Annotated in this window: 42 protein-coding genes, 1 tRNA gene, 2 pseudogenes and 1 riboswitch (1 of these 46 only partly in view); of the genes and pseudogenes, 22 read left to right on the top strand and 23 right to left on the bottom strand. The window is 41.2% G+C overall.

Features of this window, described 5'->3' with window-relative positions:
• The 6 genes and pseudogenes from thrA to Q0192_RS02380 form a co-directional block, all read left to right on the top strand.
• A pseudogene (thrA, locus tag Q0192_RS02355) lies at nt 1-403 on the top strand (bifunctional aspartate kinase/homoserine dehydrogenase I) (it extends 2,021 nt beyond the left edge of the window).
• Between the two features lie 56 nt (nt 404-459).
• Nucleotides 460-1,395 (top strand): homoserine kinase, encoded by a 936-nt coding sequence (locus tag Q0192_RS02360; protein ID WP_299285497.1) that lies wholly within the window; start codon nt 460-462, stop codon nt 1,393-1,395.
• A 55-nt stretch (nt 1,396-1,450) separates the two neighbouring features.
• Nucleotides 1,451-2,773: a threonine synthase gene (thrC, locus tag Q0192_RS02365; protein WP_299285500.1), complete on the top strand. Its 1,323-nt coding sequence runs from the start codon at nt 1,451-1,453 to the stop codon at nt 2,771-2,773.
• Nucleotides 2,774-2,839: 66 nt separating this feature from the next.
• Complete coding sequence (locus Q0192_RS02370; protein ID WP_299285503.1) at nt 2,840-3,085, top strand: DUF6364 family protein; 246 nt, start codon at nt 2,840-2,842, stop codon at nt 3,083-3,085.
• The gene (locus tag Q0192_RS02375; RefSeq protein WP_299285506.1) at nt 3,075-3,497 is read left to right on the top strand and encodes a PIN domain-containing protein; all 423 of its coding nucleotides are present in this window, start codon (nt 3,075-3,077) and stop codon (nt 3,495-3,497) included. Before Q0192_RS02370 ends, Q0192_RS02375 begins: the two co-directional genes overlap by 11 nt.
• A gap of 6 nt (nt 3,498-3,503) precedes the next feature.
• Nucleotides 3,504-4,109 carry an HAD family phosphatase gene (locus tag Q0192_RS02380; RefSeq protein ID WP_299285509.1) on the top strand — a complete coding sequence of 202 codons (606 nt, stop codon included), beginning with the start codon at nt 3,504-3,506 and terminating at the stop codon, nt 4,107-4,109.
• Nucleotides 4,110-4,148: 39 nt separating this feature from the next.
• On the opposite strand, the gene Q0192_RS02385 is transcribed toward Q0192_RS02380, so the two are convergent.
• The 6 genes from Q0192_RS02385 to murQ all read right to left on the bottom strand — a co-directional run bounded on the left by Q0192_RS02385 (nt 4,149) and on the right by murQ (nt 11,827).
• A complete protein-coding gene (locus tag Q0192_RS02385) occupies nt 4,149-5,102 on the bottom strand; it encodes a methylenetetrahydrofolate reductase (protein WP_299285512.1) in 954 nt (317 codons plus the stop codon).
• 84 nt (nt 5,103-5,186) lie between these two features.
• Nucleotides 5,187-5,549 (bottom strand): four helix bundle protein, encoded by a 363-nt coding sequence (locus Q0192_RS02390; RefSeq protein WP_299285515.1) that lies wholly within the window; start codon nt 5,547-5,549, stop codon nt 5,187-5,189.
• 63 nt (nt 5,550-5,612) lie between these two features.
• A complete protein-coding gene (gene metH / locus Q0192_RS02395; protein ID WP_299285518.1) occupies nt 5,613-9,302 on the bottom strand; it encodes a methionine synthase in 3,690 nt (1,229 codons plus the stop codon).
• Nucleotides 9,303-9,403: 101 nt separating this feature from the next.
• Nucleotides 9,404-9,515: riboswitch (SAM riboswitch) on the bottom strand.
• Nucleotides 9,516-9,622: 107 nt separating this feature from the next.
• Nucleotides 9,623-10,360, bottom strand: a complete 738-nt coding sequence (locus tag Q0192_RS02400; RefSeq protein ID WP_299285521.1) for a Bax inhibitor-1/YccA family protein — start codon at nt 10,358-10,360, stop codon at nt 9,623-9,625.
• 48 nt (nt 10,361-10,408) lie between these two features.
• On the bottom strand, nt 10,409-10,975 hold the full coding sequence (locus tag Q0192_RS02405; protein ID WP_299285524.1) for a hypothetical protein: 567 nt from the start codon (nt 10,973-10,975) through the stop codon (nt 10,409-10,411).
• 30 nt (nt 10,976-11,005) lie between these two features.
• Nucleotides 11,006-11,827: an N-acetylmuramic acid 6-phosphate etherase gene (gene murQ, locus Q0192_RS02410; protein WP_299285527.1), complete on the bottom strand. Its 822-nt coding sequence runs from the start codon at nt 11,825-11,827 to the stop codon at nt 11,006-11,008.
• Nucleotides 11,828-11,958: 131 nt separating this feature from the next.
• Between murQ and Q0192_RS02415 the strand changes: the two genes are divergently transcribed.
• On the top strand, nt 11,959-12,366 hold the full coding sequence (locus tag Q0192_RS02415; protein ID WP_299285530.1) for a GNAT family N-acetyltransferase: 408 nt from the start codon (nt 11,959-11,961) through the stop codon (nt 12,364-12,366).
• A 54-nt stretch (nt 12,367-12,420) separates the two neighbouring features.
• Here Q0192_RS02415 and der read toward each other — a convergent pair whose 3' ends face one another.
• Entirely contained in the window at nt 12,421-13,722 is a 1,302-nt protein-coding gene (gene der, locus Q0192_RS02420; RefSeq protein ID WP_299285533.1) for a ribosome biogenesis GTPase Der, read from the bottom strand.
• 111 nt (nt 13,723-13,833) lie between these two features.
• Nucleotides 13,834-14,712: a GTPase Era gene (gene era, locus Q0192_RS02425; protein ID WP_299285536.1), complete on the bottom strand. Its 879-nt coding sequence runs from the start codon at nt 14,710-14,712 to the stop codon at nt 13,834-13,836.
• A gap of 138 nt (nt 14,713-14,850) precedes the next feature.
• Here era and Q0192_RS02430 point away from each other — a divergent pair.
• Nucleotides 14,851-14,923: transfer RNA gene (locus Q0192_RS02430), tRNA-Met, on the top strand.
• A 392-nt stretch (nt 14,924-15,315) separates the two neighbouring features.
• On the opposite strand, the gene Q0192_RS02435 is transcribed toward Q0192_RS02430, so the two are convergent.
• Complete coding sequence (locus Q0192_RS02435; RefSeq protein WP_299285539.1) at nt 15,316-15,906, bottom strand: sigma-70 family RNA polymerase sigma factor; 591 nt, start codon at nt 15,904-15,906, stop codon at nt 15,316-15,318.
• 364 nt (nt 15,907-16,270) lie between these two features.
• Between Q0192_RS02435 and Q0192_RS02440 the strand changes: the two genes are divergently transcribed.
• The 5 genes from Q0192_RS02440 (at nt 16,271) to Q0192_RS02460 (ending at nt 27,454) form a co-directional block, all read left to right on the top strand.
• Entirely contained in the window at nt 16,271-17,410 is a 1,140-nt protein-coding gene (locus Q0192_RS02440) for a FecR family protein (RefSeq protein WP_299285542.1), read from the top strand.
• Nucleotides 17,411-17,689: 279 nt separating this feature from the next.
• Nucleotides 17,690-20,962, top strand: coding sequence for a TonB-dependent receptor (locus Q0192_RS02445; protein ID WP_299285619.1), 3,273 nt, complete (start codon nt 17,690-17,692; stop codon nt 20,960-20,962).
• 19 nt (nt 20,963-20,981) lie between these two features.
• Nucleotides 20,982-22,655 carry a RagB/SusD family nutrient uptake outer membrane protein gene (locus Q0192_RS02450; protein WP_299285545.1) on the top strand — a complete coding sequence of 558 codons (1,674 nt, stop codon included), beginning with the start codon at nt 20,982-20,984 and terminating at the stop codon, nt 22,653-22,655.
• A 235-nt stretch (nt 22,656-22,890) separates the two neighbouring features.
• Nucleotides 22,891-25,614 carry a sugar-binding domain-containing protein gene (locus Q0192_RS02455; RefSeq protein WP_299285548.1) on the top strand — a complete coding sequence of 908 codons (2,724 nt, stop codon included), beginning with the start codon at nt 22,891-22,893 and terminating at the stop codon, nt 25,612-25,614.
• Between the two features lie 256 nt (nt 25,615-25,870).
• Nucleotides 25,871-27,454 carry an alpha-L-arabinofuranosidase C-terminal domain-containing protein gene (locus Q0192_RS02460; protein ID WP_299285551.1) on the top strand — a complete coding sequence of 528 codons (1,584 nt, stop codon included), beginning with the start codon at nt 25,871-25,873 and terminating at the stop codon, nt 27,452-27,454.
• A 225-nt stretch (nt 27,455-27,679) separates the two neighbouring features.
• Here the strand turns inward: Q0192_RS02460 and Q0192_RS02465 are convergent, their stop codons facing one another.
• The 6 genes from Q0192_RS02465 to Q0192_RS02490 form a co-directional block, all read right to left on the bottom strand.
• Nucleotides 27,680-28,183 carry a cupin domain-containing protein gene (locus Q0192_RS02465; protein WP_299285554.1) on the bottom strand — a complete coding sequence of 168 codons (504 nt, stop codon included), beginning with the start codon at nt 28,181-28,183 and terminating at the stop codon, nt 27,680-27,682.
• Nucleotides 28,184-28,266: 83 nt separating this feature from the next.
• Complete coding sequence (locus Q0192_RS02470) at nt 28,267-29,145, bottom strand: UbiA family prenyltransferase (protein WP_299285557.1); 879 nt, start codon at nt 29,143-29,145, stop codon at nt 28,267-28,269.
• Between the two features lie 33 nt (nt 29,146-29,178).
• The gene (locus Q0192_RS02475; RefSeq protein WP_299285560.1) at nt 29,179-30,459 is read right to left on the bottom strand and encodes a metallophosphoesterase; all 1,281 of its coding nucleotides are present in this window, start codon (nt 30,457-30,459) and stop codon (nt 29,179-29,181) included.
• A 26-nt stretch (nt 30,460-30,485) separates the two neighbouring features.
• Nucleotides 30,486-31,976: a sigma 54-interacting transcriptional regulator gene (locus tag Q0192_RS02480; RefSeq protein WP_299285562.1), complete on the bottom strand. Its 1,491-nt coding sequence runs from the start codon at nt 31,974-31,976 to the stop codon at nt 30,486-30,488.
• A gap of 216 nt (nt 31,977-32,192) precedes the next feature.
• Complete coding sequence (locus tag Q0192_RS02485) at nt 32,193-33,290, bottom strand: VWA domain-containing protein (RefSeq protein ID WP_299285564.1); 1,098 nt, start codon at nt 33,288-33,290, stop codon at nt 32,193-32,195.
• Nucleotides 33,291-33,435: 145 nt separating this feature from the next.
• Nucleotides 33,436-34,320 carry a carbohydrate kinase gene (locus tag Q0192_RS02490; RefSeq protein WP_299285566.1) on the bottom strand — a complete coding sequence of 295 codons (885 nt, stop codon included), beginning with the start codon at nt 34,318-34,320 and terminating at the stop codon, nt 33,436-33,438.
• Nucleotides 34,321-34,379: 59 nt separating this feature from the next.
• On the opposite strand from Q0192_RS02490, the gene Q0192_RS02495 reads away from it, so the two are divergent.
• Entirely contained in the window at nt 34,380-34,799 is a 420-nt protein-coding gene (locus tag Q0192_RS02495) for a DUF4440 domain-containing protein (protein WP_299285569.1), read from the top strand.
• Between the two features lie 7 nt (nt 34,800-34,806).
• On the opposite strand, the gene Q0192_RS02500 is transcribed toward Q0192_RS02495, so the two are convergent.
• Nucleotides 34,807-35,535, bottom strand: a complete 729-nt coding sequence (locus Q0192_RS02500) for an Abi family protein (protein WP_299285572.1) — start codon at nt 35,533-35,535, stop codon at nt 34,807-34,809.
• Nucleotides 35,536-35,795: 260 nt separating this feature from the next.
• On the opposite strand from Q0192_RS02500, the gene nth reads away from it, so the two are divergent.
• A complete protein-coding gene (nth, locus tag Q0192_RS02505) occupies nt 35,796-36,458 on the top strand; it encodes an endonuclease III (protein ID WP_299285575.1) in 663 nt (220 codons plus the stop codon).
• A 78-nt stretch (nt 36,459-36,536) separates the two neighbouring features.
• On the opposite strand, the gene Q0192_RS02510 is transcribed toward nth, so the two are convergent.
• The 4 genes from Q0192_RS02510 to Q0192_RS02525 all read right to left on the bottom strand — a co-directional run bounded on the left by Q0192_RS02510 (nt 36,537) and on the right by Q0192_RS02525 (nt 40,084).
• Nucleotides 36,537-37,418, bottom strand: a complete 882-nt coding sequence (locus Q0192_RS02510; RefSeq protein ID WP_299285578.1) for a cupin-like domain-containing protein — start codon at nt 37,416-37,418, stop codon at nt 36,537-36,539.
• 113 nt (nt 37,419-37,531) lie between these two features.
• Nucleotides 37,532-38,413 carry a cupin-like domain-containing protein gene (locus Q0192_RS02515; RefSeq protein WP_299285581.1) on the bottom strand — a complete coding sequence of 294 codons (882 nt, stop codon included), beginning with the start codon at nt 38,411-38,413 and terminating at the stop codon, nt 37,532-37,534.
• A 192-nt stretch (nt 38,414-38,605) separates the two neighbouring features.
• Nucleotides 38,606-39,733, bottom strand: coding sequence for a radical SAM family heme chaperone HemW (hemW, locus tag Q0192_RS02520; RefSeq protein ID WP_299285584.1), 1,128 nt, complete (start codon nt 39,731-39,733; stop codon nt 38,606-38,608).
• A gap of 18 nt (nt 39,734-39,751) precedes the next feature.
• The gene (locus tag Q0192_RS02525) at nt 39,752-40,084 is read right to left on the bottom strand and encodes a hypothetical protein (RefSeq protein ID WP_299285587.1); all 333 of its coding nucleotides are present in this window, start codon (nt 40,082-40,084) and stop codon (nt 39,752-39,754) included.
• A 69-nt stretch (nt 40,085-40,153) separates the two neighbouring features.
• Here Q0192_RS02525 and Q0192_RS02530 point away from each other — a divergent pair, with 69 nt between their 5' ends.
• The 7 genes from Q0192_RS02530 to gldN all read left to right on the top strand — a co-directional run bounded on the left by Q0192_RS02530 (nt 40,154) and on the right by gldN (nt 48,502).
• A complete protein-coding gene (locus Q0192_RS02530; RefSeq protein WP_299285589.1) occupies nt 40,154-41,674 on the top strand; it encodes a gluconokinase in 1,521 nt (506 codons plus the stop codon).
• 51 nt (nt 41,675-41,725) lie between these two features.
• Entirely contained in the window at nt 41,726-42,664 is a 939-nt protein-coding gene (locus tag Q0192_RS02535; protein ID WP_299285592.1) for a DUF4271 domain-containing protein, read from the top strand.
• Nucleotides 42,665-42,679: 15 nt separating this feature from the next.
• Nucleotides 42,680-43,447, top strand: a complete 768-nt coding sequence (locus tag Q0192_RS02540) for a uroporphyrinogen-III synthase (protein ID WP_299285595.1) — start codon at nt 42,680-42,682, stop codon at nt 43,445-43,447.
• A gap of 296 nt (nt 43,448-43,743) precedes the next feature.
• Nucleotides 43,744-45,096, top strand: a complete 1,353-nt coding sequence (locus Q0192_RS02545; RefSeq protein ID WP_299285598.1) for an SUMF1/EgtB/PvdO family nonheme iron enzyme — start codon at nt 43,744-43,746, stop codon at nt 45,094-45,096.
• A gap of 50 nt (nt 45,097-45,146) precedes the next feature.
• A complete protein-coding gene (gene gldL / locus Q0192_RS02550) occupies nt 45,147-45,959 on the top strand; it encodes a gliding motility protein GldL (RefSeq protein ID WP_299285601.1) in 813 nt (270 codons plus the stop codon).
• 46 nt (nt 45,960-46,005) lie between these two features.
• Nucleotides 46,006-47,541: a gliding motility protein GldM gene (gene gldM, locus Q0192_RS02555; RefSeq protein ID WP_299285604.1), complete on the top strand. Its 1,536-nt coding sequence runs from the start codon at nt 46,006-46,008 to the stop codon at nt 47,539-47,541.
• 7 nt (nt 47,542-47,548) lie between these two features.
• On the top strand, nt 47,549-48,502 hold the full coding sequence (gene gldN / locus Q0192_RS02560; RefSeq protein ID WP_299285607.1) for a gliding motility protein GldN: 954 nt from the start codon (nt 47,549-47,551) through the stop codon (nt 48,500-48,502).
• Nucleotides 48,503-48,696: 194 nt separating this feature from the next.
• Here the strand turns inward: gldN and uvrC are convergent, their stop codons facing one another.
• From uvrC to Q0192_RS02575, 3 genes and pseudogenes are all read right to left on the bottom strand, one after another.
• Complete coding sequence (gene uvrC / locus Q0192_RS02565; protein WP_299285610.1) at nt 48,697-50,517, bottom strand: excinuclease ABC subunit UvrC; 1,821 nt, start codon at nt 50,515-50,517, stop codon at nt 48,697-48,699.
• Between the two features lie 46 nt (nt 50,518-50,563).
• The gene (locus tag Q0192_RS02570) at nt 50,564-52,810 is read right to left on the bottom strand and encodes a transglycosylase domain-containing protein (protein ID WP_299285613.1); all 2,247 of its coding nucleotides are present in this window, start codon (nt 52,808-52,810) and stop codon (nt 50,564-50,566) included.
• Nucleotides 52,810-54,552 (bottom strand): annotated as a pseudogene (locus Q0192_RS02575) (gliding motility protein); the annotation flags it as partial. The pseudogene Q0192_RS02575 and the gene Q0192_RS02570, both read right to left, overlap by 1 nt.

Here is a 54,552-nt window from a genome sequence, read left to right on the forward strand (position 1 = left end):
AATGCTGATTCTGGCGCGCGATGCCGGTTATCCGTTGGAAGCAAGCGACGTACAATTGGAAAATATGCTGCCAAAAACAGCAATCGAAGCTGGCACCGTAGCCGAATTTTACGAAGCTTTAAAAGCGGAAGATGCTTTTTTTAACGGCATAAAAACAGCAGCCGAAAGTAACGGCAAAGTGCTGCGTTATATTGGAAAACTGGAAAACGGACAAGTTTCGATTACTTTACAACAAGTAGATGCAAATCATGCTTTTTACTCGCTTTCGGGCAGCGATAACGTGATTTCCTTCACCACAGAACGTTACAAAGAACGGCCGTTGGTGGTCAAAGGTCCGGGTGCCGGTGCCGAAGTTACCGCTGCCGGTGTTTTTGCTGATCTGGTAAATGTTGGGGCGCATTAAAAAACTAAACTTTAAAGTCCGATCCTTTATCTTCGATCCCCGCTCTTTTAAAAAAAATGAAAGATTCCATAAAAGTATTTGCTCCGGCCACCGTTGCCAATGTAGTTTGCGGTTTTGATGTCCTTGGTTTCGCCGTAAACGCGCCGGGTGATGAAGTGGTGATGCGCAAGGTAGAAAAACCAGGCATCACCATCACAAAAATTACCGGCGACGACGGCCGTTTGCCTTTGGATGCCACAAAAAATACGGTTAGCGCAAGTGTAAAACATTATCTGGATCATATTGGTCAGCCGGATTTAGGCATCGAAATCGAACTGCATAAAAAAATGCCGATTGGCAGCGGATTGGGTTCCAGTTCGGCCAGTACGGTTGCGGGTTTGTTTGCGATAAATAATTTGTTGGATCAGCCTTTGACACAACAAGAACTGGTTCCTTTTGCCATGAAAGGCGAGGAGTTGGCGTGCGGTTACGGTCATGCCGATAACGTTGCACCGGCTTTGTTAGGCGGTTTTGTGCTGATCAGAAGTTATGAACCGTTGGAAATTATTTGTTTGCCGCACCCCGAAAGCTTGTATTGCGCCATCATTTTCCCAGAAGTTGACGTGCCGACAAGAGATGCGCGGCAAATGATCCGCCAGAAAGTATTTTTAAAAGATGCCGTAACGCAATGGGGCAATATTGCCGGTTTGGTTAGCGGTTTGTTTTTGAAAGATATTGACCTAATCGGCCGCAGCATGAAAGATATTTTGGTAGAACCTGTCCGTTCTATTTTAATCCCGGATTTTTACAAAATGCGCGAAATGGCGATGGAAAGCGGTGCAATAAGTTTCGGGATTTCCGGTTCCGGGCCTTCGGTTTTTGCTTTTACCAAAACCGAAGCCGATGCTTCTTTTATCACCCAAAAAATAGCGAAACATTTGGCTTCTTTACAAATTAAAAGTCAAACGTATGTATCACCTATAAATGATAACGGGCCGATTATATTAAATTAATTCAATTGCGGCTACGATCTTTTTTCCTCGCTCTCCGCTCTTTTCAATTCAAAAAATGAAACTCTACAGTACCAATAATAAAAAGCACGAAGTTAGTTTCCAGGAAGCTGTTTTTAACAGTTTGCCGCAGGATAAAGGCTTGTACATGCCGGTGGACATACTTCGTTTACCGGATGATTTTTTGGAAAACCTGCAACAGTATGAGTTGCCGGAAATAGCTTTTCGCGTTGCAGATCATCTCTTACAAGGCATTATTCCTGCCGAAGATTTAAAAGCGATTATTAATGATGCGATTAATTTCCCGGCGCCGGTTGTAAAACTGGAAGAAAATAAATATGTGCTGGAGCTTTTCCACGGACCATCGCTGGCTTTTAAAGATTTTGGGGCGAGATTTATGAGTCGCGTAATGGCTTATTTTCTCCGCGAAGGCGAAAAAGAACTGAACGTTTTGGTGGCCACATCCGGCGATACCGGCGGCGCAGTTGCTTTGGGTTTTTTGGGCGTTCCGAATACTTTGGTTACGATTTTGTACCCGAAAGGAAAAGTGAGTGCAATCCAGGAATTGCAGTTAACAACCAACGGACAAAACATCCGTGCCATTGAAGTTGACGGCACTTTTGATGATTGCCAGGCATTGGTAAAACAGGCTTTTGTAGATGCAGAACTGAATGAGAAATTTCGGTTGACTTCGGCTAATTCCATTAATATTTCCCGTTTAATCCCGCAAACTTTTTATTATTTCAATGCCGTTGCACAGTTGCAGCGTGAAGGTAAAACCGATGTTGTTTTTTCTGTTCCCAGCGGAAACTTCGGCAATATTGGCGCAGGTTTATTAGCCTGGAAAATGGGTTTGCCGGTTAAACATTTCATCGCTGCAACCAATGCAAACGATACCGTTCCCACGTTTTTAAACGGCGGCATTTATCAGCCTAAACCTTCTGTTGCTACCATTTCTAATGCAATGGATGTTGGAAATCCCAGCAACTGGGCACGCATTATGGATTTGTTCCGGGAAGATCAAACCGCCATCACAAAATTGGTAAGTGGTTTTAGTTTTGATAATGTGCAAACCGCAGCCGCAATCGAAGAAGTTTACCGGTTGTATAATTATGTAGTTTGTCCGCATACAGCCATTGCTTTTCGTGCGCTGGATGAATGGCAAAAACAGCATCCGCAGCAGGAAAATACCGGCGTGTTTTTGGCCACGGCACACCCGTGTAAATTCCCGGATGTTTTTTCGGAGGAGATTGCTGCGGAAATTGAAATCCCGGAACAAGTGCTTGAACTGGAAGGAAAACCGAAAAAAGTAGATGCGCTTGGAATTGATTATGCTTCTTTTAAGGCCTATTTATTGGCAGAGAAAGGGACTTCAATCTAAATTTTTTAGTGGTAAAAGAAGTATGAATAATATACGCATCAAAAATAATAGTGCGTATATTTGAATATGAAAAGTAAAGTTAACCTTACTATTGAAAAAGATTTGCTTTTGGAAATCAAATCATATGCTGCAGAAAAGCAGGTTAGTATTTCAGAATTAGTGGAAGATTATTTTAAACAATTAACAAAGCCCGCTAAAAGACCAGCATTTTTGGATATGGTTAAAAATCTAAAAGTACCGGAAGATTTGAATAAGGGTGTTGATTTGAAGAAGAAGTACTATGAAGATAATGCAGCTAAATATGGCTTTTAAAGTCTTGTTAGATGCAAACGTTTTGATAGACTTTTTTTTAAAAAGAGGAGAATTTGAAATCACCGAAAAACTATTTGATGGTATTTTCAACAATCGTTTTAAAGTTTTTGTAACTCCGGCTATTCTGCATATCACAGCCTACTACACAAAAAAAATATTGGGATCTGCTGTTTCAAAAGCATTGCTTTTAGATTTTTTAGACAATTCAACAGTAATAGATTGTAACCATAAAACTGCTGTCCTGGCTTTATCTTCTAAGATGACTGATGTGGAAGATGCTTTACAATACTACACAGCTTTACAGCACGATTTAAATTTCGTAATTACCCAAGATCAGCAATTTCAAAAGCAAGCCATTCCTTCCCTGCCAATTTATTCTCCACAAGAATTTTTAAAAACTTTTATTGAGTAGTATTCCATGTTCAACACCATCATCTTCGATTTAGGCAACGTTTTAATCAACTGGGACCCGAAACTCTTGTACAACAAGTTATTTGACTCCGAAGAAAAAACCAACCATTTTCTGGAAAATATTTGCACGCTGACCTGGAACGAAGAGCAGGATGCCGGGCGAAGTTTGGAAGCCGGGACCAAAGCGTTGATCGAAGAATTCCCGCAACATAAAACAGAAATTGAAGCCTATTATGGCCGGTGGGAAGAAATGCTTGATGGCGCAATCGAAGGTTCGGTAGAAATCTTTAAAAAACTAAGAGCAACCGGAAAGTATAAGTTTTACGCGTTAACCAATTGGTCGTCAGAACTTTTCCCGATTGCGTTGCGCCAGTTTGATTTTTTAAACTGGTTTGATGGTATTGTGGTTTCTGGTGATGAAGGCATCAGAAAACCGGAAGCTGCCTTTTTCCAGATTTTATTTGACCGTTATCAAGTAAATCCGGCCGATGCTGTTTTTATCGATGATAATTTAAGAAACGTGGAAGCTGCGCGGGAATTAAGTATCCAATCCATCCGTTTTACTTCGGCAGAAGAATTGGAAAAAGCGTTAAAAGATTTGAACGTTTTGTAAAATCTGACACCAATTTTTATAGGGTAAAAGAAGCATTCCTCAAAACACCGCTTTTGCAATCCGTTTTGTAGGTTCCGCATTTCCCATCGTATAAAAATGCAAAACAGGTGCGCCCATTTCCACCAGTTCTTTGCATTGTTGGATCATCCACTCAATCCCAACTTCTTTTACATCTTTTTCGTTGGTGCAGGCTTGTACGGCATCGCTTAAATCTTCGGGGATATCAATATGGAAAATTTTAGGCAGGCTGATCAATTGCTTGGAAGTGGTGAGCGGTTTTAAACCGGGAATAATTGGGATATTAATATCGTTTTCGCGGCAGCATTTTACAAATTCGCGGTACTTATTGTTGTCGAAAAACATTTGCGTAACCATAAAACCGGCACCGGCATCTGCTTTCTTTTTCAAGAATTGAAAGTCGGATTTTAAATTTGGCGCTTCAAAATGTTTTTCGGGATAAGCCGCAATGCCCACACAAAAATCAGTTTTAACAGCTTCGTATTCATCGTGCAGGTATTTACCCTTGTTCATGTTGATTACTTGTTCCAACAACTCGGTTGCATAAGTATGTCCGCCGGGCGTTGGGACAAAACCTGCGTCTCCTTTTCGCGCATCGCCACGCAAAACCAATACATTATCAATGCCCAGGAATTGCAAATCAATCAGGGCGTATTCCGTTTCTTCTTTGGTAAACCCGCCGCACAACAAATGCGGCACGGCATCTACCTTGTACCGGTTCATAATTGCCGCACAAACAGCAACGGTTCCCGGCCGTTTCCGGTAAGTTACTTTTTCCAGCAAACCGTTTCCGCGTTCTTTGTAAAAGTGGTCTTCGCGCGAAGTAGTTACATCAATAAACGGCGGGTTCAGTTCCATCAGCGGATCAATGGCATCAAAAATTCCCTGTATGCCATGTCCTTTTATAGGTGGTAAAAGTTCGAAAGAAAAAAGTGTTTTGCCGTTGGCATTTTTAATATGTTCAGTAATTTTCATGAGTTTATAAGAGCGGAGAGCGAGGAAAAAGGATATATATGGTTGTTAATTTGCGTGCGTTTTTGAGCGCGGAAAAGGATATGACTATTTGTTGAGTTGATTACTTTGATAATTTATAAGACCTGCCAACAAAACTCTAATTTTCTTTAATTTTTCTAACATGGGTTTCAGTTCGGTTTCATCAATAAAATTTAGGTCGAGGGAAAGATAAAGTTGCGTTTCTAATTCATAAGCAGATCCACGGGCGATATAATAAAAGCGCATCATATTTTTTGGATGATTACGACCGCAACCTTCTGCTATGTTTGATGGAATGGAAATTGCAGCCCTTTTAATCTGTGATTGCAAACCGTAAACTTCCTCTTTAGGAAAACGTTCAATGCAGGTATAAACTATTTTAACTAAAGCTCTTGCTTCTTTCCAAGCATCCAAATCTGTAAAAGTCATTTTAAATTATTGAAATGATAGGCTTACAATAGTCGTATCCTCGCTCTTTCTTCTTCGCTCTTCTCAATATCCTAAATTCGGACTCAACCATCGTTCTACTTCGTTTATCGGCATATTTTTACGTTCTGCGTAATCTTCAACTTGTTCCTTTGTAATCTTCCCCAAACCAAAATATTTAGATTGAGGATGCGCAAAGTAAAAACCGCTAACCGAAGAAGCCGGCATCATGGCTAAACTTTCGGTCAAGTAGATGCCTGTGTTTTTTTCAGCATCAAGCAGCTTAAATAAAGTCCATTTTTCGGTATGATCTGGACAGGCTGGATAACCCGGAGCCGGACGAATGCCCTGGTATTTTTCCTTAATCATGTCATCGCTGCTCAAATGCTCGTCTTTGGCATAACCCCAATACTCGCGGCGAACCAACTCGTGCATTTTCTCTGCAAAAGCTTCTGCCAAACGATCAGCTAAAGCTTTGGCCATGATGCTGTTGTAATCATCGTGGTCTGCTTCAAACTTGGCCACCAGTTCATCACAACCTAAACCTGCTGTTACGGCAAATCCTCCCCAATAATCAGCAATACCGGTATCTTTTTGGGCGATAAAATCAGCAAGCGCGTAATAAGGTTCGCCTTTTGGTTTTTCGGCCTGTTGGCGCAACGTGTAAATAGTATCTAAAACTTTGGTGCGGGATTCATCTGTATATAATTCAATATCATCGCCTACTGCGTTTGCCGGCCAGAACCCAATTACGGCGTTTGCCTGCAACAATTTTTTTGATACAATTTCCCAAAGTAAAACCTGCGCATCATCAAACAATTTTTTGGCTTCGGCACCAACAAACGGATCATTAAATATTTTAGGATAGCTGCCGCGCAGTTCCCAGGTATGGAAAAACGGTGTCCAATCAATATAAGGAAGCAAATTTTTCAGCGGGAAATCTTTGATTGTTTTTGTGCCGAGGAAAGTTGGTTTTGGCGCGATATCTCCATCCACACTGATTTGGAACTTTTGTGCCGATGCTTCTTTTATCGGCATAAATTTCTTGTCCACACGTTTGTTTAAATGTGCTTCGCGTGCTTTGGCGTATTCCTCTTTAATGCCGATGATATATTCACCGCGCTTTTCTTTGTTCATCAAACTGCTGCAAACGGTTACACTTCGCGAAGCATCCAAAACGTGGATGGCCGGGCCGGAATAATTCGGATCAATTTTAACCGCCGCATGAATACGGGAAGTGGTTGCGCCGCCAACAATCAGCGGAATGGTTAAACCTTCGCGTTCCATTTCTTTGGCAAAATGCACCATTTCGTCCAGCGAAGGCGTAATCAGTCCGCTCAATCCGATAATATCTACTTTTTGCTTTTTGGCTTCTTCCAAGATGCGTTGCGCCGGAACCATCACGCCCAAATCAATCACTTCAAAATTGTTGCAGGCCAAAACTACGCCAACAATGTTTTTGCCGATGTCGTGTACATCGCCTTTTACCGTCGCCATTAATACTTTGCCGGCATTTTTGCGCTCATCGCCTACACCTTCTCCGGAAGAAATAACACGTGCTTTTTCTGCTTCAATAAAAGGCAGCAAATAAGCAACCGCTTTTTTCATCACGCGGGCAGATTTTACAACTTGCGGCAAAAACATTTTTCCGGCACCAAACAAATCGCCAACGATGTTCATGCCATTCATTAACGGCCCTTCAATCACTTCCAACGGTTTATCGGCTTGTTGGCGTGCTTCCTCTACATCGGCATCCAAATATTCGATAATGCCTTTTACCAAAGCGTGCGAAAGCCGTTTTTCCACCGGAGCTTTGCGCCATTCTTCATCGCGCACTATTTCTTTTCCTTTGCTTTTTACTTTATCGGCAAATTCTACCAATCTTTCTGTCGCATCAGGTCTTCGGTTCAGCAAAACATCTTCTACCAGCTCCAGTAAATCTTTCGGGATCTGCTCGTAAACTTCCAGCATTCCGGCGTTTACAATGCCCATATCCATTCCGGCTTGGATCGCGTGGTAAAGGAAAGCCGAGTGCATTGCCTCTCGAACCACATTATTTCCCCGGAAGGAAAACGAAATGTTACTTACACCACCGCTAACTTTAGCCATTGGCAGGTTTTGTTTGATCCAGCGCGTGGCATTGATAAAATCAACCGCGTAATTATTGTGCTCTTCCAAACCGGTTGCAACGGTTAAAATGTTTGGGTCGAAGATGATGTCCTGCGGCGGAAAACCCAACTCATCAACCAAAATACCATAGCTTCTTTTACAGATCTCAATCCGGCGTTCATAATTATCGGCCTGTCCCTTTTCATCAAAAGCCATTACCACGGCAGCAGCGCCGTAATTCATGATTTTACGTGCGTATTCTTTAAATTTTTCTTCGCCTTCTTTTAAGGAGATGGAATTGACGATCCCTTTTCCCTGCAAACATTTTAAGCCGGCTTCAATCACGCTCCATTTGGATGAATCCACCATGATCGGCAGTTTAGAAATATCTGGTTCCGAAGCAACGAGGTTTAAAAATTTCACCATCACAGCTTCCGAATCAATCATGCCTTCATCCATGTTGATATCTATTACCTGCGCGCCGCCTTCCACCTGCTGACGTGCAACGGTTAAAGCTTCTTCATAATTCTCCGCTAAAATCAGTTTAGAGAATTTGGGCGAACCGGTAATATTGGTCCGTTCGCCAACATTTACAAAAATACTTTCGGGCGTAATGGTAACTGCTTCCAAACCGCTTAAATGCATAAATGGTTCGATAACTGGTTTTTGTCGCGGCGGATATTTTGCTGCTTTTTCGGCAATACATCTAATGTGTTCCGGCGTGGTTCCGCAACAGCCACCAACGATGTTGACGAATCCGGCTTGCAAAAAATCTTCCACCAAATGTGCCGTTTCATGCGGAACTTCATCATAAGCACCAAACTCGTTGGGCAAACCGGCGTTTGGATAAGCCGAAATATAAACATCTGCTTTTTGTGAAAGCTCTTCCAAATGCGGCCGCATATCTTTTGCGCCAAGTGCGCAATTTAAACCGACAGAAAGCAAATTGGCATGACGGATCGAATTCCAAAAAGCTTCAACCGTTTGCCCGGAAAGTGTGCGGCCGGAAGCATCCGTAATCGTCCCGGAAATCATGATGGGCAATTTTTTGCCGGTAAAAGAAGCATAGCGGTTAATGGCAAACAAAGCTGCTTTGGCGTTGAGCGTATCAAAAATAGTTTCTACCAAAAGTACATCCGAACCACCATCTACCAAACCGCGCACCTGTTCGTAATAAGCTTCGGCAAGGTCATCAAAAGTTACGGCACGATAACCTGGGTCGTTAACATCAGGAGAAAGTGAAGCCGTACGATTTGTCGGGCCGATTGCACCAGCCACAAAACGAGGTTTTTCAGGATTTTTTTTAGTGTATTCATCCGCAACTTCGCGTGCTATTTTTGCACCCTCAAAACTCAATTCGTAAGCTAATTCTTCCAGATGGTAATCGGCCAAAGAAATGCGTTGCGTACTAAAAGTATTGGTTTCGATAATATCGGCACCGGCATCCAAATATTCGGCATGAATGGCTCTGATGATATCCGGACGCGTAATATTTAGCAAATCGTTGTTACCTTTTAAATCGGAATGGTGATCGCGGAAACGTTCTCCGCGGAAATCATTTTCCTCCAACTGGTAACGCTGGATCATGGTGCCCATCGCGCCGTCAATAATCAGGATACGTTTTTGTAATTCTTGTTCGATATTCATGGGTTTGTTGGTTGCGGGTTGCCAGTTGTCAGTTTAAACCGGCAACTCACAATTGGAAACTTAAAAAGCTTATCTCGAAATTCGGTCCTGGGTTCCTCTTTCGCTTATCTGTCTCCAACCGCAAAGTTTGGGTTTGAGTAGAATGTAGCACCTTGTAAGTACAGGTTGCCAAGACATCGCAGGGTCTAATCCCTCCGTCTTTCTCCATAAGCAGGTGCAAAGTTGCACAATAAAGCGGTAATTTTCAAACAGCAAGGTGCAATAAAAAAGCCCTGTCGTGTTTTTGGCGACAGGGCTTTTTATATGATAAAAACAGTATCTTACCTTCTTCTGCCGCCAAAAACACGCAGCAGCATCAGGAAAAGGTTGATAAAATCAAGGTACAAAGTCAGTGCGCCCATAATGGCCATTTTACCGGCAGAGGCAGTTCCGTATTCGATTCCTTCACCAATCCGTTTTAACCGTTGCACATCATAAGCAGTTAAGCCTACAAAAACAGCTACGCCAATGTAACTGATGATGTATTCCATTTGCTGGCTGTGCATAAAGAAATTGACAATGGAAGCAATGATGATACCGAACAAACCCATAATCATCAGGGAGCCAAATTTGGTTAAATCAGTATTGGTTGTGTAACCTGCAACAGCCATTACCCCAAAAACCAAGGATGTAACCAAAAACACGTTGCCAATTAAAGCCGAGGTATAAACCAAAAAGATAAAGCTTAAACTGATGCCAAATAATGCTGAAAAAGCAATGAATAAAAGCAGCAGTACGGGATAAGATAATTTATTGATTCCGAAAGACATAACCAGTACAAAAGCCAGTGGCGCAAAAACTACAATCGTTCCAAAAGTTGTACGTGATTGGGTTTCAGTATTAAAAAGCGTTTGCAGCAAAGCTTGGTCATGAGAGAAAAAATAAGCACATAAAGCCGAAATCCCCAGCGCTACAAACATCCACATAAACACATTTGCCATAAATTTGCGCGTGGTGTCTTCTGTTCCGCTTAGTTGGATCACATTTTTATAATCGTAATTCGTTTTTTGAGTTTCCATTTATTTTTTGTTTGAATGTTAGACTGTTTTTACAAAGAAAAGTTTGATTTAATTTAATCGTTTTTGCAGTTGGTCTTCCACTTTTTGGAAGAGTTGTACCGGTTTTAAAGCGCGCCAGTTGATGTTTTCCAGGCCGCCGCCAAAGTTAATGTAATAGTCTATATTGCTTTGTTTAAATTCTTCCAGCACGTGTTCGCGAAAGTTGATACCTGCAACCCAGCCGTCTTCCACTTCCTGAAACCATTCTTCGTAATACGAATCATCCGAAGTGTGGAAATTAAGTACATTCTCGCCGATTAGGATAAAATGGTTGATGCCTTCGTCCATCATCAGTTCCAAAATTTCGCGTTTTAAAAGCATAATGTCGTTGTCAATCGCATCGTTCCATTCGCCAATCAATTCAATGATGGTAAAACCCAGATCGTAATCCGCATAAAGCACTTTTAAATACAACGTGTTGGAGCCGAAAGAATCCCACTGCGGGTGCAGCAGGTAGTTGTACACCTGTTTATCAAACTCAAATTCGTTGTATTGGGTTTCGTAAAACGGCGAACGTTCATCCTCCGATGCCACATAATCATCGCGCCATTTATAATAAGGTTCAATTTCGTGCATATTCTGTTTCCTGATAAAAACCAGGCTTACTTAATTTTTATGGGTAAAAGAAGCATGGGCCACCGCAGTAAGCACGCTTCCGTATTGTTTTAATAATGCTGATGCTTTTTCTTCGTCCAAACCTGTTTCTGCTACAATCATTCTAACGGCGCGGTCAACCAATTTATGATTGGTAAGCTGCATATCGAACATTTTATTGCCTTTTACGCGGCCTAACTGAATCATGACAGAAGTAGTCAGCATATTTAAGGCCAGTTTTTGTGCCGTTCCGGCTTTCATTCGGGTTGAGCCGGTCAAAAATTCCGGCCCGGTTACAATTTCTACCGGAAATGTTGCTTCTGAAGCTACTTTACTATCCGAATTGCAAACGATACAACCTGTGGTTACGCCTTCCTGATTGGCTTTTTGCAAACCGCCAACCACATAAGGCGTAGAACCGGAAGCGGCAATGCCAACCAAAACATCCTGATTATTAATTTGATATTCCTGCAAATCTTTCCAGGCTTGTTTGGCATCGTCTTCGGCAAATTCTACCGCTTTGCGGATCGCTTTATCGCCGCCGGCAATCAAACCAACTACCCAATCAAACGGAACACCAAAAGTTGGCGGGCATTCGGAAGCATCAACTACGCCCAAACGACCGCTTGTACCCGCGCCAATATAAAACAACCGGCCGCCATTCCGCATTTTTTCTGCCGTTGCAGCAGCCAGTTTTTCGATTTGTGGGATGGCTTTTTCAACCGCATCAGGCACCGTTTTGTCTTCTTTGTTGATGCTTTCCAAGATTTCGCGCAGCGGCATTTGCTCCAGATGGTTGTAGGCTGAGTCTTTTTCGGTAGTTCTTTGTTCCATGTAGGAATGCTTCTTTTATCGTGCAAAAATCAGTAAAAATGTGCAGATAAAAAGCGGGTTTTTAAACAGAAAAAATTAATACACCATTAGCGATTTCTATATTTGAAATTATAGGACCGAAAATCTTTTATATGAATATTACAATTAAAGAGACTAGCAATGTTCGCAAATCGGACATTATTGATATTTATAAAGCTAACAAATGGTCATCTGCCGAAAAACCTGATGAATTATATAAAGCGTTACTTAACTCACATTCATTTGTTACTGCTTGGGAAAATGATAAATTAGTAGGACTCGGGAATGCGCTATCAGACGGTCATTTGGTTGTTTATTATCCACATCTTATCGTTCATCCTGATTATCACGGTAAAGGAATTGGAAAACTTATTTTGAACAAGTTTCAAGAAAAATATGGAAACCTACATCAACAAATTTTAGTAGCGGAGGGAGAAGCGATTGGCTTTTATGAAAAATGTGGGTTTAAGAAAGCCGGAGACACACAATCGATGTGGATATATAAAGGAGGAGATCATTAAACAAATGCTTCTTTTATCGCCTAAATTTTATGCCGATAAAAGAAGCATCAACAATTACTTCTGCCTAAAAAATATCTGAACCGGAACGCCTTTAAAATCAAAATTCTCGCGCAGCTTATTTTCGATAAAACGTTTGTAAGGTTCTTTGATGTATTGCGGCAAATTGCAGAAAAACGCAAACATGGGCGACGTGCCTGCAATTTGTGTTATGTATTTAATTTTGACGAATTTTCCTTTTAGCGATGGCGGCGGAAAAGCTTCGATCAGCGGCAACATCACATCGTTTAGTTTTGAAGTCGGGATTTTTTTCTTCCGGTTTTCAAAAACTTTGGTTGCTGCTTCTATCGCCTTAAAAATGCGCTGCTTCTCGGTAACCGAAGTAAAAACAATGGGAATATCAGTAAACGGCGCCAGTTTTTGTTTGATTTGTTCCTCAAAAACTTTAGTGGTTTTGTTGTTTTTCTCAATCAAATCCCACTTGTTCACCAAAATAACGACACCTTTTTTGTTCTTTTCGGCGAGGTGGAAAATGTTCACGTCTTGGCTTTCCATGCCTTCCATCGCGTCAATCATCAGCATCACCACGTCCGCTTCTTCCAAAGCTTTGATGGTCCGCATCACCGAATAGAATTCAATATTTTCGTGAACTTTGGTTTTTTTACGAAGGCCGGCCGTATCAATCAGCATAAAATCATGGCCAAACTGGTTGTAATGGATGTGGATAGAATCGCGCGTGGTGCCGGCAATCGGCGTAACGATATTCCGGTCTTGGCCAATCAAAGAATTGATCAAAGAAGATTTGCCAACATTCGGGCGGCCAACAATGGCAAATTTGGGCAGGCCGTTTTCTTCAACTTCTTCATCATCAAAACCCTTCACCACTTCGTCCAGCAGCTCTCCCGTTCCGGAACCCGTCATGGAAGAAATCGGAAAAATCTCACCTAAACCTAAACTGTAAAAAATGCTGGTTTCATCATAGCGAGCAGCATTGTCAACCTTATTGACAACCACATGCACCGGTTTTTTGCTTCTGCGGAGCAAAGCTGCAATTTCATCATCCAAATCGGTAATGCCGGTAGTTACATCAACCATAAATAAAATTACGGTTGCTTCTTCAATGGCAATCACCACTTGTTCGCGAATGGCGGCTTCAAAAACATCTTCCGAATTGGCTACGTAACCGCCGGTATCAATCACTGTAAAAGTGCGGTTGATCCATTCGGCATGCCCGTAATGGCGGTCTCGGGTTACGCCGCTAAAGTCATCAACAATGGCTTTGCGGCTCTCGGTCAATCGGTTATATAAAGTGGATTTGCCTACGTTGGGGCGGCCAACTATGGCTACTATGTTACTCATTCTTCAGTTGTCTGTTGTGGGTTGCCTGTTGCCGGTTTTAATGGCAACCTATCTGTTTCTGTTGTTTCCGGTTGAACTGGCAACCCACAACTTGCAACCGGAAACCGATAATCAATCTTCGTATCCAAACTGTTTCAGGTAATTTTTTTTGCTGCGCCAGTCTGGGATTACTTTAACGAACATTTCCAGGAAAACTTTATGCTGGAACAATTCTTCCATGTCTTTCCGGGCGTAAGTGCCGATCTTTTTCAGCATAGCACCACCCGGGCCAATCAGGATATTTTTTTGCGAATCGCGTTCGACAATAATTTCCGAACTGATGCGGTATATTTTTTCATCTTCCTTAAAAGCCGTAATAATTACTTCAGTGCTGTACGGAATTTCTTTTTTATAGCTTTTAAATATTTTTTCGCGGATAATTTCGGAAGCGAAGAAACGGTCATTGCGGTCGGTTAAAAAATCTTTTTCGTAATAAGGCGGATGCTCCGGCATGTACGCCAAAATTGTACCGATAAAAGAAGCAATGTCTTGCATATGCAAAGCCGAAATAGCGTAAACTGCTTTTGGGTTCAATTTTTCCTGCCAGTACGCAATTTTTTGCATCACGGTTGCTTCGTCCGATTCATCAATTTTATTGATCAGAACGATCAGCGGTGCCAGCGAGCCTTCCAGCTTTTCTAAAACGTCCTGCTCGTCGTGCTGTTCGTTGATGTCGGTCATCAGCAAAATCAAGTCCGCATCCACGATCGAGCCTTCCACCTGGTGCATCATACTTTCCTGCAAAGCATAATGCGGTTTGATGATGCCTGGCGTGTCTGAAAAAACAATTTGGTAATTTTCGCTGTTCACAATCCCCAAAATACGATGACGCGTGGTTTGGGCTTTGGAGGTGATGATCGACATTTTTTCGCCAACCAGTGCGTTCATCAGCGTAGATTTCCCTGCGTTTGGTTTCCCGATGATGCTTATAAAACCTGCCTGATGAGCCATTGAAAAAATAAGTTAAAATATATTTTGACTGCAAAGAAACGAATTATATCTTTGCAGTCCAATTCAGGGAAACAATATCAACAATTGAAATACTGAAAAGGCTTCCGGAGTTTATGGCCGGAACGAAATTAAAAACAGTGCGGGATGGAGCAGTTGGTAGCTCGTCGGGCTCATAACCCGAAGGTCGTAGGTTCGAGTCCTGCTCCCGCTACCTTAAATCCTCATAATAAATTGACAATCAATTTGCTATGAGGATTTTTTATTTTCAAGCAGTGCAATATAACTCAACTTTCTTTGACGACTTCTAAAAGCCTGTTTAAATTTCTATCAGATAAATTCGTTTGCTTCTTTTACACCTATAAATTTGTTAGAAAATGGTACTTAAAATTTCAGATTTTATGTGTTAAAAGAAGCATAGAAAATAAGTTGAACAAAATCTAAACAGGCTTTTAATAATGGAAATCGTTTTGCAATTCGAAATTTCGCATATCTACAACCGGCTTGTTGGTATGTAAAATAGTGAAAATAACTTAGGTTTACGATCCAATTGCCGATCAACCCGGCACCTTTTTATAAATAACCAAGGTTTGTGTTTTGGGATGTTTATAATTTGAAGAAACTACAATAGCTAACCAAAAAAACACCAATAACTTTAAAATGTATGCGCAAGTGTTTTAAGGCCAGGGTAAGCTGATTTTCTACAGAACGCTTAGAGATCCCTAACTGTTCCGCAATTTCTTCATTGCTAAAATATTGTATTCGGCTTAACGAAAAAATTTCACTGCAACGCCTAGGCAATTGCTCAAGGCAAATATTCATGTCGTTTTCCAATTCACCGTAAATCAGTTTCTCTTGCCCTTCATTTTCCTGCCATGACCCGGCATCTTCTGTATAAGAATCAACATACAAGATTGCAGGTTTCTTTGTTTTTTTTAAACGGGCATAAACCTGATACCTGACCGATGCTTTGAGATAGTTTGGCAGGTTATCAATAACAATATAGTTTCTTCTGTTCCATAATGTTAGGAACAGATCAAGAACTATTTCCTCACAAACTTCAATATCTTTAACATACAAATTTGCTGTTTTATATAAGATCAGCCAATAGCGATTGAAAAGCACTGTAAAAGCACGGTAATCGTTATTGCAGATTTTTGTCCATAATTCGGCATCGCAGGGAGTGCTTTTTGCCATTTCGGTTTATTAATTGTTCGTAAAAATACAGTTAATAAAGACAAACACAAGATTTGTAAGGCAAATATTGAGGTTAAAATGCTGGTAAACGATAACTGTTTAACTTATGCAATACTTTTTTAAAAGCTGTGGGCTTGTTTAAATTTCTATCATGAAAACTTATAATGCTTCTTTTATGCCTATAAATTTTGTTTTTAAAGGTTCCATCAATACAAAAAGTATAATAAACCAATGATTTTTAGGTGATAAAAGAAGCATAGGAATTATTAAATAAAATTTAAACAGGTTTTATGTGTGTACGCTGCATTAATGTTACACTATAATAACGTAAACCATTATTGACCGATAAAACCTTTTGCCAAAAATGACACGTGAACAATATTTATTGCTCTATGAAAAATTTTTGGTCGGCGAAGCAACTTCCGAAGAAGCAAAGAGCCTTTTATTATATCAAGACGAGTTTGAACTGCAACTGCCGACAGCAGCGGAAAATTTAGATAAAGCCAATATAAAAACCGGCAAACGGCTACTTAACAAACTAAATAGCCGCACAGGCTATTTGAAACCAAGATTTCATTTATTAAAATGGCTGTCAGCCGCAGCCGCTATTCTATTAATAGTTGCGGGAAGTATGTTCCTAAAAACCAAATCACCTGTAAACAAGCAAACAAATATACCCGTTGCAAAACGAGATATTGGCCCAGGTTCAAACAAAGCTACGCTTACACTTGATGACGGAAAAGTGATTTCATTAAATGATGCAGCCAATGGAACTATTACCAGGCAGGGAAATATCACGGTAAAAAAGAAAAATGATGGCATGTTGGAATATGTGGTATCTCAAACTGCCGCCGGTAATATGCAAAAGCCATCCTTCAATACGATAACCACCCCACGCGGCGGAGAGTATCAACTTGTATTGCCAGATGGAACAAAAGTTTGGCTTAACGCGGCATCTTCATTAAAATTTCCGTCTGCCTTTACCGGCAAAAACAGAGATGTTAAACTTACAGGCGAAGCTTACTTTGAAGTGGCCAAAAATAAGGAAAGGCCTTTCAGGGTTAAATTTAATAATTCTGAAATTGAAGTGCTCGGTACCCACTTTGATGTTAAAGCTTACAAAGATGATGAAGAAGCCAGGGCCACGTTACTTGAAGGATCAATAAAAATCACCAAAAACAATGAGCAGCGGATATTACTGCCTGGCCAGCAGGCAACCGAATCTGATAAAAAAGGCTTAAAAATATCGGCTGCTAATATAGAAGAGGCTGTAGCCTGGAAAAACGGCTTTTTTATATTTCACGATCTTGATATTCAAAGTATTATGCGTACTGCCGCAAGATGGTATGATATTGATGTGAACTATCAGGGCAACCTAACCAATAAACAATTTGGTGGGCGCATTTCAAAATACAAAAATATATCTGGGTTACTTAAAAACCTGGAACTAACTGGCACTATACATTTTACTATTGAAGGAAGGAGGGTAACTGTAATAGAATAACTACAATTAAATTAACAGTTACCATACAAATCATCAGAAAGCGTTCGTACCGCCCCTGATGATTGTTCAGCTGTAAGCTGATATCAGGTAACGTAATCAATCAATTCGACAACCAATTATTAACCCGACATTCAAATGTACAAAAAGTTTACCGCAAACATTTGCAGGTACCAAGCCTGCGTTTTACCTAAATTCCTGAGAATAATGAAACTGACCATTATCTTATGGGTTGCTGCTCTGATGGAGGTGAGTGCTGCTACTTATGCCCAGAAAATAAATATGCATGTAAAAAACGCACCGCTTGTTCAGGTCCTGGATCAAATAAGCAGGCAAAGCAACTATAGTTTTATATATAACACAGCTATGCTTAAAAAGGCTAAGCCGGTTGACCTTTCCGTAGCCGATGAACCGTTGGCTGAGGTTTTAGCCAAATGTTTTAAAGACCAACCTTTATCATTTGTTATTAATGAGAACACCGTTGTTATCAAAAACAGCCCGCCTCCCGTTGTTGGTTCGGTATTTCAGGCCGAAATTACAATTGCCGGTACGGTTAACGACGAGAAAGGGCAACCGCTTCCGGGGGTATCCGTTTTATTGAAAGGCACAACAACAGGCATAGCAACCGATGCGAATGGTAAATTTTCATTAAAGCTTCCAAATGATAACGGGATCCTTGTGTTCAGTTTGATAGGGTTTACCTCACAGGAAATTGCTATAAAAGGCAAAACAAATTTTACTATTACGTTAATTGGAAAAGCATCTGCTTTAGCCGAAATAATTGTAGTTGGGTATGGCACACAACGAAAATCTGATGTTACCGGTTCAATTTCTTCTATTAATGAAAAAGCGATAAAAAGTGTGCCTGCAAGCAATTTATTGAGTGCAATACAAGGTCAGGCACCCGGTATTGATATTCAAAAACCAGGTGGCAACAGTCATCCCGGAGCTACGCAGACTGTTTTAATCAGGGGGCAAAGGTCGCTTGGCACTTCAAACGGGCCACTATATATTGTAGATGGTTCGCCTTATAATGATGCCTACATTAATGATTTAAACCAGGACGATGTTGCATCGGTACAGATATTGAAAGATGCCTCTGCAACAGCAATCTACGGATCGCGCGGTGCAAACGGCGTTATTTTGATTACCACTAAACGGGGTAAAAACGGAAAACCGGAAATTACCTACAGCTCATACGCCGGAATAACCAAGCCGCTGGCCTTGTATGACGCGATGGATGGAAAGGAGTTTGAAACTTACAAAAAATGGGGTATTTATAACTATTCGTTATCTACAAACCCTGCTGTTCCAAATGGCTATTCGGGCATTGATGACCCCAAATTTTATACGGACGCATTAACCTTTTTACCATCAGAATTAGCAGCAATTAAAAACGGGACATCTACCAATTGGCAAAAACTTATCTTCAAAACCGGTTTTAAAACTGATAACCAGTTTGGGATTTCCGGGGGAACAGAAAAAACGCAGTATGCAGTATCCGCAGGATTTTATGATGAAACAGGGGTGTTTACCGGGCAGTCCTTCCAGCGGTATTCCTTAAAAATCAGCATAGATCAGCAATTGGGAAAGATATTTAAAGTAGGTTTTAGTTCACTTAACTCCGTAAGTGCTACCAATGGCGAAGGGATAAACCCTGTTGGCCAGGCGTTAAGATTAAGTCCGCTTACTACACCTTATGATGCTAATGGAAACCTGGTGCCATATCCCGGGTTCAGCACGATCGTATATAATCCGTTGGCTAATTTGGTTCCGGGCGCTGTAGCTCAAAATCGCCTAAGGTTTAATACGTTCAGCACTGTTTACTTGGAAGCACAAATTTTACCGCATTTAAAATATCGTTTTAACGGTGGTGTGCAGTTAACGCCGGAAACTTACGGACAATACTTTGGAAGTGCGACTTATCAGAATTTAGGTGGCCCGTCAACGGCCTCTAATACCAATTACAATTATCATAATTATACGCTTGAAAATTTATTGATTTATGATAATACTTTTGCGGGGAAGCACCACATAAATTTTACGGGTTTGTTTAGTACCCAGGACGATTACAAGGCATCAACGCAATTTAGTTACAATAATATCCTTACCAATAATGCACAGTACTTTAACCCGGGGTTTGGATCAAACTTAACTGGTTCAGGATCATCACAAAAATTTGATATCGTTTCCTACATGGGAAGGATAAATTATGATTTTGCCAATAAATATTTGTTGACCCTAACTGTACGTTCTGACGGTGCTTCCCGCCTGGCAGAGGGGAATAAATATCATACATTTCCGTCTGCGGCGGCAGGCTGGAATATTAGCCAGGAAAATTTCCTAAAAAATTCAAATGTTATTTCCGACCTTAAACTTAGGTTAGGATATGGTGTAGTTGGCAATTCCGCAGTAAATCCTTATCAAACTTTAGGGGGCTTAGCCATAAATTACTACAATTATGGCTCTACAAATGTTACCGGGACATATCCCAACAATGTTCCCAATCCATCTTTAACATGGGAAAAGACAGCGACACTAAACGCCGGGCTGGATTTTGGAGTTTTAAACAACCGTATTACCGGTAGTATAGATGCTTATCATGCTTATACCAGTAACTTGCTTCTTCCCCAAAATTTGCCGATAACTTCGGGCTATACTTCACAATACTATGCTAATATTGGCAAAACCGAAAATAAAGGTTTAGAGTTAAATATTACTTCTCAAAACTTTAAAAATACCGGCAGAAACAGCGTAGCCTGGAATACGACGTTCAATATAAGTTTTAACCGGAATAAAATTACAGCCTTAGCGAGCGGGGTTACCTCAGATATTGGCAATAATTGGTTTGTTGGCCAGTCCATCACTTCGATATATGATTACAAAAAGTTGGGGATATGGCAAAATGTTTCTGCCGATAGCGCCCAGGCTAAAAAGCTTGGCCTTACAATATTAGGGCCATCTTCCGTAATAGGCAATGTTCGGGTGGCAGATTTAAATGGCGATGGAAAAATTAATGCTAATGATAAAACTATCATTGGCAATCGTGATCCGAAATTTGTGGGAGGCATATCAAACACAGTTTCTTATAAAGGATTTGACCTTACAGTTGTAGCCTCTTATCGTATCGGCGGCACTTTGGTTTCATCATTATACTCAAGTAATGCCAATGACCTGGGTGGAAGAAACGGTAATTTAAATGTTGATTACTGGACGCCCTTAAACCATGCGGATTACTTTCCGAAGCCTAACTGGGCAAATAACGGTGCACCTCCATATTCAAGTGTGTTAACCTACTTTAGTGCGTCTTTTTTAAAGGTCAGGGCATTGAGCCTTGGTTATAGTTTACCACCAACCATTATCGAAAAATTAAAAATTAAATCGTTAAGGTTTTATGTTACGGCAAATGATGCCTTTATACTATTCTCATCTTATGCCAACAAATACCATGGAATTGATCCTGAATCTGGAATTGATCCTGTATCAAAAGGAACATTAGGAACCGATGTACCAAGCACCTATTCAATTTTAGCCGGATTAAACCTATCGTTTTAATTTTTTAACCCTTAATGTTATGAAACCAACATATTTAAAAAAATTTACAACATTGTTTTTGCTTTGTGCGCTGGTAAGCTGCAAAAAACAACTGGAAGAAAACCCTCAATCCATCCTAACCCCGCAATATTTCAGTACAGCCCAGGGCCTGCAATCCGGCCTTGATGCTGCTTACGCAGGGAACCGTCAACTTTGGGGTTCGGAAAATCTTTTGACCATGACTGAACCAGGAACTGATGAATTTATTTCTGGAAATGGCGGTAATACAGATATCAACCGTTATTCGAGCAACTTTGACTCCAGTAGCGGTTGGGTCTCCGGGATTTGGAATGTATGTTACGCTTACATCAATGACTGTAATGGTATCATTGATAACAGTGCCGGAGTTACAGGTATAGATCCTGCTACCTTAAAACTTAAAGTTGGCGAAGCCAAGTTTTTACGGGCCAATTATTATTTTTTATTGGTAAGGTTTTGGGGGGATGTTACGCTAAACCAACATTTTATCAGCCAGCCAACAACATCCGCTACCCGTTCGCCTATTGCCGATGTTTATAATTTCATCATTAGTGATTTAACGGATGCTATTGCTGCCTTGCCGGTAAGCCCTGTTCAAAATGGCGTGCTTCCTGGTAAAGCTACCGCCGCTGCTGCCAGGCATTTGTTAACCAAAGTGTATTTAACCAGGGCTTATTCTTCGGCAAAAAAACCTGACGATTTTCAAAATGCTTTTAATACAGCAAAAAGTTTAATTGATAATAGTACATCACTGGGCCTCGGGCTATTGCCTGATTTTGCATCGGTATATGCAGAAGGCAATGAGGCTAATAAGGAAGTTTTATGGTCAGTTCAGCATACGTCAAATTTGGCTTACAATGCGAATGGAGACAATGGCTTGGGGAATGGAGACAATAGCCTGTTGTTTTTTTATGTTATGGGGTATGAAAATTTTCCGGGACTAAGCCGTTCGATCGCTTATGGAAGGCCATTTGCCAGGGTAATGCCAACACGTTGGTTAACCGATACTGCTTATAGGGATAAAAGCAACGACAGCAGATATTTTAAAACGTTTCAGGCCTTATGGTTGTCAAATGATGTCAATAAGATTCCAAAAGTTAATGGTGTGCCAAAATATACCTTGGGCGATACTGCCGTGTATATGCCTGGCGTAGATGTAAGCGATGCCAAAATAGCGGCTACCCGGTATTTATTAGTTCCACCCCGTAAATACAATCTTCAACTATTCCCAACCATGCTAAAATATCAGGATACCAAAAGAATTGGGATAAATAATGTTTCCATCAGGCCTATAATTGTTTATCGTTTAGCGGAGACTTATTTAATGGCTGCCGAAGCAGCCTTTAATTTAGGCAATAGCACTGATGCGGCAAAATACATTAACGCTGTGCGGGAAAGGGCTGCCTATCCGAATGGTAATGCAGCAGCTATGGATATTACACCTTCAAATGTTACCCTCGATTTCATTTTAGATGAAGATGCCAGGGAATTATGTGGTGAACAATTTAGGTGGCTGGATTTGGTTAGGACGGGGAAGCTGGTTGAAAGGGTTCGTTTGCATAATACCGATGGCAGCATTAATATAAAGCCCTACCATGTATTACGCCCGATACCACAATCTCAAATTGACAGGACTATTGCAGGCCCTAAGTATCCACAAAATCCGGGTTATTAAAACGACATAAAGGGATGCGGGTAACCGTATCCCTTTAACAGAAACAATTAAAATAGTTAGCTTTAGAGCTTGTTTAAATTCTATTCATTTATTTTCTATGCTTCTTTTATCACCTAAAAATCATTGGCCCATGGTGCTTTTTGTACCTGTATAATATTTACACACCAAAATTATAGGCATAAAAGAAGCATTACACTTTTTTATAATATAAATTCAAAACAGGCTCTTACCATTCATGAATAAAAAATACATACTTATAACTACTTGTTTTTTGCTGCTGGAGAGTGCCTTATTTGCACAAACTCAGGCTCATTTATCGCAGCCCTCGGCAAGCCAATCTGTTTTTCTAAGGTCTGCAAAAGGTTATAACGGGGCATATGCCTGGCAGATGCATAAAGCCAATGGGGCCGAAGGGAAAGAGGTTTCGTCGGTTCAATACAATACATCCGGTTGGCAAGCAGCAATTATACCCGGAACGGTATTGAACAGCCTGGTTGCAAACAAAGTGTACCCTGAACCTTATTACGGCGACAACAACCGCCGGTCAAAAAAACTGATCCCTGATATAGCCGATGCCGGAAAAGAATTTTATCATTATTGGTTTCGTACTGTTTTTACCATCCCAAAATCATTCTCAGGGAAACGCGTTTGGCTAAAGTTTCATGGAATAAATTATCGCTGCGAAATATGGGTAAACGGCAAGAGTTTAGGGAAAATGGCCGGTATGTTCAACGCCCAGTCTTATGATCTTACCGGCATAGCCAAACCTAACGGTGAAAATATATTGGCTGTTGATGTGTTGCCTGTTGATGTCCCGGGTACCTACTACAAACCAGGACAAGGCCGGACAGGCGCGGTTGGTGAAAACCATAATGGCGGGGACGGCGAAATCGGAAAAAATGTAACCATGCTGATGAGCGTAGGCTGGGATTTTACCTCGCCTGATGGTATACGCGACAGGAATACAGGGATATGGCGTGATGTAGAATTATATGCTACCGGCGATGTTGTGTTGGAAAACCCATTTATACAAACCAAAATGCCTTTGCCTGATACTTCATTAGCTAAACAAACGGTATCTGTTGAGGTAAAAAATGCATCCGATAAGGTGCAAAAGGGAGTTTTATCAGGTAAAATAATTGAAAGCGGAAATACATTTAGTAAACCAATTACGCTTGCGCCCAATGAAACACGGACGGTCATATTTAATCCCGAAGATTATCCTTCATTAACCATACATCACCCTAAATTATGGTGGCCAATAAATAAAGGTAGCCAGAGTTTATATACGCTAACGGTAAAATATACCGGTTCGTTAAACCAGGTAAGCCATTCCGTTACTACACAATTTGGTGTGAGGGAAATATCTTCTGATCAAAACACGCCTGATAAGTCAAGAAGGTTTTTGGTAAATGGCCAGCCTGTATTTATAAGAGGTACCAATTGGGTGCCCGAAGCAATGCTGCGCAATACGGAACAGCGTACCTATGCTGAATTGAGGTACACCAAACAGGCAGGCGTTAATTTTTTACGCTTATGGGGAGGAGGCATTGCAGAGTCTGATTATTTCTACCAGCTATGTGATAAATTTGGATTTTTAATATGGAACGAGTTTTGGCTAACGGGCGATACCCGTTTCCCTACTGATACAACTTTGTACCTGAAAAATTTCGAAAACACTGTGAAAAGGATCCGTAATCACCCCGCGCTTGCTTATTACGTAGCTGCCAACGAATCAGGAGAAGTAAAAGGAACCCGCGCGCTTGTTGAAAGGCTCGACCCCACCCGCGGCTACCAGGTACAATCAGAATGTTGTGGCGTACATGACGGCAGCCCTTATAAATATGAAAACCCGATGCAGTATTTTGAAAATACAGCATCTAAAAGAGGTAGCCGTGTGGATGGCTTTAACCCGGAATACGGCACGCCAAGCACACCTATATTAGAATCATTAAAAAAAATGATGCCGGCTAAAGATTTATGGCCAATCAACGATTCGGTATGGAATTATTTGGACGGAAACGGATTTCACCAGATAACCACTAAATACAGGGAGGCCGTTAACGAATTTGGAAAATCATCATCAATAGAAGAATTTGCAAGGAAGGCCCAATTTGTAGGGGCCATGAATTTCAGGGCTATATGGGAAGTATGGAACTATAATAAATTTGGTTATGGCGACCGTTTTGCATCCGGATTGTTGTTCTGGTATCACAACAGTCCGTTGCCGCAAACGGCTTCGCGCATGTATGATTGGTATTTGGAACCAACCGCAGCATTATACTATTCGCAAAACGGCCTTGCACCACTACATCCGCAATTTGATTATTTAAAAAATACGGTATCTGTATATAATGATTACCGCAAAGCATTTAATAATTACAGCGTGGAAGCTACGGTTTATGACCTGAACTCAAACGTGATTTTAAAAAAAGCAAATCAAATAAATATTCCTGCCGATGGCGTTGTAAATGATGCCATTAAATTAGATTTCCCAGCCAACATTACCCAGGTGCATTTTATAAAGTTGAAATTGAAGGACAATCAGGGAAAGGTAGTTGCGGACGCCTTTTATTGGCGGTCTAACGATGCCTATAAAGGTGCCTGGACAATGACAGGCCCGGCGGTTTCCGGGTTTGAGGATATTAACAAATTGCCGAAAGCAAAATTGGATGTAACTGTTAATAAGCATGTAGCCAATGGTAAACTGCTTATTCAGGCAAGCATAAGCAATTCTTCGAAATCGTTGGCTTTTTTTACGCAGTTAAAATTGCAGGACGATACCAAAAATAATCTGGCGCCCATTTATTACACAGACAATTTTTTCAGCTTATTGCCTGGCGAATCCAAAACCGTAACTATTGAAGTTGCCCTTGCCGGCCTCAGTACCAAAAAGCTACAATTAATTACCGATGCTTTTAATGCAAACAGTATAAATACAAGTATTGATATGCCGTGATGCAGTACAAACTCGTAACTACCGATTCAAAAATCATTTAGAAGCTGTTTAAATTTTGCCTGATGCTTCTTTTATCACCTAAAAATTGGTAAATATTTAGTTTTGGTTTCATTTTAATTGATGCAAACACCAATTTTATAGTGGTAAAAGAAGCATGCGTTTTTTATTAAAATTTAAACATGCGCTTACAATGTTGCAGGGCTACAACAAAAAATTGAACAATGCACCATTTTAAAATAGAAGATAAATTTCCAGTATGTTATCGAGAAGGCATTTTATTTCCCTTGCTGCAACAGGTGGGTTAAGTTTAACGTTAAAAAACAGATCAGTTGCCGCTATTAGCCAGTTGTTTAACAAGCCTTTGTTGCAGGCATCAATCTATATAGACTTTGCCAACCCGGAAGGCCTTATAGACAAAGCCATTTACGGGCAGTTTATTGAACACTTGGGGCGCGCAATTAACGGAGGCATTTTTGAAGAAGGTTCGCCGCTTTCTGACAAAAAAGGCATCCGTTTGGATGTATTGGAAAAAATAAAGCAGATGCAGCCCACCGTACTACGTTATCCTGGTGGTACGTTTACCAAAATATACCATTGGATGGATGGTATAGGCCCACTTAACGAACGACATGGCCGGCCAAACCTGATTTGGGGCGGCGTGGAGAACAACCATTTCGGTACAGATGAAGCCGTAGCGTATTCAAAAATCATTGGTGCAGAACCTTACTTCTCCGTAAATATGGGCACTGCCGAAGAGGCCGGCAACTGGGTAGAATATTGCAACGGCAACCAAGACACGTATTATACCAACTTGCGCCGTAAAAATGGGCATATAGACCCATTTAAAGTAAAATACTGGGGGCTGGGCAACGAGGAAGCGGCCAAACCTGATATTGGCCGCCTGCAAAAAGTAGAAGATTACGTAAAGGAAGCATGGTTTTATACTAAGGCGATGAAGCTGCAGGATAAATCTATAAAACTCATATTAAGTGGTGCAGATGATAACGCTTGGAACGAATACTTGTTAAAGGAAATGGGCGATGTATGTGATTACATTTCTTTGCATTGCTATGTAGGTGCCGATAAAACCAAACCGGCATCACTTTTCCCGCGCATAGAAAAATTAGAAAAGAATATCCTTGACCTTAAACAAAAGATACAGGTCCTTACCCCGGCAAAAGTTGCCAATTTCCATAGGTGGTACCGTTTCCCGCCAAGGCCAGCTCCGGTTAAAATTGCGATTGACGAGTTGGGTATTTGGGAATCGGGTGGCGGCGCTTATAACCTGGAAGACCAATATAACTGGAACCATGCTTTGGGCACGGCCACGTTTTTTAATATTATGCAAAGGCAGGCATCTGTAGTTGGCATGGCTACCTGGGCGCAAACAGTGAATGTGCTGGCACCTATTATGACCAGTAAAACAGCATCCGTTTGCCAGACCATTTATTATCCTATGCAATTTTACCGCAAGCACGCGGGCAACATCAGCCTCAAGTGCGAGGTAAAAACCAGCGATATTCAGATGCCGGGGGCGGAAGGCGCGCAGGTGCTGGATGTATCGGCGACCCTAAATGATGCAGACGGAACCCTTACCCTTTTTGTAGTTAACCGCCATCCCGAATTGGCCGTAAAAACCGGTTTAGGCAATATCAACAGCAAAAAATACAATACCGTTAAAGTTTATGAACTAAATGCCGCAACTATACTTGCAATCAATACGTTGGAACAGCCGCAGAAAAACGTAGTGATAGCAAGCGAAAGAAAACTAAATGGCGTAGTGTCTGAATATACTTTCCCGGCACATTCCATTTCTGCCTTGGTTTTTAAAAAGGTTTAATCTGCCAATCAAAACAAAAAAGCAATTTGGAGATATGATCTTGATGCAAAATACCTTTTATACTTCTTTTATCCCATAAAATTAATGCTGTTGTAGCTGTCCGTATTTAGGAAAATAAAATTTACAGGTATAAAAGAAGCATTGCAAATTGTGCAGATACAAAACTTGATGGCAGACAAGTTATAAAATTGTTTTTTTAGCACCTGCCAATTATAACACATTATATTACTTCTTATCCAAGTAATCCGGTGGATACATTTGCTGCCCATACTTTTCTCCGATGGCCTTCATTTTTTTCATTGATTCCGGATCTGTAACTGGTGGCAGGAAAGTACCGAAAGCTACCGGCTTGCTGATCGCTAAAAAGAATTCTTCCATACCAGACGGGACTACAACGCAAAGCAGGCGTGCTGTTTTGTCGGTATGGTTTTTAAAGTCATGTACAATCCCTCCTTTAGGGATAACTACAAAAGAACCTGCGGTAGCGAGATAAGACCCGGCTTCTGATTTTACCTCCACTTCGCCTTCGATCACAAAAAAAGTTTCCTGGAAATTGGCATGTGCATGTGGGCCAGGGCCTCCGTTGGGAGGGATAAGCATATCAATTGCCGCGAAAGCGTCGCCGGTTTGTTTACCGGTAACTAATATGCGGTAAGTATCGCCTACCACCGAAATGCTTTGTCCTTCTTGTGCCCCAACCATGATCGGAACTTGTTTTGAATTTTCCATAAACGAATTTTAATTAACTTTTAGAACAGGTCTTATTCTATCAGGTTTTAATTTAATGCCAAATTCGGTCAGTTTTTCTCAAATTAAATTATTGATTTAAACACCAACATCAACACATACTGCAAAATCAAAACGCCATCTACATAAAAGAAATAATAATACTCGTTTTTTATAAAATTAGAACGAAAGATGAGCCAACTGGCCAACACAATGGTAATTGCAAGTGCGAAAAAATTGCTGTTAAAATCAGGCTCTCTAAAAAAAAACAGCAAAACTAAGTAACCCGCCAGCAAAATCTGGCAAAGCAAGTAAGCATTTTTCTCCCCAAAAACAACGGGAATAGTTTTCAAACCAACTTTCCGGTCGTGGAATAGGTCGCGGATATCAAACGGAATGGCCATGGCTGTGATAAACAAAAACCTTTTTGCCGTTAAAAGAAGTATGTCGGTTTTTGAAATGGCCAGATGTTGCAGATGTTGCGCTTCAAAAATGGGCAAAAGCACAATGCTTAAAGCCCATGTCAGTCCGATGAGCAGCAGTTTTAACCCTGGAATATTACGCAGGCCAAATTTCTGTTTTCCAACGGAAAACAAAGGCATGCCGTAACCAATTGACAAAACGGAAAGCAAAACCAGCAATATTTTTGATTGGGGCGAAACCCAAAAAAACAATGGTAAAAGAAGTATGGCTGAAATGATGGTGATAGCAACCATCAATTTGTAACGCGCAAAAAACCAGTGGACACGCTTAAAAGGAGAAAGTTCGGGATGCTGTGGTTTGGTAATTAATATGCTGAAATTATAAATGAAAAGCGTGGAGCAAAACAGGATAGCCAGCACAGGATAAACCGGTTTTGCACCAATCAAAATAAAAGTAACCAAGGCTTGCGCCACGGCGCAAAAAGCCATAAACAGGTTGCTGAACAACAGAAAATCAAAAGCGGCATAAAATAGTTTCCTCATCCAAAATAGAAAACCAAATATGCTGCTTATTGATTAAGAATTCTTTACAGGATACGGATTAACGCCTGATTTAAATTCAAAAATGGTGATTTCTGGCAAAATGCCAACCCGGCCGGGATAACCCAGGAAGCCGTAACCTACATTGACGTATAATTGCTGGTTGTTTTCCTGGTAATGGCCGGCCCATTCTTTGTAAATGTATTGCACCGGGCTCCATTGAAAATGCGGCAACCGGACGCCAAACTGCATACCGTGCGTATGGCCGGAAAACATCATGTCTATTTGTGGATATTGCGGCAAAACCTGCGCGCGCCAATGTGAAGGATCATGCGATAAAAGAAGCTTTACGGGCAAATCGTCCGTGTTTTTGGTAGCCAAATCCATCCGCCCATATTTGGGGAAACGGCTTAACGCGCCCCAATTTTGGATGCCGAGAATGCCGATTTCTTCGCCGTCAACTTTCAGCCTGCGGTTCTCGTCCATCAACAAATCATAGCCCATGTTTTTGTGCACAGTTAAAATGTCTTTCAGGTTTTGCTGTTTGGCTTGTAAGGAATCCCATGTGTAATAATCGCCATAATCGTGGTTGCCCAAAACAGAAAACACGCCGAGAGGAGCTTTTACCCGGGAAAAAATATCCATGTAATTTTTTACTTCGATAGTCCGGTTGTTTACCAAATCGCCGGTAAAAAATATAAAATCAGGCTTCTCTTTCAGCAACATATCTACGCCGCCCGAAACCGCTTTTTTATTGTAAAAACTACCGGAATGGATGTCGGAAATCTGTCCAAGTTTTATCCCGTCAAAGGTTTTAGGAAGATTAGGCAGATAAATGGTTTGGCGGCGAACGCGATAATCATAAGCGCCTGAAATAATGCCGTAAGAAAGCGAAGCCAGCGGGAGGGAAGCCGTAATTAAACCAGCTTTCATCAAAAATTCGGAACGTGGAATGTGGTCTGGTTTAGGCTGGCTCGCCGGAAACTCTGGTTCTGGTTTCTTATATTTTCGGGCAATCCACAAAAAAATCCGGCGTACATCGTCTACTAAAATAAACGGCAGCAAAAAGACTTTGGCCAACAGCAAGATGAAAAAAACCAGTAAAATTGCTGCTCGCGGGCCAACGCCAATATTGAAATAAACCGATACAAAAACGCCAACGATCAACAACAGCGAAACGGTCCAAAAAATAATGGTAAACCTTTTTACAAAGCGAAAACTGAATTTTTTGAGCGCGCCGCGAATGCCGCTGATAATATAAAAATCGGCGAGCAACAGTAGGATGCAAACGCCGATTAAGAGGAAAGGGTTAGTCATGAAAATATACCGGTAAAAGAAGCATTCTAATAACGGTCGTCAAAATCCAGGTCGTCGTCTTTTTTCATGTTGAATAAGCTGTCGAACATATCCGAAAACGAATAGCCGTTATCCAAATAACCTTTATTAACCTGCGAAAACTCGGCCAAACCGTGCAGCACAAATTCCATCAACAGCAGTTGGTTGTTTTCGGTAAGTGAAGGATGGTTTTTCTTCACCAAATCCTTCAATCCGGGAACCGATAACAGCAGTTTTTTGTATTCCTGGTTTGGCAAATCATCAATAATAGAAATGTTGTTTCCGGCACTAAACCAACTGATAATTTCCTGGTAAGGGTTTGGTTTTTTGCTTTTCTTAGCTTTTTCCGGTTCCGGGAAGTAGTTTAGCAGTAAGGTTTTGATGGCTTTTCCAACCAAAATATTGGCCACTTTTGCCGGTCCTTCCAGTTCGCCTTCATAAACCAGTTCGATCTTTCCGGTAATGGCCGGGATAACGCCCAAAAAATCAGAAATGCGGACGAACGTATTTTTTTCGCGGTTGATGATCATCCTACGTTCGGCATTGCTAATCAGGTTTTCATAAGCAGAAATCGTTAAACGTGCAGAAACGCCCGATTTTTTATCAATGTATTCTGAATTTCGCGCTTCAAAAGCAATTTGTTCTACCAAATCTTTTACCAAATCATCGGCTTCAACCGTTGCTTTTTGTTCTTTAGATAACTTGGCTTCCTGTTGCGTAATTTGGCGGGAAATTTCAACCGTACGCGGATAATGTGTTAAAATCTGACTTTCGATCCGGTCTTTTAAAGGCGTAACGATAGAACCGCGATTGGTATAATCTTCCGGGTTTGCCGTAAACACAAATTGTATATCCAAAGGCAAACGCAATTTAAAACCACGGATTTGGATGTCTTTTTCCTGCAAAATATTAAAAAGCGCCACTTGGATACGAGCTTGTAAATCTGGCAATTCGTTAATCACAAAAATGCCGCGGTGCGCACGCGGGATTAAACCGAAATGGATAACGCGTTCGTCCGAATAAGTCAGCTTCATGGTTGCTGCTTTAATCGGGTCAACATCGCCAATTAAATCGGCAACGGTAACGTCGGGCGTAGCCAATTTTTCGGTATAACGTTCGGAACGGTGTAGCCAGGCAATTTGTGTATCATCACCTTTGGTTTCGATTTCGTTGCGGGCAAACCAGGAAATCGGTTCCATAGGGTCGTCAAACAGTTCGGAACCAGCAATATACGGTACAAATTCGTCCAGCAAATTCACCATCAAACGGGCAATACGCGTTTTTGCTTGTCCTCGTAAACCCAACAACAAAATATTGTGGCGCGATAAAATAGCCGTTTGCAGATCTGGCATTACGGTATCTTCAAAACCGATGATGCCTTCAAAACCGTTTTCTTTTTGCTGCAACTGTTTGATCAGGTTTTCTCTTAATTCTTCTTTTACCGATCTGGATTTATATCCGCTTTGTTTTAGTTCTCTAAGCGTGGTGATGTTGTTCATAGTTTTTATAAGAAAGTCCGTAAGCCCGGATTTGGATGGTTTTTAGTTGTCCGAAAGTCGGGAAAGGCCGAATTCGGATTTTATAGTTTTTTAATTTTAGTTAGAAAGTAGGAACGCTACAACCAGAACTAAGTGATTTAATAAATTTATGTTGATAAAAGAAGCATTGCAGTTCCGTCTTTCGGACTTCCTGACTTTTCGTCTTTCGGACTCCTTCTACCTAACAGTCCTTCTTCTATTTCTGATGTAATCTTCGAAAATATATTCGCCCAAACCATTTAACGAACTGTAAAAAGCTTTGCCACCATTAGTTTCGGTAAACTTACGTACAAACTGTTGTAAATAAGGATCTTTGGCAATCATAAACGTGGTTATCGGGATTTTCAAACGTTTACATTGCGCCGCCATGTTCAGCGTTTTGTTTACCACTTTTCGATCCAAACCAACACTGTTTTTATAGTACTTTAATCCTTCTTTCAGGCAAGTTGGCTTGCCATCCGTGATCATAAAAATCTGTTTGTTTTGGGTTTTCCTGCGGCGAAGCAAATCTGTCGCCAATTCCAAACCGGCGTATGTGTTGGTATGATACGGGCCGACTTGCAAATACGGCAAATCCTGTAATGTAATTGGCCAGGCATCGTTGCCAAAAACCACAATATCCAAGGTGTCTTTTGGATATTTTGTACGGATTAACTCTGCCAAAGCCATCGCCACTTTTTTAGCTGGCGTGATTCGGTCTTCTCCGTACAAAATCATGGAATGCGAAATATCAATCATTAAAACGGTAGAAGTAAGCACTTTAAAATCCATTTCTTCTACTTCCAGATCTTTTTCCGTCATCCTGAAATCGCCGATGCCATGATTTACCTGCGCGTTGTGGATAGATTGCGTCATATCAATCTGATCCAAACTATCACCAAATTCATATTCGCGCCGTTCAGAATTTTTCTCGTCGCCCTGACCGGAAAGCGGCGAACGGTGGTTGCCTTTTCCCGATTTTTTTAGCTTGCCAAAAATCTCTTCCAAAGCTGATTGACGAATACTTTGTTCTGTTTTTCCGGTTATCTTAAGTTCACCTTTTTCTTTGTCTTCATCCAGGTAACCTTTTTCTTTCAGGTCATCAATAAAGTTGCCCATGCCATACTCATCGTTGGTCATGTTGTATTGTTTGTCCAGCTCGTTCATCCAGGCCAATGCCTCGCCAGCATCACCGGCGGTATAATTGAGGAGTTCGAGAAACAATTTCATTAAATCATCAAAACCGCCTTTGGGGATTTGCTGAGGGATATATTTGGAGAAAGCGAAACCGCGCATTTTAAACCTTTCTTTTTAACAACGGACAAAATGAAGCATTAGTTTGATGTAAACCTAAGCCAGCAAAAAAACTGTCAGCAAAATGACATGCTGCTACTTTTGCAGAAGCATAACGTTAAGTTACGGATTTAACGCTTAAAACCAATTATTTCTGCTGTTTGATGGCATTTATTTTTTCGAGATCGTAAATCGGATTTGCGCCGTAACTGCCAGCCACAAAAGCGCCGATTGCCGAAGCATTGACCAGGATTTCCTCCATTGGTAGCTGGTTTAATAAACCGGCAATAAACGTAGCGAGGAAAGAATCGCCTGCGCCAACGGTATCCACCACCTCAACTTTAAAACCCGGATGCCGGTAAAAATGGTTCTGGTGCAAAACGATGCAGCCGTTTCCGCCCAGCGTTACACAAACCGTTTTAACATGGTATCGGCGGCTAAACTCTTTCATTTTATCTTCCAGCGAAGCGTGTTGCTCATTTTGGGGCGATAAAAGAAGCATTTCCTCGTCGTTCATTTTTACCACATCAGCGTTTTGTGCCAAAGTTTCGATGACGTTTAAGTTGTAATGCGGCGGGCGCAAATTGACATCAAACACTTTGAAAACGTGGTTTTTAAGCAACAGCAGCAGCGTGTTTAAGCTTGTTGGTGTGCGGCAGGCCAAGCTTCCGTAAACAATCATCTCAAACGGAAATGCTTCTTTTACCCCTATTTTTTCGGGCTGGATATTGTCCCAGGAAACCGGCTGCGGAATGGTGTACTTGGCGTGCCCGTTTTCATCTAAATGAACGGTAACCAAACAGGTTGGCAATTCCGGGTCGCGTTGGATGAATTGCGTTGGAAATTTTTGCGTTTCCAGATAAACGAGAAGTTCTTCGCCTAAATCATCTTCGCCAATCCGTGTCATCATTTCAGTTGGAATTTGTTGCTGTAAAAGGTGCATCGCCACATTCATGGGTGCGCCGCCTGCTTTTTTCTCCGCGCCAAAACCGTCCCACAAAACTTCGCCGAAGCATAAAACCTGTTTTTCCATTTCAATAAAAGTTAAAATGTAAAGCTAAAGCTTAACCGATTAAATGCTATTTTTAGAGAATGAAAAAGTTGATTTTATTAAACCTGATGCTTCTTTTAGCAGCCTTTTCTTTTGCCCAAGACCAAAAGGCGATTTCAAATTTGCTGGAAAAGCAGCGTTTGGCCTGGAACCGCGGCGATTTAGATGGCTATATGCAAGGTTACTGGAAATCGGATTCGTTGCTTTTTGTGGGCAAAAACGGACCCAAATACGGCTGGAAAACCACACTCGAAAACTATAAAAAAAGTTATCCGGACGATTCTGCCATGGGAATTTTGACTTTCAACATCTTGCAAATTAATGTTATAGATTTAAAAAATGCGTTTGTTTTAGGCGAATGGAAGCTAAAACGCGAAGCCGATGAGCCACAAGGATTTTTTACACTTTGGCTGAGAAGAATTAGGGGCGAATGGAAGATTGTGGCTGATCATTCGAGTTGAACAGGTATTATATTGATTGAGCTTTATCAATTGTTTCTTGAACCATATCAAGGTTAGATATAAGTTTTAAAAGCTCAGGGTCAATCAATTCAAGTAAATTGATGATTGAATTGTAAACCGCTAATGTTTCTGTAAAATCTATAACATTACCATTAAAGCAAACAGGTTCATTATGGTTAATTCGGTTTCTAAATATCCTTACTTTATCTAATTCGTCTTTAATATCTTTTCTGCCATATCCCGATGGCAACGTTTGAAATATCTGTATCGGTTTACCTTTTAAAAGCCGATAATGATGCACTTCAAACAAATCACTCCAAAATCCAAATGTTTGTTCTGCAATTATTTTACCACTTGTGATAAGGGTTCTTGTATTTTGAAGCCGTTTTTCGGCTTTAGCTATTTCACGCTTTAAAAAATCGTTTGTTATAACTTGTCCTGTTTGCTTATGGGTAAACCGTAGTGTTGGGTCAGACATAAATCCTGTCTTTTGATTGATGATCCAATTAGGGTCATCGAAATGGGAGGTTAAAACGTTATTTAATGTGTTTCGTAAAACTACTTCAAGAATACAAACAAGCGGGTGAAACACCTGCGCCACTTTGAGGTTTGCCTTGTATAATTTGACTGTTTTTTCTGTTGAATTGCCTGTTGCAATTAAATATCTGTTTACCCTTGACGTTGAAAAATACCTTTTGAATTTACCGAACTCCACTCTATATATTTTGTCATTCAAACAAATATAATTATTTTTGTTTTGTGATGCTTGGTCAAGCCTCTTGTTTAGAACAACGTAACCAAGTTTAAGAATTAAGACCTGTCAGAGATGACTGGTCTTTTTTTTAAATTAGGGTTTCTTGATTCTTGCCACTTATGGTATTAGTGGTAAACCTATACAAGTCTCTGCATTAGATTTTATTTAATGGCTTATAGATGAATTGTTATTAGTCATACAAAACGATAAAAACAATTTCCGCTACCAGGTTTTTCCTCTTCATGAAACTCCTCTTCAACCTCGAAACCGTCCTAACTCGCATCGAACAAGCCATAGCCAAATATCCAAAAGCGGCGATGTTTGAGTTGTACGAACGCGGTTTTACTTCTTTGTTTGAGCAACTGGTTTCCTGCATTATTTCTGTCCGAACGATGGATGAAACTACGATTCCGGTTTCGCTGCGTTTGTTTGATCAGGCACGAACGCCGCAAGCCATGCTTCTTTTACCACATGAAAATTTAACGCAGTTGCTATATGGTAGTAGTTTCCCCGGGCAAAAAGCAGAAACCATGCTGGGCATCGCAAAAGTTGCAATCGAAAAATACAATGGCCAATTGCCAGCTAGTTTTGATGATTTAATTGCACTAAAAGGAGTAGGGCCGAAATGTGCCAATTTAGCTTTGGGTGTTGCCGCGAAACTACCGGCAATTAGTGTGGATATTCACGTGCACCGCGTAGTTAACCGCTGGGGAATTACGCAAACAACGCAGCCGGAACAAACCATGCTTTTCCTGCAAAAAACCATTCCGCAGGAAAAATGGATTGACGTGAACCGTTTGCTGATGCCTTTTGGCAAACACATTTGTACCGGCGTTTTGCCGCATTGCTCTACTTGCCCGGTTTTGGAGTATTGTGAACAGGTTGGGGTGATGAAGCACCGGTAAATTGGTATTTCCGATTGTAATTGGGTTTTCGGTAGAGACGTTGCATTGCAACGTCTCTACATTGCAACGTCTCTACATTTACCGGGGGCTTCCTGCTGCCAATGCTTTTTCTGCCCGTTTTATGGCCAGTTCTTCGCGAAATTTAGCATAAGGCGCTTTTAAAGCCATCTTCAAAACACTGTCCACGCCGCCTTTTAAAGCCAAATTGCACAAACTTGCTACTTTACGACTGATGGAAGCATCCCAAGCACGCAAACTTAACGAGTAGGAGCCATCAAGATATTTCATCCAATGCCAGTAACCGGTTGGCATAAACAACGTATCGCCATGTTCTAAGAAAACTTCCTGGCCTTCTACTCCTTTTAACGCCGGAAATTTGGTGAAGTCCGGGTTGGCAACATCGTAATCCTCCAAAGCATAAGTGGCATTCGGGATGCAATATAAACGCCGTTTCCATTTGTTCTCAAACAAAATCACGTGTTTCCTTCCGCCAAAATGGGTATGGAAAATGTGCGGTAAATCAATATCGTAATGCAAAAACGTAACCGAGTTTGATCCGCCAAAAAACATGGCCGGCATGCTTTCTAAAAATCCGCCCATCAGATCTTTTGGCAGCACAATATCATTCAGCAGTTGCGGCGCTTGTTTAAAAATGTTGAAGAAGAAAATACGCAGTTCAGTTGGTTGCGTTTTGATCAAATCAATATAATCTGCAAACTTCATTTCGGCTGCCGAGGCGTTAATGGGTTTGGAAGGGTCAGCTTTAGAATTATCATAAAGCGGAACCGTTTTATCGCCAACGGCAGCTTTCATGTATTCCGGCGTCCATTTTTCGCGGGCAGACCAGTTTTTGGTCAAACCTTTTATTACTAACGGTTTGCGTTTGGCAAGGTATTCTTTTTGAAAAGTTATCGGGTCAATCGTATCAACCGTATCAACCGGTTTCAGGATAAAGCTCATTTTATTGGGTTAAAGAACTGCTAAATTAACGTAAACTTAACTAATAAATTAAGCCGGTAAAAGAAGTATGATTTGTTTATGGCAGAAAAAGAAAAAGGCTATGACCAAACCAATTACCTCGGCAGGTCTTCTGACAGTGCTTTTTCGGCCCTTTTGATGGCAATTTCTTCTTTCCAGTCCATGTATTTGTTTTTGAAACGGGCTTTCATCAGGTTGTCAAACTTCCGTTGGATGGTCAGGTTGTACAAACTTTTGGCTTTGATGGCCCATGATTTGTCCCAGGCACGAAGCGAAATGGAGAAAGAGCCGTCCAAATATTTCATCCAATGCCAGTAGCCGGTTGGCATAAACAAGGTTTCGCCGTGTTCTAATATCGTTTCCTGTCCTTCAATCCCGTTCAACGCCGGAAACTTCTCAAAATCAGGATGTTCGATGTCGTAATCTTCCAAAGCATAAGTGGCAAACGGCAATCCGTACAAACGTTCTTTCCATTTGTAATCAAACAAAATGATGTGCTTGCGGCCGTTAAAATGCGTGTGAAAGATGTGCGCTAAATCAATATCGTAATGCAAAAACGTAACCGAACCTTTTCCGCCAAAAAACATGTTTGGGTATTTGTCCAAAAAGCCGCCCATCAAATCTGTTGGCGAGCGGTAATCTTCCAATAATTTTGGTGCTTCTTTTATCGGGTCAAATAAAAATATTCTTAAATCTGTTGGTTTGTTTTGGATGAGGTCTATATAATCCGAAAACTTCATTTCGGCAGCCGAAGCGTTGATCGGTTTGGTTGGATCAGCTTTTGAGCTATCGTAAAGCGGGACAACTTTATCGCCTACTGTTTCTTTTAAATATTCAAAAGTCCATTTATGTAAAGCTGGCCAGGTTTCTGTCGCTTTTTTTATGACCAGTGGTTTGCGCGGAATCAGGTAATTGTTTACAAAGTCTTCTTTTGAAATATGATCTACTTTGTCTATTTGTGATAAGTTGAAGCCCATTTTATTAACTTTAATTTAACACAACAAAGATTATACAAAACCGCTTTTTTAAAATGCCAGCACTGTTTTTTGAAAATATGCTGACAAAAAGAAAACCCGGCGGACGGGTTTCAAAAAAACCACAAAAAAGACAATGATTTTTAGGTGGTAAAAGAAGCATGGCAAATAAATCTAAACAGGCCATAGTTCTGGTCAAGGGAAAATAAACAATTGTGCAGCGATATGATCTGCATACAGTTTCCCGGCAAGGGTTAAGGTTAAGTTTTGATCGGTTTTTGCAAGCCAGTTTTTTTCTAAAAATGAGTTTGCTGCCATCAAAATCTGGGTTGATGAGCCAGCAATTAACCCATCGGCTTTGATTAAATTTAAACCTTTGCTGGTGCGCAAAGCCGTCATAGTGTATTCGTTCAGCCGGTCTTCCTGCGATAAATTCTCTAAAGTAAAAGGAATATTATTTTGACGGATTGCCGCCAAATATTGCTGGTTGTTGGCCACGTTCCATTGCCGGGTTTTGCCGTTAAAAGAATGTGCAGAAGGACCAATTCCGAGGTATTTTACGCCTTCCCAATAGTTGGAATTGTGGCGCGAATGCTGGTCGGGCAAGCTAAAGTTAGAGATTTCATAATGTTCAAACCTATGTTTTTCGGCTTCATCCATTAAAAACTCAAACTGCGCCGCGCTTTGGTCGTCGTTCATTTCCGGCTGCTTTTTTTTGCTAATAAAAGAAGCAAGCGCAGTCCGTGGTTCAACCGTCATGGAATAAGCCGAAAGGTGCGGAATTTGCAGTCCGAAAAATTGCTCCAGGTTATACTGCCATTTTTCGTTTGTCAACAGTGGATAACCGTAAATCAAATCCATTGTGATGTTATGAAAACCAGCATTTTGTACTTCTTTTATGGCATAAAAAGCTTCCTTGCTTTGGTGGGCGCGGTTCATCCAAAACAAATCCTCATCAAAAAAAGACTGCACACCAATGCTAAAACGGTTGATTGGCGTTTGTTTTAAGCTGAGGATTTTCTGCGGATTCAAATCATCCGGGTTCGCTTCCAGCGTGATTTCAGCATCTGCTTTTACCGAAAAATTAGCGAAAACCGTTTCCAGCAAAGCATTGATTTCCGAAGTTTCCAGTACCGAAGGCGTTCCTCCGCCAAAATAAATCGTTTCTATGGTTTCGTTTCCAAGATAACTTTTTTGCAGCTCAATTTCCTGCCGCAAAGCATGCAACAACGCTTTTTTATACCTAAAAGAAGTACTGAAATGGAAATCGCAATAATGGCAGGCTTGCTTGCAAAATGGGATGTGGATGTAAATGCCGGCCATAACGGCAAAGGTAGCACTTTAGGAGGCTTTAAGCAGCTTTTCAAGATTAGCCAATCGGCTTTCAAATTTGTTTTCGCGTTCCTCAACCGCTTTCAACCTGTTTTCTAACTGCGAAAAAGTAGAAAGGACTTCTTTGATACTTTTCAATTCGCCCACGATAGTTTCGTTAAACCTGTGCTGTTGCTCCCACTGTTTAACAGAAATGGCCATAAAATCTTTCAGGATAATGTTGGTTTCCTTTAATTCTAAGGCAACGTTATCTACCCTTTCTCCAACATTTTTTACCTGTGCGTTTGTTTCATCCTGTTTGATAAGCATTTCAGCAATTATCAGTGCTAATTCTTTGTCCATCCTGTTTAAATATCGTTCAAATATAATTACAAATTACTTCTAATTTTACCCGATAAAAACAGCATTATAGTGCAACCATATATTTTAGGCGTTGATATTGGGACGGGCAGCGTAAAAGCCGTTGCGGTAGGTTTGGATGGCGAAGCAATTGATTCATCGCAAGTCCATTATCCGATGTTGCCAGCAGAAACTGGTTTTGCCGAACAAGACCCGGAATTGATTTGGCAAGGTTTTTTAAACTGCATCCAAAAAGTTGTTGCACGTTTAGGCCAGCCGCAGGCTATTAGTTTAAGCAGCGCAATGCACAGTTTAATTTTGGTTGATGCGCAAGGCAAACCGCTTACCAACATGATCAATTGGGCCGATACGCGAAGTGCGGCAATTGCAGAACAGCTTCGTTCTTCTCCCGAAGGAAAAAACCTGTACGAACATACAGGAACGCCCATTTATTCGATGTCGCCAATAACTAAGATCATTTGGTTCCGGGAAAACCGGAAAGATTTGTTCAAGCAAACTGCCAAATTTATATCCATTAAAGAACTGGTTTGGTTTCGGTTATTTGGCCAATTTCAAATTGATTATTCCATTGCTTCAGCAACTGGTTTGTTTGATATTGTAAAATTTTGCTGGAGCGAAGAAGCTTTAAAACTTGCCGCAATCAGTGCAAACCAGCTTTCAAAACCGGTAAGCACCAGTTACATGCGCCAGGATTTAAAAGCAGACATCACCAAAATATTAGGCATAAAAGAAGCATTGCGGTGGATGATTGGTGCCAACGATGGTTGTTTGGCAAATTTGGGCAGCGGTGCAAATCAACCCAAAACCGCGGCTTTAACTATTGGGACCAGCGGCGCCGTGCGCATGGCCAGCAACAAGCCTTTGTACAATTTTACAGCCATGACTTTTAATTACATCTTGGACGAACAAACCTATATCTGCGGCGGCGCCATCAATAATGGTGGTTTAATTTTGAACTGGCTGCTCGAAAAGTTTATGCTAAAAGAAGCATTGGCAGCAAAAGATTATGAGCAATTATTTGAGGCGATAAAAACAGTACCAGCCGGAAACGACGGCCTGCTTTTTCTGCCTTATTTAACAGGAGAGCGGACGCCTTTGTGGGACAGCAACAGTTGCGGCGTTTATTTTGGGATTAAAACTTTGCACACACAAGCCAATTTTTTGAAAGCTGCTTTGGATGGCGTTTGCTTTGCCATTTGCCACGTATTGGATGCGCTCAATCAATCCGCAGAAAAAATTGAAGAAATACGCGTAAGCGGTGGTTTTACCGCTTCGCCGGTTTGGGTGCAATTGATGGCCGATATTATCGGCAAAAAATTAACCGTAGTGCAGGCCGAAGATGCATCGGCAATTGGTGCGGCTTTTCTGGCCATCAAAACCGGAAAGTTTATTGGTTTTAGGTTGAAGGACAATGCGCAAACCAATCAAACTATCCAACCAAACCCCGAAAAGCACCAGGTTTACAGCAATTATTACCGCTTGTTTGTAAAATTGTATGAGGATTTGAAAGAAAGTATGCACCAGTTGGCACAGATAAATGCGGCAGAACGGTCATCAATCCAAAAATATTGAGGTAAATTTGTGGCAGAAAAAATGCCCGTTTGATCCGGCCCAAAATATTTCATGCGTTTAACGGTTATCCTGCTCCTTGTTTTTTTACTGGTAAAAACAGCATCTGCACAAACAGCCGTTGCGGATACTTTGGTTGAAGCCGAAGCCCCCGTTTTAGATTCTGCAACTTTAGTCAAGCAACAGCTTCGTTCCGATTCGCTTGCCCGTTTTTTTATCACGCCGCCTGACCCTAACCGCGCAAACCAATTTATAGACAGCGTTATCAAAGCCAACTTGTACACTGGCTACGCATTTTTAGACCTGCATTTTAAGCCGGTAAAAACAGTAGTGCAAACCGGCAAACCGCGCAGTTTCAGAGACCGTTGGATGCTGGCCGTGATGCTGGGCTTGCTTTTGTACCTGGCCATACTCAACCGTTTTTTAAACAAATCCATCGCTGATATTATAGAATCGTTTTACAGTAAAAGGGTGCTTTCTCAATTTTCTAAAGAAGAAAACCTCATCAATTCGTGGTCGTTTATTTTACTGTTTTTATTGTTTGGGGCAACCATCGGTTTGCTGTTTTTTCAGGTAGTGGCTTATTACAACCGAAATTATGTAGACAACGGCTGGCAGCTTTACCTTGGTTTCACCTTTGCCGTCATCGTTTTTTTTATCCTCAAAATTGTGGTTTTACGGATTTTAGGGCTGATATTTAATATCCGCAGTTTGGTTAAAGAATATATTTCGGTGCTTTACCTCACTTATTTTAACCTCACTTTTATCAGTTTGCCACTGGTCGTCAGTTTTGGTTTGATTGCCGACAGCTTAAAACTTGCCGTTTTACTGGTATTTGGCTTGCTGATCGTGGTAGTTTTGTTTTGGCAATACATCCGCAGCAGTATAAACATTCTTTCGGTGTACAGATTCAGTAAAGTTTATTTATTTATTTATCTTTGTGCCCTCGAACTATGCCCTGTTTTTATTTTGGTGAAAGCTTTAAAATTATAAGAAATACAGCTACTTATGCAGATTGACGCTGAAAGATTGAAGAAAGTAAAAAGTATTTTAGTTACGCTACCTAAACCCGATTCAGATAAAAACCCATATACAGAATTGGCCAAAAAATACAATTTAAAAATTGATTTTCGGTCTTTTATCCATGTAGAAGGCGTACCGGCCAGAGAATTCCGAAAAGAAAAAATTGCTTTGGGCGATTTTACTGCCGTGATTTTTGCCAGCCGCAACGCTGCCGATCATTTTTTCAGGATTTGTGAAGAGATGCGTTTTGAGGTTCCGGTAGAGATGAAATACTTTTGCCTTTCGGAAACTATTGCGCTTTACCTGCAAAAATACATCCAGTACCGAAAACGAAAAATATTTTTTGGCAAGCAAACCGCGGCAGACCTGGCCGAGGTTTTAAAAAAGCACACCAACGAAAAGTTTTTGTATCCATGCTCTGATGTGGCGGCGGAAGAAACGCAAAAGTTTTTGCAAAGCAACGGCTATAATTTTACACCTGCCGTTTTGTTTCGCACGGTTTGCAGCGACCTATCTGACCTGGCAGACGTTTTTTACGACATCATTGCTTTTTTTAGCCCTTCCAGTGTCCAGTCGCTCTATAAAAACTTTCCCGATTTCGAACAAAAACACACACGCATAGCCGCTTACGGCGCTACTACCCATAAAGCAGCCATCGAAAAAGGGCTGGTCCTGGACATCCCAGCACCAGTTCCGGAGGCACCATCCATGACGATGGCGATCGAGCAGTATATAAAACAGGCCAACAAATAAAATAATTTTTGTTTGTTGCAGTTATTAATGCAAACCATATAATTTACGAAACTTTAGCTTCCAAACCTGCGTAAAGAAATCAAAAAACCATGCTGTTTTTATGCACTAAAAATGTGTATAGCTGTCAATATTTAATTTTCATCATATTAGTATTGCAAGGATGAATAGTTTGGTTAATTTTATAACGATAAAATATTTTTTTGTGATGAAAAAAATAGCATCAGTAGAAAATATTTTACCTTAAATTTAGTTATTGCATTAATTTTAACCGAGTTGTTTATACTTTGGATTTGAAAATGAAAAACTTTTATTTTGGTGTATTAGGCTTATTGGTGCTTTCTGTTTTAAACAGTTGCAAAACCTCCGGAGGCGACAGGGGCGAGGTAAGGGGTGTTTCCGGGAAAGCTTTTAAACAAGAACAGCCTTACGGGATGGTTTATATTCCAGGCGGCAGTTTTTTGATGGGCCAAACCGATCAGGACGTAACTTTTGCCCAAACTGCCCAGAACAAACAAGTTACGGTTTCTCCGTTTTTTATGGACGAGACCGAAACTTCCAATGCCAAATACAAAGAATTTGTAAACCAGGTGCGCGATTCTATCGCCATCACCAATTACCTGCAAGACGATAAATACTACTACAAACCAGGCGGCAAAAACGCCAAGCCCGACCCAAGCGGCAAAAAATACATCAACTGGAATTACGTAGCTAAAAACCCGGTTTTTAACGGCGGCAGGGGAAAAGGTAAGGCAGGTGCTGCTGCAAGTGCCAATCAATCTAAATTACAAGGCATGTATTACCAGGGCGATGACCGCATTTTTGATAAAAACGAAATTGACGTTCGCTTATTAAAATACAATTACGCCTTGATGGTTTTGCGCGAAGCATCCAACAACCGTTTCGACAAAACAAAAAGACGTTCAGATTTTATTTTGCGGGATACCGTTCCTGTATATCCCGATACTTTATGTTGGTTAAACGATTTTTCTTATGCGGCCAACGAGCCAATGGTACAAGGTTATTTTTCGCACCCGGCTTATTTAAACTATCCGGTAGTTGGTGTTACCTGGCGCCAGGTTCGTGCTTATACCGTTTGGCGTGGCCGTTATAACGATGCGTATAAAGATGCGCGCGGTATTCCTCACCGTCAGCCTTATGAATTACCAACCGAAGCAGAATTTGAATATGCAGCACGCGGTGGCCGGATTGGTAACGATTATCCTTGGGGCGGCCCGTATATCAAAAATTCTAAAGGTTGTTTATTGGCCAACTTTAAACCCGGCCGTGGCGATTATGCCTCCGATGGCGGTTATTATACGGTAAGCGTGCACTCTTATTTTCCAAATGATTTCGGCTTGTACAATATGGCCGGAAACGTAGCAGAATGGACAGCTTCTGCTTATGATGAAGCTGCTTCTACTTTTGTGCACGATATGAGCCCGACTTTTAACTACGAAGCTAAAGCAAGCGATCCGGAAGTGTTGAAACGCAAAGTGGTGCGCGGCGGCTCTTGGAAAGATATTGGCTACTTCCTCCAAAACTCTACCCGCGGTTATGAATATCAGGATACTGCAAAATCTTACATTGGTTTCCGCTGCGTAACCCATTTCCTGGGCAGGGACATCAAAGACAAACGCTCTAACTACTAATTGAACTATTATATCATCTACGTTTAAAAACAAAAACTATTAAAACTACTATGGCTGTAAAGAAAAAATTCGACTGGTTGCACACAGCAATTTCTTGGGGGGCAAGCGTCGTAATTGTGGGTGCGTTATTTAAAATCCTTCACTTAGGCGGAATTTATGGTAACATTATGATTGGATTGGGACTGGGTGTTGAAGCGTTCCTGTTTTTTTTAACAGGATTTTTTCCACCGGCAAAAGATCCGGCTTGGGAAAGAGTTTATCCTGAACTAAGCGAAGATTTCACAGGCGAAATGCCAAAGGTGTCTGCCCGTCCTACACAGGCCGTTGCTGCTCCGGTACAATCAACTGCTGCTTTGGATAAAATGCTGGCCGATGCAAAAATCGGCCCGGAATTGATTTCCAGTTTAGGCAACGGATTAAGGACATTTGGCGATAAAGTATCAACGATTTCTAACGTTGCCGATGCGGGCGCTGCTACCAATGAGTTTGCTGCTAAATTGAAAACTGCTGCTTCAGGTTATGATAAATTGAGTGTTTCTTTTGAGAAAGCTTCGGCAAACCTGAACGAAATGGCAAATTCTAACATTGATTCTAAAGCTTACCACGACCAGGTAAACAACCTGGCCAAAAATTTATCTGCCTTAAACGCAGTATATGAGCTGGAGCTGCAGGATTCGAGCGCACACCTGAAATCAATGAACAAGTTTTACCAAAATGTTTCTTTAACGATGCAAAACTTTAACGAATCATTAGACGATTCTAAAGCTTTCAAAGAAGAAGTAGGTCGCTTGGCAAAAAACCTGTCTTCTTTAAATAACATTTATGGAAACATGTTATCAGCGATGAACCAGCCTCGTTCCTAAACAAATTATAACATAAATACTACACCAATAGATAAAACAATAGCAAATGGCTGGAGGTAAGGAAACGACAAGGCAGCGGATGATCAATATCATGTATTTGGTATTGCTTGCGATGCTGGCCTTGAATGTCTCGGACACAATTTTAAATGCATTTAAAAATATAAACGACAGTTTAAATACTTCTAAAAACAATGTAAACAACAGCGTTAACCAATTATTCACTTCTTTTGAAAACACCAAACTGAAAGAGGAGCCACAACGGGCAAAGCCGATTTACGATAAAGCGGTGCAAGCCCGGGCAATAGCAGAAGATTTAAATAATTATATAGAAAAAATTAAAGATCATTTTGTTAAAGCCGGACAAGGTTATAGCGAAGAATCAGGCGATTTGGTTGAAAGGGCAAATTTGGATATTTCTCCGGGCTACATGGTTAACCAGGGCGAAGGTTTAAAGCTGAAAAACAAGATCAATGAAACTCGTGAGAAATTAATTGCATTGGTTGACCCAAAAGACCGCGCAGGGTTAACCTTTTCTTTAGAAGCACAGGATCCTGTAAAATCAGTTGAATGCAAAAAAAGATGGGAAGAGATTAATTTTGGCGAAGGCACACCGCTTACTGCTTCAATGACGGTTTTAACAAAAATCCAAACGGACACCAAAAATGCCGAGTCGGACGTGGTTAAAAGGATTTTTGGAAAAATGGATCAGGCAGTAGTTAACCTGGATCAGTTTTCAGCTGTTGCAGTAGCGCCAAGCAGTTATGTAGTTGCCGGCCAGCCTTATACTGCCGAAGTGTTTTTAACAGCATCAGATTCTAAATCAAACCCGGATATTGCAGTAAACGGCGCCAAATTATCAACAGCAGCAGGCAGGGGAAAATATACGGTAAGTACGGCTCGTGAAGGTGTTTATACCTGGGTGGGCAGCATTAGGGTAAAACAGAACGACGGTACGATAAAAGAGTACAAAACTGCTCCACAAACCTATCAGGTTGCACGGCCTTCAGCGGTAGTTTCCCCGGATAAAATGAATGTGTTGTATGTTGGCGTTCCTAACCCGGTTTCGGTTTCGGCCCCTGGTATTGCTAAAGAAAAACTGCATTTAAGCATCAGCGGCGGTTCTATTAGTGGTTCTGCCGGAAAATTTACAGCTACGGTTTCTTCACCTGGAACTACGGCTAAAATCACGGTTTCCGGCGAAACCTCTCCCGGTAAAACCCAGGTTTTAGGTGTTCAGGAATTTCGCGTAAAAAGAATCCCTGACCCAAAAGCACAATTTGCCGGTAAGAGCAGTGGTGCAGTTGCAGCAGGAAATATCAAAGCGCAAGATAGGGTTTTTGCAAGGTTGGAGAATTTTGATTTTGATGCTAAATTTAATGTTACCCGTTTTTCGTTAACGGTTATTAAGCCCCGGCAGGATGCGATTACCACTTCCGGTACTGGAAGCGAACTTTCCGGTGCCATGAAGTCGTCCTTGGCTACGATTACGCCTGGCTCGCGTGTGATTTTTGATAATATTATTGCTGTTGGCCCAGATGGTACGCAACGTGGTTTAGACCCAATTTCATTGATTGCAAATTAAAAAAAGGATGAAAAGGAACCTGGTTATTTTAGTTTTATGCCTGCTGTATGTAAGTTCTTTCGCACAAACGCGCAGGAGAACGGCTACCCGAAGGACTACGCCTAAAAAGCAAACTGCAGCTGCTGCCAAATCTCAGGCGTTGGTAGATACTAATAATGTTAAGGCTTTTGTGCGTCCGCCGGATGGCTATTACAAACCACAGGACGGCTATTACAAAAAGACCAGCATTCTCAACGCAAAGGTTACGCCTTACCAATATTTGCGCGAAGCTGACGTTGCGTTTGCAAAAAGGGTTTGGCGTGAAATTGACGTTCGCGAACGGATGAACCAGTATTTAGCTTCACCAAAAGCACGTTTGATTGATATTTTGATGGATGCGATTGAAAAAGGCGAATTGAATGCTTATGATGCTTCCCCAAGTAAAGGCGACCCGAACGGTGATGAATTTTCTGCCTTGTTGAAACCAAAACAAGCAATGGCAAAAATGGCAGACAGTGTAATGATTGATACTTTTGATAAAAACACCGGTGAAAAAACAGGTTCCAGAATGCAAATGGGCGAGTTTAACCCAGACAGTGTTGTAAAGTTCAGGATTAAAGAAGATTGGATTTTTGATAAACAACGCTCTGTTTTTGAACCGCGGATTATTGGTATTGCGCCGTTGATTAGAGTGCGTGCAGGCGGGTTAAGCTTAGATTACCAGCCGGCTTTTTGGATCTACTTCCCGGAGGCGAGAAATATTTTGGTAACCAAAGAAGCAGTTAACCGCCACAACGATGCAACCGGTTTAAGCTTTGATGATATTTTTATGAAGCGAATTTTTTCCAGTTACATTGTAAAAGAATCTAACGATAAAGATGAACGGATTAAAGATTACGCACAAGGAATTGACAAACTGTACGAATCGGAAAAGATCAAAAAATCTTTGCTGAACTACGAACAGGATTTGTGGCAGTATTAACACACCAATTTTTACCTGATAAAAGAAGCATTAGCCCTGCAAGATTATTCTTGCGGGGCTTTTTCTTGTACCAAAAATTATGGGTTGCCAAAGCTTGTTTGCCGTTTACAACATCCTTTAATATTACAAACGGGATTTTTGGGTTTGCTAACACACCAATTTTTACCCGATAAAAGAAGCATCGCCCTGCAAGATTACTCTTGCGGGGCTTTTTCTTGTACAAAAAAATCGTGAATGGCTAAAGCTTGTTTGCTGTTTACCACTTCCATCAACAGCTCTTGCGAAGCTTCGCGTACTCTTTTTACCGACTTAAAATAGGTGAGCAATTTATCAGCCGTAGTTTTACCAATTCCCGGAATGTTTTCCAATTCGGTAGCTATCGTTGCTTTATTGCGTTTTTTACGATGTGCGGTGATACCAAAACGGTGTGCTTCGTCCCGCAATTGCTGGATGATTTTTAACGTTTCCGATTTTTTGTCTAAGTACATCGGGTATTGGTCGCCGGGATAATACAATTCTTCCAGCCGTTTTGCGATACCAATGATGGTTACTTTTTTATCAATATCCAGCTTTTTTAAAGCTTTTACCGAAGATGAAAGCTGCCCTTTTCCACCATCAATGATAATGAGTTGCGGCAATTCCTGGTTTTCTTCCAGCAAACGTTTGTAACGCCGATAAACGGCTTCTTCCATCGTGGCAAAATCGTTCGGGCCTTCTACTGTTTTTACGTTAAAAAAACGGTAATCTTTTTTGGAAGGCTTTCCGTCCCGGAAAACCACAATGGCCGAAACCGGGAAAGAACCTTGGAAGTTAGAGTTATCAAAACATTCGATATGCCGCGGCAATTGGTTCAAACGCAAATCTTTCATCATTTGCGTCAACAAACGCTCCGTCCTGACTTCGGGGTTTAATTTCTCGTACTGGTCAATTTTTCCGCGTTTAAAAAACTGCACATTCTTTTGCGACAAATCAAGCAGTTTCTTCTTTTCGCCCAGCTTTGGAACGGTAAAACGGATGTTGGAACCTTCATCAACCGTAATATCAAACGGAACAATAACTTCTTTTGAAGTGCTGTTGTAACGCGTACGAAATTCGGAAATGGCCAGAGTCAGCAATTCTTCATCCGTTTCGTCCAGGCGTTTTTTCAGTTCCAAAGTTTGTGTTTGAGTGATGACGCCGTTCATCACTTTCAAAAAGTTGACGAAAGCGTATTTTTCTTCGGAAGCAATACTGAAAACATCCACATCAGTAATCGAAGAATTAACCACGGTGGATTTGCTTTGGTAATTGTCCAGCAATTCGAACTTTCTTTTCAGCTTGTGCGCCAACTCAAAATTCAGTTCCGCGATGGCCTGTTCCATTTGCTCTTTCAGTTGCTTTACAACGGAGCTTGTTTTACCGTTCAAAATATCTTTAATTTCCTCGATGTTGCTTAAATAATCTTCGCCTGATTGGTATTTTTGGCAAGGGCCTTTGCAGTTTCCAAGTTGGTATTCCAAACAAACCTTAAATTTCCCGGCATCAATATTGGGTTCGGTAAGTGGCAGGTTACAAGTCCGCAGCGGATAAGTTTCCCGGATCAAATCCAAAATAGTATGCATCATGCTGATCGAGGCATATGGGCCCAGATATTTTGAACCATCTCGAATGATCCTTCTCGTCCAGTAAATACGCGGAAAAGGTTCATTTTTGATAACGATCCACGGATACGTTTTATCGTCCTTCAGCAGCACGTTGTACCGCGGCTGGTGCTTTTTGATCAGGCTGTTTTCTAAAAGCCAGGCATCAATTTCGGTATCAACAATGGTAAATGTGATTTTCCTGATCTTGGAAACCAGCACTTTCGTTTTGCCATTGCTGCTTAAAACATCTTTGTTAAAATAGGAACTGACCCGGTTTTTCAGGTCTTTGGCTTTGCCAATATAAATGATCGTGTTCTCGTCGTCCCAGTACTGGTAAACGCCGGGTTTGTGCGGAATCGCTTTTAATGCTTCCTTATAATCGAAATTACTCATGCCCAACAACGCTTGCTTCTTTTATCGGTATAAAATTAGTAAACGCTTAAAAGCCTAATTGTTTATCTACTTCTGTACTTTGTTGTTGTTGCTGGCTGTAAGCGCCGCAATCCATCGTAATACTGACACCGTTTTTCGGCGGATCAAAATCCACATTCTTTTTAATACCGAGGCTGGCATTGGCGTAAACCTTTTTCATGTACAAAGCAAAGATTGGCAAAGCTGTATTGGCGCCTTCTCCTAATTCTGTTGTCCTAAAATGGATTTGCATGTCTTCACAACCTGTCCAAACGCCGGTAACCAATTGCGGCGTGATGCCGATAAACCAGCCGTCGGAGTTATTTTGTGTAGTGCCGGTTTTGCCGCCAATCGGGTTGGTTAAACCGTATTTGCTTCTTAAACGCCAACCGGTGCCTTCCTGGATTACGCCTTTCAGCATGTAAGTCATAACATAAGCTGTCTGCTCGTCCATAGCAACCACAACTTTTGGTTTGCGTTCAAAAATAATGTTACCGTTTTTGTCTTCCACACGCAATAGATAAATCGGTTCCGTCCAGGCACCATGGTTGGCAAAAACACTGTAAGCGCCGGTCATATCGAAAACCGAAGCATCAAAAGTTCCCAAAACGATAGAAGGATATGGTTGTAGGTTTGAGCTATTTACGCCCATTTTTTTAATGAGGTTGACAACAGGTACAGGAGTTACTTCCTGCATCATTTTGGCTGCAATCCAGTTGTGCGAGATAGCCAAAGCTTTGCGCAGGTTTAAAGAACTGTAAATGTTATCTTTTGCAGGAGAAGAAGGTGTCCATGATTTACCATCCGTAACTATGGTAACCGGTTCTACCGGAACTTCCATACAAGGCGACATGCCATTTGCTATCGCCACTGCATAAGTAAAAGGTTTAGCGGTAGAACCAACTTGCCGAGTGCCCATTTTTACCTGATCATATTTAAAATGCTCAAAATTATCGCCACCAACCCAAGCTTTGATGTAACCGGTTGTTGGGTCCATAGACATCATGGCGTTGCGCAAAATCAGTTTGGTATAAACAATGGAATCAATTGGCTTCATCATGGTATCCATGTCCCCTTTCCAGGTGAAAAGGCTCATCTTAGTTGGCGTGTTAAAATCAGTTTTGATTTCCTGGTCTGATTTTCCCTGGTCTTTCAACATCCGGTAACGGTCAGAACGCTTCATGCCTTGGTCTAAAATATCTTTAAAACCATCAATAGATTTCCATAAACTATGTCCTCTCCAATGTGCGTTAAATTGGTTTTGCAAATCGCGCATGTACTCTTTTTGCGCCTGTTCTGCATATTCCTGCATTTGGTAATTGATGGTGGTATAGATTTTTAAACCATCGCGGTCCAAATCATAAGGCGTTCCGTCCCCTTTGGTTATGGATTGATCGGCCAATGTTTTCTGGACATCTTTCTTCAAAACAGAACGGAAATAAGTGGCCAAACCATCGTTCTGGTCAATCGGGTTAAAATTCAATCCTAAAGGTTTTGCTTTTTCTTCGGCTTCCTGTCCTTCGCTTAGAAACTTTTCATCTGCCATCCTTTTCAACACAAAATTTCTTCTGTTAAGGGCGTTATCGGGATGATTGATCGGCGAATAAATTCCCGGGCCGTTTACCATACCAATCAAAAGTGCGGCTTGGTTGGGCGTTAATTTATCAGGCGTAACATTAAAATAAGTATGCGCGGCAGATTTAATGCCGAAAGTATTGTAGGCACCAAAATCAACCGTATTGAGATACATCGTCAAAATTTCTTCCTTGGTATAATTACGTTCGATTTTTACGGCCGTAATCCATTCCTGTAACTTCTGAATAATCCGTTTAAAAGGGTTATGAGCCCGTTCCGAAAATAAATTGAGCGCTAATTGCTGCGTGATTGTACTTCCGCCTTGTTTTTTCCCGATTAAATTATAAAAAATAATAGAGAATATGCGCCGGAAATCAATACCGGAATGATCGTAAAAACGTGTGTCTTCCGTAGCAACTAAAGCATGGACTACGTTTGGCGATAACTCCTGATAAGTAACATTCGAACGGTTTTGAACATAATACGTTCCTAATTCTTGTTTATCTTCCGAAAAGATAACGCTTGCTAAATTGCTTTTCGGGTTTTCCAGATCGCGAAAGGAGGGCAATTTGCCAAACAACTGGAAGGCAACGGCCATAAACAGTAAAACAAAAAAGAAAAATACACCGGCTACCAACTTCCAAAAGTTGAGTGTGTAGCGGCGAAAAACTTGGTCCCTAGCAGGTTCTTTATATCGCATTACAGATAATTAGCTTGATAAAATTCAAAGTAGCTGTTTAGCAATTTTGAATCGGCTAATTTATCCAGATTTTTCCGGCTGATGATAAAGAAATTATATTTCTCTGCCGGAACTTTCATTATTTCCGGCAAAAGCGGTGCAATGCGGCGTGCATAATCTTTTACTTCGCCCAAAGAATAAAAACGGCCGGTGTAAATTAACTGGTTGGTTTGGCCGATTTCTTTCAGTTGGTGTTTTAGCGGCGTATCAGGATAATTGGCGCGGTTAAACTGACCGATGCCAAAACGCGAAGGCGCTAAATTAGCCGCGCCGTTAACGTTGATAACGAAATACAGTTCGGTACTATCGGACAAAGTAAAAATACGCGATGCTTCTTTTACCCCTGTTTTTTTGGTGTCGGTTGGCAAAGTAACACTGAGCTTGTTGTTTAAAGAGGAAGCCGGAATGTTGATTGAATTATTGCTTTTCGGCGCAGCCAAAACTTCCGGTGCTTTAGGTTGAACTGGAGCAGGCGTAACAACCGGGTTTGAGGCTATTGTTTGCTGCTGAAAACGGTCTTGCGAAAAAGGAATATCGTTCGGGTCGCTGTCCATAATTGCAAAAGGGCGCGCGGCAATTGCGGCCTGGTTTTCTTTGATAAAATTTAAATGTTGTTTTACCAAAGGCGTAATCAGGCCATCTTTTGGATACTGCGCGGCAATTTGCTGCAGTTCCAGCAGAAAAGGATCCAGCTTTTGCTGATGGCCTTGCGCAATGGTTTTTAAATAAGCCAGTTGCGGGGCCAAGCGGTTTTGTGGGTTCAGTTTTAGGGCCGAATCTGTTTGGGCAATAACCTGATCGTATTTCCGGTTTCGGTACAAATCATAAATGGAATTGTAAAAAGCATTTTGGCGGGAATCTTCGGTCAGCATTTTTTTGCTGTAGTCCGGGTCTAAAATAATTTGTGCATACTGCGTTTGCGGGTAGTTTTTCAGCAATAGGTTTTTGTATTTTTCGGCCTGCGGTTCGTTGTGCGCATTGCTGTACAAGCGGTAAAGGCTATAATAAATAACGGCCAAGTTTGGATTGTCGGGAAAGCGGTTAACAATATACTCGTAAGTTTGAACCGATTCCTTTTCATCACTCAAAATATCTTTATAAAAACCGGCAATATCGGCATAAGCATTAAAAATAATGGTGTTGGATTGCTCCAGCAAAGCAGGCGTAAGCGGAATACTGTTCAACAATTCCTGCCGGTAGTTTCCAGCGCCGGGTGTAGCAAGTGCTGGTGCTTGGATGGGTTGTGCAGCATCCGGGTCGTTTACCGCATTCGGATTGGTAGAGGTCAAATTTGCTACGCGCGAACTGATGCGCCAGTTGTCTTCCAGTTTTCGTTTCCCCCAAACACGGATAAAAGCGGCGATGCCCTGGTTTACCGCATCCGGGTTGTAGAAGTAAAAAGAGCTGGAACTGCGGCTTGGCGTAGAAGAAACATTGCCTGCATTAGTTGCCGGGTCTATGGTAACGGGCGCGTTTTGCTGCTGTATGGCGTCCTGGTCTACCATTAAATTGATGCGGGCAATACGGTCTGGCTCTTTTAATTTGGCCAAAGCCTGCAAGGTATCTTGGCGGGAAATAATTTGGTAACGGCTGGCAAGCAACTGCAAATTATTGGCTTTTTTGAGGATTTGCTGATAGCCCGGATACAGCGGCGAAAGGTTAAGTAATGTGCTGTCGTAATATTTTTTGGCCTGGATATAATC

It is taken from the genome of uncultured Mucilaginibacter sp., from assembly GCF_937859865.1.
Classification (GTDB): Bacteria; Bacteroidota; Bacteroidia; order Sphingobacteriales; family Sphingobacteriaceae; genus Mucilaginibacter_A.

Excerpts from the sequence above, each read along its gene's own strand:
- Q0192_RS02360 (WP_299285497.1), top strand. The coding sequence starts at position 460 with ATGAAAGATTCCATAAAAGTATTTGCTCCGGCCACCGTTGCCAATGTA.
- thrC (WP_299285500.1), top strand. The coding sequence starts at position 1,451 with ATGAAACTCTACAGTACCAATAATAAAAAGCACGAAGTTAGTTTCCAG.
- Q0192_RS02370 (WP_299285503.1), top strand. The coding sequence starts at position 2,840 with ATGAAAAGTAAAGTTAACCTTACTATTGAAAAAGATTTGCTTTTGGAA.
- Q0192_RS02375 (WP_299285506.1), top strand. The coding sequence starts at position 3,075 with ATGGCTTTTAAAGTCTTGTTAGATGCAAACGTTTTGATAGACTTTTTT.
- Q0192_RS02380 (WP_299285509.1), top strand. The coding sequence starts at position 3,504 with ATGTTCAACACCATCATCTTCGATTTAGGCAACGTTTTAATCAACTGG.
- Q0192_RS02385 (WP_299285512.1), bottom strand. The coding sequence starts at position 5,102 with ATGAAAATTACTGAACATATTAAAAATGCCAACGGCAAAACACTTTTT.
- Q0192_RS02390 (WP_299285515.1), bottom strand. The coding sequence starts at position 5,549 with ATGACTTTTACAGATTTGGATGCTTGGAAAGAAGCAAGAGCTTTAGTT.
- metH (WP_299285518.1), bottom strand. The coding sequence starts at position 9,302 with ATGAATATCGAACAAGAATTACAAAAACGTATCCTGATTATTGACGGC.
- Q0192_RS02400 (WP_299285521.1), bottom strand. The coding sequence starts at position 10,360 with ATGGAAACTCAAAAAACGAATTACGATTATAAAAATGTGATCCAACTA.
- Q0192_RS02405 (WP_299285524.1), bottom strand. The coding sequence starts at position 10,975 with ATGCACGAAATTGAACCTTATTATAAATGGCGCGATGATTATGTGGCA.
- murQ (WP_299285527.1), bottom strand. The coding sequence starts at position 11,827 with ATGGAACAAAGAACTACCGAAAAAGACTCAGCCTACAACCATCTGGAG.
- Q0192_RS02415 (WP_299285530.1), top strand. The coding sequence starts at position 11,959 with ATGAATATTACAATTAAAGAGACTAGCAATGTTCGCAAATCGGACATT.
- der (WP_299285533.1), bottom strand. The coding sequence starts at position 13,722 with ATGAGTAACATAGTAGCCATAGTTGGCCGCCCCAACGTAGGCAAATCC.
- era (WP_299285536.1), bottom strand. The coding sequence starts at position 14,712 with ATGGCTCATCAGGCAGGTTTTATAAGCATCATCGGGAAACCAAACGCA.
- Q0192_RS02435 (WP_299285539.1), bottom strand. The coding sequence starts at position 15,906 with ATGGCAAAAAGCACTCCCTGCGATGCCGAATTATGGACAAAAATCTGC.
- Q0192_RS02440 (WP_299285542.1), top strand. The coding sequence starts at position 16,271 with ATGACACGTGAACAATATTTATTGCTCTATGAAAAATTTTTGGTCGGC.
- Q0192_RS02445 (WP_299285619.1), top strand. The coding sequence starts at position 17,690 with ATGCATGTAAAAAACGCACCGCTTGTTCAGGTCCTGGATCAAATAAGC.
- Q0192_RS02450 (WP_299285545.1), top strand. The coding sequence starts at position 20,982 with ATGAAACCAACATATTTAAAAAAATTTACAACATTGTTTTTGCTTTGT.
- Q0192_RS02455 (WP_299285548.1), top strand. The coding sequence starts at position 22,891 with ATGAATAAAAAATACATACTTATAACTACTTGTTTTTTGCTGCTGGAG.
- Q0192_RS02460 (WP_299285551.1), top strand. The coding sequence starts at position 25,871 with ATGTTATCGAGAAGGCATTTTATTTCCCTTGCTGCAACAGGTGGGTTA.
- Q0192_RS02465 (WP_299285554.1), bottom strand. The coding sequence starts at position 28,183 with ATGGAAAATTCAAAACAAGTTCCGATCATGGTTGGGGCACAAGAAGGA.
- Q0192_RS02470 (WP_299285557.1), bottom strand. The coding sequence starts at position 29,145 with ATGAGGAAACTATTTTATGCCGCTTTTGATTTTCTGTTGTTCAGCAAC.
- Q0192_RS02475 (WP_299285560.1), bottom strand. The coding sequence starts at position 30,459 with ATGACTAACCCTTTCCTCTTAATCGGCGTTTGCATCCTACTGTTGCTC.
- Q0192_RS02480 (WP_299285562.1), bottom strand. The coding sequence starts at position 31,976 with ATGAACAACATCACCACGCTTAGAGAACTAAAACAAAGCGGATATAAA.
- Q0192_RS02485 (WP_299285564.1), bottom strand. The coding sequence starts at position 33,290 with ATGCGCGGTTTCGCTTTCTCCAAATATATCCCTCAGCAAATCCCCAAA.
- Q0192_RS02490 (WP_299285566.1), bottom strand. The coding sequence starts at position 34,320 with ATGGAAAAACAGGTTTTATGCTTCGGCGAAGTTTTGTGGGACGGTTTT.
- Q0192_RS02495 (WP_299285569.1), top strand. The coding sequence starts at position 34,380 with ATGAAAAAGTTGATTTTATTAAACCTGATGCTTCTTTTAGCAGCCTTT.
- nth (WP_299285575.1), top strand. The coding sequence starts at position 35,796 with ATGAAACTCCTCTTCAACCTCGAAACCGTCCTAACTCGCATCGAACAA.
- Q0192_RS02510 (WP_299285578.1), bottom strand. The coding sequence starts at position 37,418 with ATGAGCTTTATCCTGAAACCGGTTGATACGGTTGATACGATTGACCCG.
- Q0192_RS02515 (WP_299285581.1), bottom strand. The coding sequence starts at position 38,413 with ATGGGCTTCAACTTATCACAAATAGACAAAGTAGATCATATTTCAAAA.
- hemW (WP_299285584.1), bottom strand. The coding sequence starts at position 39,733 with ATGGCCGGCATTTACATCCACATCCCATTTTGCAAGCAAGCCTGCCAT.
- Q0192_RS02525 (WP_299285587.1), bottom strand. The coding sequence starts at position 40,084 with ATGGACAAAGAATTAGCACTGATAATTGCTGAAATGCTTATCAAACAG.
- Q0192_RS02535 (WP_299285592.1), top strand. The coding sequence starts at position 41,726 with ATGCGTTTAACGGTTATCCTGCTCCTTGTTTTTTTACTGGTAAAAACA.
- Q0192_RS02540 (WP_299285595.1), top strand. The coding sequence starts at position 42,680 with ATGCAGATTGACGCTGAAAGATTGAAGAAAGTAAAAAGTATTTTAGTT.
- Q0192_RS02545 (WP_299285598.1), top strand. The coding sequence starts at position 43,744 with ATGAAAAACTTTTATTTTGGTGTATTAGGCTTATTGGTGCTTTCTGTT.
- gldL (WP_299285601.1), top strand. The coding sequence starts at position 45,147 with ATGGCTGTAAAGAAAAAATTCGACTGGTTGCACACAGCAATTTCTTGG.
- gldM (WP_299285604.1), top strand. The coding sequence starts at position 46,006 with ATGGCTGGAGGTAAGGAAACGACAAGGCAGCGGATGATCAATATCATG.
- gldN (WP_299285607.1), top strand. The coding sequence starts at position 47,549 with ATGAAAAGGAACCTGGTTATTTTAGTTTTATGCCTGCTGTATGTAAGT.
- uvrC (WP_299285610.1), bottom strand. The coding sequence starts at position 50,517 with ATGAGTAATTTCGATTATAAGGAAGCATTAAAAGCGATTCCGCACAAA.
- Q0192_RS02570 (WP_299285613.1), bottom strand. The coding sequence starts at position 52,810 with ATGCGATATAAAGAACCTGCTAGGGACCAAGTTTTTCGCCGCTACACA.